Below are 51,920 nucleotides of genomic sequence, written 5' to 3'. Positions count from 1 at the left end.
AGTTGAAATTTACAAAAATGTAAATATAAAAAAATACTCTTAATTATTTTATCTAATAAAGATATATAAAAAATCTGATCTTGATTATCCATTCCTAATGTTATTTCTTTTTTAGTTTCTTTTTTATTCTAAATAAACGAAGTGCAATAAATGTGTATTTAATTGATAAAGCACGAATCCGTTATTATCAATAAAAATAAATATCAATAAAAATCAATTAGATATCCAATAAAAATAAGTTATTTATTGAATGGAATGAGCAAAAACACAAAAACTCTTTTACTATATTCTCTTATCTAAATGGGGTGCTTTTCGAGATCCTCACGAACGTCTTATTATCAATTTTTATAACGGTAAGAAGGTCATAATTCATCTTTAATCGTCATTTTGATGTTTTATCATAATAAAAAGGTATTTTTTCCTATCAAAGAGCTTACCTTCCCCTCTTCCCCACGCATTCATTAACATGTTTAAAAGTCTATTTTCTTAGCAAAAATCAGTCTTACAGCATGATCCTTGTATAAAATTAAAGCTAGTTATTACGATATTTATAGAAACATCTATATTGAAAACAACATGAAACAAGTGTTCATTTTTTCTAACGACACTCTTTTTCACTCAAAACACGTATTTAAAATATTATTTTTAACAATTCAGGAGACTTATTTATGGTTTATATCATTATTTTTAGGCTCTACAAGAAAGTAAATAAATAGAAAAATGATGTTTTGAATACAGATCAATTTAATAAAAAAACAATATAAAACAATTTATTAGCGTAAATTTAGGTAGGATATTGATGTGTTAATTACAATATCAGCTATTGGTATGACTATTAAATGAAACTAGAAATAAAAAATGCCAGCTTCTTTTTAGAAAACTGGCATTTAAAATAGTATCAATCTGAAATTATTAACAGAATTGTTACTTACTTGATCAGTGATTTAATTGCTTCGCCGATATCCGCTAAGCTACGAACTGTTTTAACACCAGCAGCTTCTAGGGCAGCAAATTTCTCGTCCGCGGTGCCTTTACCACCAGCAATAATGGCACCAGCATGTCCCATACGTTTACCTTTAGGCGCTGTTACACCAGCGATATAGCCAACAACCGGCTTAGTGACGTGATCTTTGATATAAGCAGCAGCTTCTTCTTCTGCGGTGCCCCCAATTTCACCGATCATCACAATCGCTTCAGTTTGTGGATCTTCTTGGAATAGCTTCAGAATATCAATAAAGTTAGAACCCGGAATTGGGTCACCACCAATACCAACACAAGTTGATTGGCCTAAGCCAACGTCCGTTGTTTGCTTAACCGCTTCATAAGTTAATGTACCTGAGCGAGATACAATACCTACTTTGCCTAGTAAGTGGATGTGTCCTGGCATAATACCAATCTTACATTCACCTGGTGTGATAACACCCGGGCAGTTAGGGCCAATCATACGTACGCCAGCTTCATCTAATTTAACTTTTACAGTCAGCATATCCAGCGTAGGAATACCTTCAGTAATAGTGATAATTAGTTTGATGCCTGCATCAATCGCTTCTAAGATTGAATCTTTACAAAATGGTGCGGGTACATAGATAACTGTCGCAGTTGCACCTGTTGCTTCAACAGCTTCACGTACTGTATTAAATACAGGTAAACCTAAGTGCGTAGTACCGCCTTTACCTGGTGTTACACCACCGACCATTTGCGTACCATAAGCAATAGCTTGCTCAGAGTGGAATGTTCCTTGGCTACCCGTGAAGCCTTGGCAAATTACTTTGGTATTCTTATCGATTAAAATAGACATTATTTTGCCTCCGCTGCTGCAACAACTTGTTTCGCGGCATCAGTTAAGCTTTTAGCAGCGATAATATTTAATCCACTATCCGCTAATTTCTTGGTGCCTAACTCTGCATTGTTTCCTTCAAGACGAACAACCACAGGAACATTAACGCCAACTTCTTCAACTGCGCCAATAATACCGTCTGCGATTAAGTCACAACGAACAATACCGCCGAAAATGTTGACTAATACAGCACTGACATTTTCATCTGACAAAATAATCTTAAATGCTTCAGTTACGCGCTCTTTTGTTGCACCACCACCTACATCGAGGAAGTTTGCAGGCTCGCCACCGTGGAGTTTAACGATATCCATTGTCCCCATCGCTAAACCAGCACCATTGACCATACAGCCAATGTTGCCATCTAATGCAACGTAGTTCAGTTCCCATTGTGCAGCTTGTGCTTCACGAGGATCTTCTTGTGAAGGATCGTGCATTTCACGCATTTCTGGTTGACGATACAACGCGTTGCTATCTACACCTAATTTACCATCAAGACAAATCAGATCGTCTTCTTTAGTAATAACCAGTGGGTTAATTTCGATTAAAGCAAGGTCGCGCTCTAAGAAAATAGAGGCTAATCCCATAAAGATTTTAGCAAATTGACTAACTTGCTTGCCTTTTAAACCCAGTTTAAATGCTAATTCTCTTCCCTGATAAGGCATAGGGCCTGTCAGTGGATCAATAATGGCGCGATGAATAAGTTCTGGCGTTTCTTCTGCCACTTTCTCAATTTCAACGCCGCCTTCTGTTGAGGCCATAAAGACAACGCGACGGGTACCACGGTCAACAACCGCTCCAAGATAAAGCTCTTTAGCAATATCAGTTGCAGCTTCAACTAAAATCTGTGTAACAGGCTGACCATTAGCGTCTGTTTGATAAGTGACTAAACGTTTGCCTAACCATTGTTCAGCAAATGCGCGGATCTCTTCTTTAGATTTAACGACTTTTACGCCGCCCGCTTTACCACGTCCACCCGCGTGAACCTGACATTTCACGACCCAAGGGCCCTGACCGATTTTTGATGCAGCTTCTTCTGCCTCGCGCGGCGTGGAGCAGGCGAAACCAGCAGGTGCTGGTAATCCATACCGTGTGAAAAGCTGTTTTGCCTGATACTCGTGTAAATTCATGATGTTCTATCCATAATCTTGTTGAAAGTCGGGCTTTCTTATTTTTTTGACTATAAGCCAGAGAAATCTGGCTTCACGAACACACTGTACTTCTTTGATGCTTGTGTCTGTTGCTAAGTAGGCAGGAGGAGCATCTCCTGCCTAAAAGCGATATTTATTACCTATACATCCAGTAATAAACGAGCTGGATCTTCTAGCATCTCTTTAACGGTTACTAAGAAACCGACAGACTCACGACCATCAATTAAACGGTGGTCATAAGACAGAGCCAGATACATCATTGGTAGAATAACAACCTGACCATCTACTGCCATTGGGCGATCTTTAATTGCATGCATCCCTAAAATGGCACTTTGTGGTGGGTTGATAATTGGAGTTGACATTAATGAACCGAAAACACCGCCATTTGTGATAGTGAAGTTACCACCTGTTAAGTCTTCAACAGTTAACTTACCGTCACGGCCTTTTACCGCTAACGCTTTGATGTTTTTCTCAATATCCGCCATGCTCATTGCATCCGCATCACGTAATACTGGTGTTACCAGACCACGCGGTGTTGATACTGCAATACTGATATCGAAGTAGTTGTGATAAACCACATCAGTACCATCGATAGAAGCATTGACTTCTGGATAGCGTTTCAGTGCTTCAACAACCGCTTTAATATAGAAAGACATAAAGCCTAAACGTACACCGTGGCGTTTTTCGAATGCTTCACCATACTGGGCACGCAAATCTTTGATTGGTTGCATGTTGATTTCGTTAAACGTTGTCAACATTGCAGTGGTATTTTTCGCTTCTAACAAGCGCTCTGCTACACGTTTACGTAAACGTGTCATTGGTACACGTTTTTCGCTACGGTGAGATAACAGTGCTTGAGGAACTTCTGCTACCGGTTGTGCCGTTGATTTATTCGCAACATGACCTTCGATATCTTGGCGAGTTAAACGTCCACCCACACCACTACCTTTCACATCAGCAGGGTTAATATCATGTTCAGCCACTAAGCGACGCGCTGTTGGACTTAAGGCATCATTATTGCCTTTTTCAGCAATATCAGCACTTTGACGCTGTGCTGGAGTGCTATCTTGAGCAGGTTTCACATCAGCAGGAATGCCAGTGCTATCACCTAAACGAATACGGCCTAGTAATTGGCGTGAACCAACAGTAGCGCCTTCTTCTTCAAGAATACTTTCTAAAACACCTGCTTCACTTGCAGGGACTTCTAAAACAACTTTATCTGTTTCGATTTCAACCAGCACTTCATCGCGTTGAATGCTATCACCAGGTTTTTTATGCCAAGTTGCGACTGATGCGTCAGCAACTGATTCAGGGAGATCCGGTACTAGAATATCTACACTACTCATTTTCTATCCTTATTTATTCAACTTTCAGTGCATCTTCAACCAGAGCTTTTTGTTGCTCCTGATGAACAGAGGTATAACCAACTGCTGGAGAGGCTGATGCAGGACGTCCTGCATAACGTAATGTTGCGCCTGTAGGAATAGCATCACGGAAGTTATGCTGACTACAGTACCAAGCACCTTGATTCAGAGGCTCTTCTTGACACCAAATAAACTCTTTTACATGAGCATAAGGTGCGAGAATTTGCGCAATATCTTCGTGAGGGAATGGATACAGTTGTTCAATACGAATAATGGCAACGTTGTTTTGCTCATTAGCACGACGCTGTTCTAATAAATCGTAGTAAACCTTACCGGAACACATCACAACACGTTTCACATCAGCAGGTTTTAAATCATCAATTTCACCAATGACAGGTAAGAATTTACCATTTGCTAATTCATCCAATGCAGAAACCGCTAATGGATGACGTAACAGTGATTTTGGTGACATTACGATAAGTGGGCGACGCATACCACGTAACGCTTGACGGCGTAACATATGGTAAACCTGAGCCGGAGTTGATGGCACACAAACCTGCATATTTTGTTCTGCACACAGTTGCAGATAACGTTCTAAACGTGCAGAGGAGTGCTCAGGGCCTTGGCCTTCATAACCATGTGGTAACAGCATGACTAAACCACACATACGACCCCATTTTTGCTCACCAGAGCTAATAAATTGGTCGATAACCACTTGAGCAACGTTTGCGAAGTCACCAAATTGTGCTTCCCAAATCGTTAAACCACGAGGTTCCGTTGTGGCATAACCATATTCAAATGCAAGTACTGCTTCTTCTGTTAATACAGAGTCCCAGACATTAAATTGTCCTTGAGCATTATGAACATTAGCTAATGGTACATAAACAGAGCCATTTGTTTGATTATGAATAACGGCATGACGATGGAAGAATGTACCACGTCCCGCATCTTCACCAGAAAGACGAATGGTGATACCTTGGTCAACTAAAGTCGCATACGCTAATGTTTCTGCTGCACCCCAGTCGAGTAGTTTCTCACCTTCTGCCATAACAGCACGGTCAGCATAAATTTTCTCAACACGAGACTGCATCACGATTTCTGAAGGAACGGTACTCACACGGCGCGCTAAATCTTGTAAACGCGTTTTCTCTACTTTATGTGGATACTCTTCATTCCATTCGTGATTTAAATACGGTTCCCATGTGTAAGAATGCAGACCCATTGGGCGGTATTCTTCAACAACACAATCACCACGATCCAGCGCATCGCGATAGAGATTAACCAGTTCAGTCACATCATTGGCATCAAGCAATGATTGTGCAACCAGTTTATCCGCATAAATTTTACGTGGAGTTGGATGTTTTTTGATTTTTTGATACATCAGAGGCTGAGTCGCATTTGGCTCATCAGCTTCGTTGTGACCATGACGACGGTAACAAACGAGATCAATCATCACATCGCGTTTAAAGGTATTACGGAAATCCAATGCTAAGCGAGTTACAAAAGCGACTGCTTCAGGATCATCTGCATTAACGTGGAAAATTGGTGCCTGAACCATTTTCACAATATCAGTACAGTATTGTGTTGAACGGGCATCTTTTGGATTTGAAGTCGTAAAACCAACTTGGTTATTGATAACAATACGAACTGTACCGCCTACTTCATAGCCACGCGCTTGAGACATGTTCAGGGTTTCTTGCACAACACCTTGACCAGTCACAGCAGCATCACCATGAATAGTGATAGGAAGAACCATATTGCTACGCGCTTCATCTAAACGATCACGACGAGCACGAACAGAACCGATAACAACAGGGCTAACAATCTCTAAGTGAGACGGGTTAAAGGCTAATGCAAGGTGAACTTGCGCTCCTTCAGTCGCAAAATCAGACGAGAAACCTTGGTGATATTTAACATCACCTGTTCCCAAATGCTCTTTATGAATACCCGCAAATTCATCAAATAAATCAGCCGGTTTTTTACCTAGGATATTAACCAGAACGTTTAAACGTCCACGGTGCGCCATACCAAGAACCACTTCACGAGTGTCTTGTTTGCCTGCATGGCGAATTAAATCTTTTAACATCGGAACTAATGCATCACCACCTTCTAAAGAGAAGCGTTTTGCACCTGGGAATTTCGCACCTAAATAGCGCTCTAAACCTTCAGCTGCTGTTAGCTCTGTCAGGAAGCGTAACTTTTCTTCTTTAGTGAATTGGTCTGCAACATTCACTGATTCTAAACGTTGTTGTAGCCAGCGTTTTTCTTCAGTATTAGTGATATGCATATATTCAGCACCGATTGAACCACAGTAAATGCGTTTCAGTGCTTCATATAAATCACCTAATTTCATCGTTTCTTTGCCGATAGCAAAAGAACCGACGTTGAAAGTTTCTTCAAAGTCTTCTTTAGTTAGATTATGGAAAGCGGGATCTAAATCTGGAACAGATTCTTGTTTCCATAAACCAAGTGGGTCGAGATTAGCGTTTTGGTGACCACGAAAACGGAAGGCATTGATGAGCTGCAAAACTTTAACTTGTTTTGAGTCCATTGCCGGATCGCTTACCGAGGTATGATATCGAGTGGATTCTTTTGCGAGGCGTCTGAAGTAGTCGCGGGTTTGAGAATGCGACTGTTCTATGCCTTGACTTGCGGGCAGTTGTTGAAAAATCTCTCTCCAACTTTCGTCAACAGAGTTTGGGTCAGTTAGGTAATCTTCATAGATATCTTCTATGTAAGACTGATTCTCTCCTGCTAGAAAAGTTGATTCTAGCCAGTCCTTCATTGCGCCGTTCTGCATTATGATCCCTTAAGCTATACAGCTTTAGTTCGCCGTGGATAACTAATACCGTGATTAAACGGTGTCGATTGCAAGGTTCTCTTATGACCCGCTATCTCGCAGGTTCTTTAAATATGGAGCTTTAGCTCTCAAGGAACCTTTAAGCACTGTCTTCAGTGTTTAAAGGTGCCTTACTATTTTTACCGCAAACGTCTAATTTAGTTTTTCCATTAACCGCCCTAACTATTTTAGGGCGGTTATTATTTTATGCACTACGTTTTAACAACATTGACTTAATATGACCAATCGCTTTTGTTGGATTAAGTCCTTTAGGACATACGCTGACACAGTTCATGATGCCATGACAACGGAACACACTGAACGCATCGTTAAGATCATCAAGACGAGATTCAGTTTCTGTATCACGACTATCAATCAAGAAACGATAAGCCGCTAACAATCCAGCAGGTCCGATAAACTTATCTGGATTCCACCAGAATGACGGGCAAGAGGTTGAACAACAAGCACAAAGGATACAATCATAAAGTCCATCAAGCTTTTCACGCTGTTCTGGTGACTGTAAGTTCTCACGAGCAGGAGGATTTTTGCCATTATTAATTAAATACGGGCGAATTTTCTCATACTGTGTATAGAACTGAGTCATATCCACTATTAAATCACGAATTACTGGTAAACCGGGTAACGGTCTGATCACAATTTTCTTACTTCCTTTCTGTAAAGATGAAATAGGTGTGATACAAGCCAAACCATTTTTACCATTCATGTTCACGCCATCAGAGCCGCAAACACCTTCACGACAAGAGCGACGGAACGATAAGGTAGGATCTTTTTCCTTTAATTGAATTAATGCATCCAACAGCATCATGTCACGCCCTTCAGGAACTTCGAGGGTGTAATCTTGCATATGCGGCGCATTATCAACGTCGGGATTGTAACGATAAATCGAAAATTCAAGTTTCATATTTAAGTCTCCGCAACTTCAATAACACCGCTAATTAATATGTACGCACTTTTGGTGGGAAGGCTTCACGCAGTTTTGGCTGCATATTGACTTCACGTCGTGTCATTGTTTCGGTTTGCGGTTGATATAATGTATGGCATAACCAGTTCGCATCATCACGTTCTGGGAAATCGAAACGGCTATGAGCTCCACGGCTTTCTGTACGGAAGTTTGCAGATACCGCAGTGGCATAAGCAGTTTCCATCAGGTTATCTAATTCTAAGCATTCAATACGCTGTGTATTAAATTCACTTGAATTATCATCCAGTCGTGCATTTTGTAAGCGCTCACGAATAACTTTCAGTTCTTCTAAGCCTTTTGCCATTGCATCGCCTTCACGGAATACCGAGAAGTTATGTTGCATACAAGATTGCAGCGCTTTACGGATTTCAACTGGATCTTCACCAGAGCGGTTGTTTTCCCAGCGATTTAAGCGAGTTAATGCGGCTTCAACATCAGAATCGCTCGCATCACGCATTGTACCTTGTTCCATCAGTGACTCTTTTAAGTGAACTCCTGCTGAACGACCAAATACAACGAGGTCTAACAGTGAGTTACCACCTAAGCGGTTTGCACCATGAACAGATACACAAGCAATTTCACCTACTGCGAACAATCCAGGAATAACGACATCTTCGCCCTTCTCGTTCACACGAATAGCTTGACCCGTTACTTTTGTTGGAATACCCCCCATCATATAGTGACAAGTAGGTATAACAGGAATTGGTTCTTTAACTGGGTCAACGTGTGCGAAAGTACGAGAAAGATCAAGAATACCTGGTAAACGAGATTCAAGAACTTCTTTACCCAAATGATCGAGTTTTAATTTCGCATGAGGCCCCCAAGGACCATCACAACCACGACCTTCACGAATTTCGATCATAATAGAACGCGCAACCACATCGCGGCCGGCAAGGTCTTTGGCGTTCGGTGCGTAACGTTCCATAAAGCGTTCACCGTCTTTATTTAACAGATATCCGCCTTCACCACGACAACCTTCAGTCACTAATACGCCCGCACCCGCAATACCCGTTGGGTGGAATTGCCACATTTCCATATCTTGCAGAGGAACACCTGCGCGAACAGCCATACCCACACCATCACCTGTGTTGATATGCGCATTTGTGGTTGACTGGTAAATACGACCTGCACCGCCAGTAGCTAAAATCGTAGCGTTTGCTTTGAAATAAACGACTTCACCCGTTTCGATGCAAATTGCAGTACAACCAACGATATCGCCATCTTGGTTTTTCACTAAATCCAGTGAATACCACTCTGAAAAGATGGTTGTGTGATTTTTTAAATTTTGCTGATAAAGGGTATGCAACAATGCGTGCCCAGTACGGTCAGCAGCAGCAGCTGTACGTGCAGCTTGTTCACCACCAAAGTTTTTTGACTGACCACCAAATGGACGCTGATAAATACGACCATCATCTAGGCGAGAAAATGGGAGTCCCATATGTTCTAGCTCTAAAATTGCTTCAGGGCCGGTTTTACACATATATTCGATAGCGTCTTGGTCACCAATATAGTCGGAACCTTTTACCGTATCGTACATGTGCCATTCCCAGTTATCCTCATGGGTATTACCCAGTGCAACTGTAATACCACCTTGAGCGGAAACAGTATGAGAACGAGTAGGAAAAACTTTAGAAATCAGTGCACAAGACAGACCCATTTGAGAAATCTGTAAAGCGGCACGCATACCAGCACCACCTGCACCAATAACAACGGCATCAAACTCTCTTACTGGCAGATTCATTACACACCCCACACCACAATTGTTCCATAAATAAGATAAACCAACAGCGCAACAACAATAATCAGTTGTAAAGTCAGGCGTAATGCCAGCGGTTTAATATAGTCCGTTAACACTTGCCACATTCCGATCCACGCGTGAATAAGAATAGAAAGCAGGGTCAAGATGGTGAACACTTTGGTTAAGGATGAGCTAAAGAACCCACGCCATACCTCATAGGTTATTTCTGTTGTAGCAATAAATCCCACAAGATAAAGAACATATAAAACGATAATAATGGCTGAGGCACGAAGGAATAACCAATCCTGTATGCCAGTACGGCCTAAAGTAGAAGAATTACTTACCATACTAATACCCCCGCCAATATTGATAAAATAACTGTAATAACCATTGATGCAGCCGCTGAGTTGCGACCTACAATCAAGGTTTCATCAATAAAGCCGAAGTCCATTAACATATGACGAATACCACCACAAATGTGATATGCCAATGCCGTTAGGATGCCCCACAAAATAAATTTCGCGAAGAAGCCAGTCATAATTTCAGCAGCTTGCTGAAAACCTTCAGGAGAGGAGAGAGAGGTGCCAAGTAACCACAGTAAGATGCCAACTGCGACTAACATGATAACCCCAGAGACACGATGTAAGATCGATGCGATAGCAGGGAGTGGAAACTGTATCGTCTGTAAATCCAGATTGACAGGTCTTTGTTTTTTCACAATTTATGCCCACACAGCTTTTATAATTTTTCCTTCCTCCGGACCTGGATGGAAATCAAACAGCGAATGGGGTACAAAGGCACATTTTAAGTAAAATGTTAAATCCGTCTATTTTACAAAAAGTGTGGATTCGTTACGCTGGTTCTCCATACAACAACGGTTCCGGAGACCTGCGCGCAGTATAAGTGCTTCACAAAATTATTACAATTACCACACAACTTGTGTGCCCGACATTTGCCTCGAACAGTGAGAGGGATCACTATTTAATACATCCGATGCAAAAATGATTATCATTTTTGACACATACACAACATTTTTATTACATTCACTGCATTATTTTAATGTTTATGTTTTTTTTGTGCGCAAACACGCTTCCAGAAACCTCAAACTTATGTAAAAGTGATAGCAGTACTAATTCTAAGTGCATTGCATAAAAAAGCACCTAAAAAACATAACATCAAAAGCTCCTTAACATAAGTGACACACTATAGACCTAGACATTACGGGCACTAAATAAAACTCGGCTGGGTACCTTACATCAACTATAGTTTCACTATCGAAGTGCATCTTTATGAAGATACCCTCGATATTGTTAGGAGACATATAAGCGCTAAGGAGATTATAAATGGCTGATAACAAAGCTAAGCTAACGATTGCTGAAACATCTGTAGACTTGGACGTTCTATCCCCTACACTCGGTTCCAAAGTTATTGATATTCGTACTCTCGGCTCCAAAGGTTATTACACCTATGATCCCGGCTTTACCTCAACCGCCTCTTGTGAGTCAAAAATCACTTTTATTGATGGTGATAACGGTATCTTACTTCACCGTGGTTTCCCTATCGGGCAATTAGCGACTGAATCAACATACTTGGAAGTCTGTTATATCCTGCTGTACGGTGAAGCACCGACACAGGAGCAATACGATAAATTTAAAACCACAGTAACTCGTCACACCATGATCCATGAACAAATCACCCGACTGTTCAATGGGTTCCGTCGTGACTCACACCCAATGGCCGTACTGTGTGGTGTTACAGGGGCTTTAGCTGCGTTCTATCACGATGCATTGGATGTCAGTAATCCAGTTCACCGTGATATCACGGCTTATCGCCTACTATCAAAAATGCCAACAGTGGCAGCGATGTGTTACAAATACTCGATTGGCCAACCTTTTGTTTATCCAAAAAATGACCTCTCCTATGCAGGTAACTTCTTGCATATGATGTTTGCAACACCATGCGAAGAGTATGTTGTTAATCCAGTACTTGAACGTGCAATGGATAGAATTTTCATCCTTCACGCAGATCACGAGCAAAATGCATCAACCTCGACTGTACGTACTGCGGGCTCTTCTGGTGCAAACCCATTTGCCTGTATCGCAGCAGGGATCGCGTCACTTTGGGGGCCAGCTCACGGTGGTGCTAACGAAGCTTGTCTGCGTATGCTGGAAGAGATCAAAACGGTTGAACACATTCCTGAATTTATTAAACGTGCAAAAGATAAAAATGACTCCTTCCGTTTAATGGGCTTTGGTCACCGTGTTTACAAAAACTACGATCCTCGTGCAACAGTAATGCGTGAAACCTGTCATGAAGTGTTAAAAGAATTAAACCTCAATGACAGCTTACTTGAAGTGGCAATGGAATTAGAACGTATTGCCCTAAACGACCCGTATTTTATTGAGAAAAAACTGTACCCTAACGTTGACTTCTACTCTGGTATTATCCTTAAAGCGTTAGGTATCCCATCCAATATGTTTACGGTTATTTTTGCTATTGCACGTACAATTGGTTGGATTGCTCACTGGAATGAAATGCACGAAGATGGTCTGAAAATTGCGCGTCCTCGTCAGCTTTATACTGGTTATGATGAGCGCGATTTCAAAAGTGAAATTAAAAAGAAATAATTGAGTTTTATTAATTATTTATCTTGCTAAGCCCCGTTTAAATCGGGGCTTTATGTTTTAAAATTATCAACAAAATCTAATCAGCTTTTTAAATATTCTTGCGGAGTTTGCCCTGTCATTTTTTTAAAAAAGGTAATAAAGGCACTATCACTGGCAAATCCTAATATCTGGCTAATATCAATATAGCGATGATGGGTAGCTAACAACTCAATGGCTTTCATTAACCGCCATTGTTGGCGCCATTGTTGATAGCTCAGCCCTGTTTCTTTGTAAAATAAGCGTGTGATCGTTTTTTCACTCGCCCCTACGAACTTTGCCATTTCTTGTAATGCTGGCGGTAAATCATCAAAGGATAAACGACTTAGCCGTCTATCTTTAGGCATAAATAAATGATTGGGTTGTCGCGGTGCCTGAGTGATTTCATCAAAGAAAACTGCCAATAAATTAGCGTAGCGCCCTTCTTCCCATTGAGTATCAAAATCAGCAATGGAAATTCGCTCTAATATTTCTCGTAAAAGAGGTGAAATTGTTAATATTTCACTCTCAATTGGAAAATTATCATGAAATTCTTCACTAATATAAACTGAACGATATCCAACAGAGGCATACATTTCGACTCGATGCTCAACTCTTGGGGGGATCCACGCAATCCTCATGGGAGGTAATACAGAAACGCGGGAGGCCAAAGTAATTCGCATACATCCTGACTGCGTAAATAATAACTGCCCTCTATCATGAGAATGAAATCCTGAATCGTGCTTTCCCATTTCTGCTGCAATACCAACGACTGATGCAAGATGCTCTTCTGGCACAAAGTGGTCGTATTGATTAAGCCAAGCCATCACTTGTCCTATTTGAAATATAATATGTCTTTATATATATAACGAGACATTCATTATCTCTGTATTCTGTTCATCAAGATTTAAGGATGTAGGATAAAAAAGATGAACAAAAAACTCTCTTTATGGTTAGCAATTGCGTTAATGATGTTTCCACAAATTGCAGAAACCATTTATAGCCCAGCACTTACTGATATTGCAAACGGCTTTTATGTCAGTGCAAACGAGGCTGGACAAACACTTTCGCTCTATTTCTTTGCGTTTGCATTGGGCGTCATTATATGGGGTCGATTATGTGATGTCATTGGTCGTCGTCCGACAATGTTAGCTGGGTTGTTTATTTATGCTATTGCTTGCCTTGGCGTTTTTATGACCAATGACTTTTCTGTATTACTTGGGCTGCGCATGCTCTCTGCTTTTGGTGCTGCGGTAGGCTCAGTCGGCACACAAACCATTATGCGTGATGTGTACAGTGGTGATGAACTGGCTAAAGTTTTCTCTGTTATGGGGGCAGCTATCGCTCTAAGCCCAGCAATTGGGATGCTAAGTGGTTCATTATTAGTGAGTTATGCTGGTTACCAAGGTGTATTTAGTGGCCTTGCCCTCCTCGCTATGATTTTACTGTTATGGAGTACTTTTGCTTTACCTGAAAGTCGCCCTAAAACAGTAAAAACAGCACCGTTAGGAGAAACTGCAATAAACATGCTTAAGGATAAGCAAATTGCTAAAACAGTATTATTAATTGCCTTTTTTAATATCAGCCTATTTGCTTATTATCAATTGGCTCCTTTTATGTTTGATAATCAAGGTTATAGCGCAAGTACTTTTGGCTATAGTGGTATTGTGTTAGCAATAGGTGTGGGCATAGGTTCTTATATTAATAAAGCCTTATTAAACCAGCATTGGCAGTGTGAGAAATTAGTATTACTCGCGAGTTTTATTGCATTGATAAGTGCAGTCGGTGTTTATTTATTACGTAACCACATTAGCTTTGTCATTCCGATGATGGCCAGTGTTGTGGCTTATGGCATTGCTATTCCAAATATTTTAGCCACAGCATTAGCACAATATAAAGATCGTTTAGGCACTGCGGGGGCATTATTAGGTTTATTCTACTATCTATTAATTGGTGGCGGGCTTGCTCTTGCGGGATGGGGTCAAAGTTTAGCAATCACTTTACTGATTTGTAGTCTAGGTTCATTGTTACTCTCTTTTTCTCGTCAAACGACAAAATAATAAATTGATCCCGCACTGAATAAAAGGTACGGGATTTTTTCTAGCAATATTAAGTTTCGTTTTTTACTGTTAATTTTTAATCAATTTAGCTAAGGGTTAACGCTTATTTTGCTAAACAGACAATTCTTAATCTTTTTAAATTCAACAAAAAACACCTTTATTCTCATTTCTTCATTTTCAGCACTTTTTCCTAATATACCTATTTATATAAAGCTAAATTGAATATTAATAAAGTTCAGTTAAATTTTTTAGCGTTTATCTCTATTAATTTAACCAATAACACCTCTTATCTTTATTTATGATAGTGATAATCAAATTGTTCGCATTGCTATTTCATGGTAAAAAAAACTGTTTATCCATACATAGCTTAAGGAACTGGCGTGATAAAAAAAATCTTAGACATTTTTCCAATTTTTGGGAAAAAAGACGTCGCAATTACTGAAAAACACCTCCAAGAATCCCTCGTATTACTTGCTGTATTCGATGAAGGATTACCTAAACGTGCATTAAATTATGTCCTTACAGGTGAAAACCCTGAAGTGCTTTTTGAATTAAATAAGCTGGATGCTTCAAAAGCGGCCGTTTACTTTGATAAACCCGGTACGTTAGAGTGGTGGTATGCACATGGCGTAAATACAGGAAAATACAGTAAAATTATCACGCAAGGGCTAAATGCTCGACACAAACTCTATTCTAAAGTCGGTGATGGCTTTTCAGCAGAACAAGTGGCTCGTTACGGAAAAGTGCTGGCTGCGGCTTGCCAAGATATCAATATCAAAATAACAACCAAAGAAGTGCCATCTTGGGTGCTTTATCTGCTTATTGACGTATTTTATAACACCTATGAAAATGCGCGTAATCTAAACTTAGAACACCGTAAACATTGGAATATGGCATTTATTGCCAATATGGTCGAACAAGAAGCGAATATTGCAGGTGAAAATGCCTTATTTGCTGTGTTTGATAGAAAAGACATTTCTGAATACTATGCCACTAATCTTAAACGTATTTATGAATTAGATGATCTCTCTGATTATTTAATGACGCATCAAGAATTTATCCGAAAAGAATTAATTGAAAAACTTTCAGCTAACGGCTTAGTAGAACTGATTAATTACTTAAATAAGAATACCGTATTACGTGACACCTTTGCCGATATTATCGTTTTACTTGCCACCAGCAGTTTAAAAACCGTTAAAAAAGCCGCAGAGCCAATTTTAGTCACCTTACCGCCTGAAATTGTTAAACAAAATCTTACCCATGTTTTAATGAATGGTACGCCAAAACAACGTACTCAAGCAGCAGATTTATTTGCACGCCAAGGTGAAAACCGTGATGTACTAGAAGAAGCGTTAAAACATGAAACCTCAAAATCGGTAATGAAAAGTATTGAAAGCGCCCTACTACGTTTTAATGTTGCAGAAGATGCCAATACCGTAGAGGCCATTGAGACTCCTGATTTTACGCCATTAGAAGACACGCCATTACCTGATAGCGTTCGCGATATGATGGTCAATAACTTCAATGAGATCTTAGTCAAAGCCAAAGAAAATGCTGAACGTGAAATTGAAGAAAATAAAACGGCTAAACACACTTATAATTGGGCACAACGCCATTTAAAAGATTTATCTAAAATTGATGAAAAACAGTGTCGTGCAATAGTAGATAAACTGAACAGTGGACAAGGCTCTATTCAATCAAATGAAATTCAAATCATTAAACATAAAAATCGTGTTTTAAATTTACCTGAATATACTCTATTTCATGCTGTACGTGTGATAGTGAATAATCGCCAACATGCCGATCACTTCTCCTCTCATTATTTTAATGGCGAAATTCCTGAACGCTTGTTTAGTGATATTGAATTACGCCATCTTGAAGATGTGCTGCAACGTTGCAACTTTAAAAATGCAACCCGCCTGACTGCTGCATTATGTTTAGAATCTTATGAAGATGGTTTAAAACGCTTCCGTAGACCAGAGCAAATTTGGCCTTTCTTCTCTCAACATCCAGATTATATCGCTGAAGCGCTGAATTTAATGCCAAGTCAAAGCGAGCGTCGCTATCGCCAGTTTGAAATTTCACAAGGCATTAAAGTATTAGGTCGTTTCCCTACCATTCCAGCACAATTCGTGCCTCGAATTATGGAGCTGGCATTGGGTGAAAATAAAATGCACCGCGTTTCAGCGCAGAATTTACTTGAGACACTACCAAATATTCATACAAGTGCTCAAGAAGGTTTATCTTCTGCGAAACAAGAAATTCGCGTTACCGCTATTGAGTGGTTGGCACGTTTAAAAAATCCAGAATCATTACCTGCATTGAATGCCTTATTGAAAAAAGAGAAACGCGAAGTAGTACGAGCCTCTTTATTAACAGCGTTAGAGGAACTTGGTGAAGATATCTCAAGTTATTTATCACCAAAAACGCTATTAGCTGAAGCTGAAAAAGGTCTTAAAGCCAAAGCACCTGCAAGCCTTGCTTGGTTTAACTTTGATGCTATTCCTGCATTAACGTGGGAAAACAAAAAAGCAGTTGATCCAGCGATTATTCGTTGGTGGATTATTCTGGCAGTAAAACTAAAAATGCCAGGAGGAAACGCGTTATTACAACGTTATATCGGACTGCTTTCTACCGATAGCCAACATAAACTTTCAAGCTTTATTCTGCATACCTTCGTGGCTCAGGATATTAAAGGACCAACACTTGAAGAAGCGATGTTAGAAGCGCGAAAAAATGCCCCTTCTCGCTTAACGCAATACAAAGATTGGGCTAAACGTTATCCTGAATATTATGCTAAATATGAAACCTATACTTTAGAGCAAGTGATTGAAGAGATTAAAAACGAGGTGCTACGTCGTTATTTAGGCTCTGCCATTAGTGATAAAGGTATGCTTGCCCTGATTTGTGGTATTGAAGGCCATGTTGCAGTATCTGTATTACGTAACTATATGCGTGATCACTATCAGCGCCGTGCACAAATTGAAGCCATGATTGATGCGGTAGCATCAAGCAATGATCCTATTATCATTCAGCTTCTTCTTTCATTATCACGTCGCTATCGCACCGCGTCTGTACAAGAAAAAGCCCGTAATTTAGTCACGCAAATTGCTGAGCGTAATGGCTGGAGTGCAGATGAATTAGCAGATAGAACCATTCCAACCGCTGGCTTTGATGATACTGGTACATTAGTACTGGAATATGGTGAGCGTATCTTTACCGCGAAGATGGATGCAAAACAAAAACTGGTCTTGTTTAATCCTGAAGGTAAAGAAGTTAAAGCCTTACCTGCTGCGCGTAAAAATGACGATGCAGAGCTTATCAAAGAAGCGAAAAAACTCTTCACTTCAAGTAAAAAAGAACTTAAACAAGTTATTGAGCTACAAAGTGTGCGTTTATATGAAGCCATGTGTGCTCAACGTCAGTGGTTAAGCGCAGATTGGCAAGAATATATCTTAGCTCACCCAATCATGCATAAACTGATTGAACAACTGGTTTGGCAAGAAGTGAAAGATGGCAAGGTTATCAATACATTCCGTCCTTCTGATGACGGTGCATTGCTTGATCTAGAAGATGATGAAGTGACTTTACAAAACGATTCGTTGATCCAGCTTGCTCACGCAGCATTGGTTAATGAAGATGAACGTAAGGCATGGATGGCTCATTTCAAAGATTACAAAGTGAAATTCTTGTTCTCACAAATGGAACATAAAATCCCTGAGTTAGATCTAAAACTGACTGAGATTGAAGATAGAAAAGGTTGGATCACTGATACCTTCACACTACGTGGCATTTTAACCAAAATGGGCTATCAACGTGGACCAGCTGAAGATGGTGGTTCGTTCTCTCACTATTACAAATTCTTCTCTAGTTTAAACTACTATGTAAATATCGGTTTCAGTGGTAGCTATGTTCCAGAAGAAAACATTCCAGCGGTCTTATTTGATTTGAGCTTTGAAAAAAATCAGCAAGATTACTGGGATCGTAATAATGTTGAGCTAAAAGATGTACCACCCATTCTATTAGCAGAAAGCTATGCTGATTATCTAAAAGTCGCTGAAGCTTGTGCAGGATTTGATCCTGAATGGGAAAAGAAAACACCTTGGTAAAGAATAGGGATAATTAGGAAAAAATATGGCTAAAAAAGCACCCGCAGATCAACAAGCAATTAGGGAAAGCGCTGAGGTTCGATTTGCCCAAGAGTTAGAGCGTTTAACAAAAGCTGATGCTAATAATCCTAAACCACAAGGATGGCTTCGCTCTCCTCGTGCTGTACGCCAATTTATTTTAGGTGATGATGCATTAGGCATCACACCTAAGTTTTTCGGCGATGATGCATTGGTTGATCGTGCAATTGTCACATTATTGGGTAAACAAGGTTTAATGCTGGTTGGTGAACCTGGTACAGCAAAATCAATGCTCTCAGAGCTTTTTGCTGCTGCCATCAGTGGTGATTCAGGATTAACTATCCAAGGCACTGCCGGCACAACAGAAGATCATATTAAGTATTCTTGGAACTATGCATTGCTATTAGCAGAAGGCCCAACAGAACGCGCTTTAGTGGGATCACCACTTTATCAAGGTATGTTGCAAGGTAAAATTGTTCGCTTTGAAGAGATAACCCGTTGCCCGCCTGAAATTCAGGATGTGCTGGTTTCCTTGATGTCAGAGAAACAATTGATGATCCCTGAAATGGGTGATGGTGCACGTATTAGTGCAAAACCGGGATTTAACCTTATTGGTACAGCAAACTTACGTGATCGCGGTGTTCATGAAATGTCGGCTGCATTAAAGCGCCGTTTTAACTTTGAAACCGTGAAACCTATTCGTGATCCTGCATTTGAAATTAGCTTAATCCAATCACAGCTTGAAAATGAATTAGGCTCTTTAGCAAATGAAGTCACTGTACCCGCAGATGTTGTGGAATTACTGGTCACAACATTCCAAGAGTTGCGTTCAGGTAATACGAAAGATGGTGGCAATATCAAAACACCTGATGCAGTTATGTCAACCGCAGAAGCCGTGAACATTGCTTATGCTTGTGCTTTAGAAGCACATTATTTAGGTGATGGTGTAATGAATGCAGGTGCAATTGCCCGCCAACTAATTGGTGTTGTATTAAAAGACAATGCTGATGATATCAAACGTATTCGTTATTACATGGACAACGTAGCCAGAGAGAGAGCAAGAAACAGTAAAGAGTGGAAAGCTTTCTTTGATGCATCAAAAGAGTTTTGGCAATAAAACGCTAAGACTCGTGGCTACGCATTAAAATACGTTATTTATCTATTAAAGGCAGAGTTAACTCACTCTGCCTTTTCACCCAGAAAAGGGATCGACACGGTGACGCTACCTTCAATACCTTTACCAGAAAGAATTGACCAAGCACGACTGAAATGGACGTCGTTACAGCAACAACATCTCTATTTTGCCCCTGTACGCCACCATAGCCCTGCTTGTGCTTATGCAGTTTTATCATTAATTGATTCTGTAAAACCTGATTATATTTTAATTGAAGGTCCAGATACTTTTAATTCGCTTATTCCTAGCCTAACAGATAAAGATACCCTGCCTCCTGTTGCGATTATGGGACAAGCAGAGTATTTGCATAATGATGGAAACCAAGAAGATCGTGAGAAATCACTACACTCTGCCTATTTCCCATTTTGTGAATATTCGCCTGAATGGCAAGCTTTGCGGGGTGGTTTGCGCATCAATGCCAAAACACGTTTTATCGATTTACCTTGGGCTGCACAAGTTAATAACAAAGAATATAGTGATTCACAGAGTCGTAGCTTACAAAAAGAACGTTATTTAGCACATAGCCAGTTTATCGCGCAATTAGCCAAAAAATGCCACTGTCGTGATCATGATGATGTTTGGGAGCATCTTTTTGAATTACGCAATATTGAAGCCTTAGCAGATTGGCAAACACTGTTTAATGACACCTTTATTTGGTGCGCACTAGCACGACTTGATTATGAACCTGAAGTGCTTGAATCTGAAGGCTCTTCACAACGTGAAGCACATATGCTCACTCATATTCAAGCCATCAAACAACAAGAGCCCAATGCCAAAATTTTAATCGTCACTGGGGGATTCCATACTCTTGCATTAATTGAAGGTCTAGCACATTCACAATCTCAATCTTTCGCCATTTCTAGCACAGAACAAAAGCAATTCACTAAAATGCAAAAAATGGGTGAAAATGAACAAGCTTGGCTTATTCGCTACAGTTTTGACAGATTAGATGTACTTAATGGTTATGCTTCAGGCATGCCTTCTCCCGCATTTTATCAACAAGCCTGGCAAAGTTTAATGCAACAACATCATGATAAATCAGAGAATAATGATGCGGCAAAACAACCAACTCAAGTTTATCGCAATAAAATGGGGATTGCTTTTCTAAGCTCAGTAGCTCAGGCGATCAGAGAAAAACAATTTGATAATCCACCTAGCTATTTAGCGGTAAAACTCGCAGCAGAGCAGAGTTTACGCCTCGCTTTACTAAGAGATCATGCAGGTACAGGTCGCTATGATTTACTCGATGGTTTACAAAGTGCCTTTATTAAGGGCAGTTTAGATGATAGCCAAAGCGAGTTATGGACTGAAATTAAAACCTGCTTTTCAGGCTATCTCTTAGGTAAAATTCCATTAGGTACAGCAACGCCTCCTTTAGTTAATGAAACCTATGAACGAGCTAAAGCTTTTCGTTTCAAACTGGATGATACATTAGCAAAAACCACTAAATGTGATGTTTACCGTAACCCGCAACATCGCTTAAGAAGTCGCTTTTTACATTTATTGGCTTTCTTAGAGATCCATTTTGCACACCGTGTAAATGGCCCTGATTTTCTTTCTGGTCATCAATTAGATCTGCTATTTGAAGAGTGGCAATACGCTTGGACACCCAATGTGGAAGGCGAGCTGATTTCATTATCAGAGAAAGGCTCTCAACTTGAAGCCATCGCCCTAAGTAAGCTGTTATCAATGGAAAAACAGCTTGAAGAACAAGGGCAAAGCCGTTCAAGCCAAAGTGCAGTCACGTTATTAATCCAAGCAGCATTAATTGGGCTTCACCAGCGCATACCATCACTCTTTAAACTGTTAGATAGCTATATTCAGCAAGATTTTCGTCTTGAGTCACTCACTCAATGTGGACATAAACTGATCCATTTATGGCGAGGTCGCCAATATCTTGATATTACGGATGAGCTTTCACTTGAAAATCGCCTACATCAAGTTATTCCTCAAGCTTTCTTTTGTTTAGAACAACTGGCTCAAGGTGATGAGCAACAACAAGAAAGCAATTTACAAGCTCTGCTCTCTTTGCGTGAATTGATTGAATTTATGCCATCACTCAATAATCAGCATGATTATAAAAGTGATTTCTATCAGCAACTCAATCGTCTTGATGGTCAATTAGATACCGTGCCTTTATTAAAAGGTGCGGTAGATGCATTACGTTATTTAGGTTCATATATTGACGAAAATACGTTGGTCACCGCGCTAAATACGACCTTTAGCACAGGTAGTTCTCCCGAACATGCCATTGGTTATTTTGTCGGGATGATGCGAACTGCACCAGAGCTAGTTATTCGCTTACCGTTATTAGTCGATCACTTAAATACTTTGTTACAGCAATGGGATGAAGAACGATTTATTCAGATCTTACCTGATCTGCGTTTTGCCTTTAGCCAACTTAATCCCAAACAAAATGCAGAGCTTGCACAATATATTGCCAACGATATTGGTTTAGATACGCAAGCGTTATCTTTGTGGCAGTCAGACTTTAGCGCCAAACAGATGATTGAAGCCACCAAGCTCAATCAAAAATTACAACAGCGAATAATGGAACAAGGCATGCTTTCTTGGTTTGATGCTAAGAAAATAGAGAAAGGAGATACGACTCATGAGTCAGCATAATGACGATATGCCTGAAGATAAAATAAAACAAGCAAAACGCTGGCGCCTGATTTTAGGTCAATATGCTGATGATGCTCTTGGACAAGCCACTTTTAATACTGATGATTTAAAAGTGGAGCGCACGCTCGATTTTCTCTATCGCCGTGAATATCAACGCCGAGGATTACGCCAAGAGCGAGGACGTCATGGATCACTCGATGCTTCTCAACTCACCGCGGTGAACTGGCTTAATCAAGCACGTAAGCTATTCCCTAATAGCACATTTGAACGCATGCAATCACAGGCGATTGAACGCTATCAAATTAGTAGCTTTCTTAAAGATCCCAATACGTTAAAAGCGATGGAGCCAACAAAAGCATTAGCTAAAACATTATTAAGTTTACGTGGACGCATGAGTGAAGAAACACGAGATGCGGTTAAAACCATTATTCGTAAAGTGGTTGATGATATTTTACGTCAAATTCGCAATAACTTTCGCCAATCATTAACAGGTCGCCGTAACCGTTTTAGACGCTCTTTAGTACCAAATAGTCGCAACTTTGATTGGCGCGCAACTATCGCGGCGAATTTAAAACATTACGATACTCAAAATCGCCGTTTAGTCATTGAAACACCTTATTTTAACTCACGGATGCAACAGCACTTTCCATGGGATGTTATTCTTTGTGTTGACCAAAGTGCGTCAATGTCTAGCTCAATTATGTATGCCGCTGTTTGCGCCAGTATTTTAGCTTCATTACCTGCTGTTAATGTCTCTTTAGTAGTTTTTGATACCCAAGTTGTCGATTTATCACATTTAGCAGACGATCCCGTTGAAGTTTTAATGACTGTACAATTGGGAGGCGGTACTGATATTGCAGGTGCAATGCAATATTGCGAAAGCTTAGTCAAAAATCCTAAACGTACGGTTATTTCACTTATCAGTGACTTTGAAGAAGGTGGATCATTAAACCGCTTATTAGATTGCACACAACGCCTTAATAGCCAACAAGTTAAATTATTAGGGCTTGCGGCACTTGATGATGAGGCTCAACCTGTTTATGACTCTGCAATTGCTCAGAAACTTGCAGACAGAGGCATGCAAGTTGCAGCGTTAACACCTGAACATTTCGCACAATGGTTGGCAGAGGTAATGCAATGAGTTGGCAAACTGTTTACTTTCATTACGATGAAGATGCGCTCACTGTATTTGCTAATGCAGGATTATTAAGACGCGCAAAAAAAGATGTTGATAACGAAAAAGTTTCACTCACTGATGCCAATACAGGGCAGTTTAGTAGTGATGGACAAAATGTTGTTTTACATGAAGCGGGGATCCAACAAGCCAGTTGTGATTGTTCGGCATCAGGTTGTTGTAAACATATTTTAGCTGCCGTTTTATGGTTACAAGCCAATAATAGTGCTGATAATTCAAATGACGATAAGAGTGGTGAAGCATCATCAGAAGCCATTACTGAACAGGTTGAAATCGCCCCTCTGTTACCCACGCTATTTGCTCTTGAGCCGGAAGTATTAATCAAAAAAGCAGGAAAACCCGCCTGTCGTGCGGCCATTAAATTAGTTGAGCAGTGGGAAACAACAACATTAAATTTAGAAGACACAGGGACACAGTTAAAAATTCAACTCCCTGATGTTGATGAGCCTGTTATTTTCTTACAAGGTAGTGGTTACGATGGCATGTTATCGCCTTTTTCTGACTCACAGAAAAAAGCATTCCACCTTGCTATTGTGGCTAAAATATTTGAACAACATGCTCAACCTTGGGTTTGGCCTGAAGATTTAATCATTGTGCAATCTTCAAAACGCCCTCTTAATGATGAAGAGTCAGCGTTAATAACAACCATTGAACAGTTTATTTATGATCTCTTACGCCAAGGGTTATCACATATCAGCTTAAGCAGTGCCACACAGTTGCACTTATTGAATATGTCGGCTCGAGCAGAGGGTTTACCTCGTTTAGCGTCTTATTTGCGAACATTAAGCACCCAAGTCAAACTATTGGCAGAAAGACATTTCACTATGGATGAAAGCAATGTCTTGCGCTTATTGGCTCATATTTCAGCCTATCTATTCCAATTATCCAATGCGACACCTGAACAGTTAAAAGTATTACGAGGACAACTTCGTCGTCAATATGACGATAAAAAAACGAGTCTCTCGCTGATTCCAATTGGTGCAAACTGGTGGACAGCACAAAGTGGTGCATTAGGAGCAACCTTTACCTTTTGGGATAGAGAAGAGAAGCAGCTCTTACAAGCGACACAAGCACGCCCTAATCAACTTGATACTCTGTTTAACCGTTATAGTGTTTGGAATAGTTTATCGTTATGGAAACAAACATCCGATAAGTTAATGCGCCGCCCTTTTTTATTACAAGAGCCTCGTATTTCTGATGAAGGAAAACTGGCGACTATTGGCGAAAGTTTTGCTCAAAGCCAAACTGATTTTCTTGATATTACGGATTACCAAAATCTACAAACTGAATTAGGGTTCAACAATTGGCAAGCGTTGCCGGACTATTTTGCTAATCAACCTGAAGGATTTCTTTCGCCTCTCGTCTTACATATCAAAAGCTATAAGCCATTAATTTGGTATGAAATAGAACAGTGCGTTATTTGGGATGTTTCAGATAATCATGACAATTCAGCCTTCTTACGTCTTTATTGGGAAGGAACGATGCAAAATAATCTGGAAGAATTACGTTATCTCACTAAACGAGAATTAGAGATAGTTGCAGTCACGGTACAGCCTGTTCGACGTGATTTAAATATGGATTTATTGCCAACGACCATTTGGCTTAAAACGACAAAAGGTATTGAACTGTTTTATCTCGATTTTGACCAATTTCCGCGTAAGAAAAAACAGTCTGAGTTTATTAGCCGTATTCAAGAATATATGGCTAAACGTAAACAACAAACGGCGATGCATCACAGCGAGCCGACCTTGGCACAAAAATTCTGTCGCCCTATTTTGTCAGTATTAGAAGCCCAAGCATGTACTGGGAGAGAATTGCTTTCTGAAATGCAAAAAGAGCAGTTAGAGATAAGCAAGCATACTGCTGACGATTTAGGAATGACATTAATTGCCAACCAATTAGCTCGTTATCTGACATTAACGACACGAGATCCACAAGCTTTATTACAGTTAATTTGGCTATGCGATAATCTGCAACAATTACAAAGCCCATTACCCATTCAGCTTAATGAGTAATAAGTAGTAATAAGCAAAAAGCTATCTCTCTTTAATTAGAGAGATAGCTTATAGGATAAGAATAAATAGGCTTATGCTGGATTATCAATATCGACAAATGTCACATCGAAGTGATGTGTTTGAGCAAGCCATTCACCTAATGCTTTAATACCATAACGCTCTGTCGCATGATGTCCTGCTGCAAAAAAATGAACGCCCATTTCTCTTGCAATATGAATAGTTTGTTCCGAAACTTCACCAGTCACAAAAGCATCCACCCCCTGCTCTGCTGCATCTTGAATAAAGCCCTGTCCGCCGCCTGTACACCAAGCAATATTACGAATAGTTTCAGGTGCATTATCACCACAATGCAATACATTGCGTTGTAATGCTTTTTCTAAACGTGCTTTTAATTCAAGAGGTGTTAAAGGTAAATCAAACACACCTTTAGGCACTAAAGGTAATATTTCACCTTCAACTTTAACGCCCATTTTTAACGCTAACTGAGCGTTGTTACCTAAGATTGGGTGAGCATCTAACGGCAAGTGATAACCAAAAAGATTAATGTCATTACAAAGTAATGTCTTTAAGCGATTACGCTTCATTGAGCGAATAACAACAGGCTCATTTTTCCAAAAGTAACCGTGGTGTACTAAAATTGCATCCGCGTTTAATCGTACAGCTTCATCAAGTAATGCTTGGCTTGCCGTTACACCCGTTACTATTTTTTGAATATGAGGGCGTCCTTCGACTTGAAGTCCATTAGGTGCATAATCTTGAAAGTTTTCAATGCTTAACTTCTCATTAATCACTAATTCCAGATCAGTATTCTTCATTTCATTTATTTCCCTGTTATCACGAATGCCACTATTTATCTAACAATAAGATAAATAGCAATAGATGAATCGCCTTCGTTTAAATGACTCATTACTGTTTATTGTAACGTAAAAATTGAAGGTTATTTACAGATAAGGAAAAACAAGAAGGTAGCACCAAAAAAGTGCTTAAAGAGGGATAAGAATAACGCCTACTTTTGCAGGCGTTATCTTAATATTCTGTTATTTGTGACTATTTAGTGCCACTTCTGATTTTGCCAACCAAACGGGTTTATCACTTGTTTTAGACCATACACGGTGTATATAGCTATAAAATTGTGCGCGTTTAGGATGAAAAATCATAACAGGAAATGCCACAACACCTAGCGCAACAGCACCAGTACGACGGGCTAAAACATGTTTTTTTGTATATTCGTTATAAGCTGGCATAGTGCTCTCCTGTATAGAGATTAATTTGATGACTGAAATTTTACCTCATTTGATGAAATTTTACTACTGATCAGACCACTTAATTCGTGCGAAAAATCACCTTTATTTTGCTTGATATGTAATTAAATTTCATAATGAAAACAAAAAAGAAACAAAAATGACATAGTTATTAACAAAGTAAGATCAGTATTTTTACTTAATTAAGTTCATAATAAATAATTTCAGCCATATATTATCAGAAAGGAAAAAAATCAAACCGGTGAGGAGATATGAGATATTCGAGAATGAGGTTTACTGCTAAAAATACAGATCCACTGCTAAATAGTATTATGATGAACAATATATTCAACAGTGAATAATTAAATATTTATTCAGGAAAATCAAGAGAATCAACATCCATTGAATGGTGAATAAGGCGAGCAATAAATAAGGTATTATTCTTTGGTAGATAATAGATTGAGTGTTTTTTAAACTCCAATCGTCTCATACCATTACACACCCAACTACACTCTCGCCCAATCCAGGGTGCTCTAGCAAGTAGCTCAAATGTCCGTTTCAAGTCATCATGATATTTCTTTGCCTGAATTACACCAAATTGTTGTATGGTATAACGCGCAATTTGATAAATATCTTCTTCTGCTAACTCAGAAAGTTTATACATTTAAATCCTTTTCAGCTCTTGCAAAAATATCATCCATGTTATTTTTACTTTCTGGTGAATTCACACCATCTAGCACCATTTTACGAACTATTTGGATCCGTTCTTCTCTAATTTCCATCATACGTAAAGCGTCTCTTATTACTTCAGAGGTATTTCCATAACGTCCTGAGTTGATCATTTCACCAACAAAGCCATTAAAGTGTTCACCCAAAGTCACACTAGTTACTCGAGCCATAAATCCTTCCTACATTGTATTACTTAGTAATACAACATTAGCAGTAAATTCATTCTTTCGCCAGTTAATACCATAAAAAAATACCCCAAAATCGAAAACCAATTTTGGGGTATTATTTAATAAATAGAGAATTTTATATCTTAAAATACCCTAAACTTTATTTCTTAACCGTTTTGCCTTTACCGCGTAGGGTTTCGGTTAACCCTTTAAGGAAATATCTCACGAGTTGATCGCCACAGTTACGATAGTTTTTATGTCCAGGCTTACGGAATACTGCACTGAGTTCTGGCTTAGAAACACGGAAGTCTGCAAGCTCATAAATCTTTAAAATATCAACATCTTTTAACTCAAAAGCGACACGCAGTTTTTTTAAGATAATATTATTGGTTATACGTTTTTCAACTTCAGGTGCTGGAAAATTCTCATCTTTGCCACGACGATAAAAAATTAGACCATTTAAAAAATGCCCCATCGCATTATCGTCACACTCAACAAATTCAGGCTCATCGTCTTTTTTCAGCCAACTATTTACTAACTCTTTTGTGACTGTGAAATCAGCCAGTTTCATGATTTCAACAACATGTGCATCACTTAGATCCAGCATGTAACGTACACTTCGTAAAACAAAATTATTTTGCATTGTATTGATTATCCACTCTATTTTTAATTCTAAATCAACCTCAATGATGGATATCAATGCTGTGATCTAAAAATATTCAATAATTAAAAAAATACACTCTACCTTTAGGTAGAGTGTTATTCTATATAAATAGTTTATTGTACTAACTTATTTGTTAGCAAAAACATTATTTACTATTTCAATGGCTTCTTTTTCAATTAATTCACGATGCTCAGGGCCACGGAAGCTTTCACAGTAAATTTTATAGGCTTCTTCAGTGCCAGAAGGACGAGCCGCAAACCAACCGTAATCGGTCATTACTTTTAAGCCACCAATAGATGCACCATTACCTGATGCATGTGTTAAACGTGCAGTAATTGGATCACCTGCTAAGGTGCTTGCAGTCACCATTTCAGGTGATAAACGTGATAACAACGCTTTTTGTTCATGGGTTGCTGATGCTTGAATACGGTTATAGCTTGGTGAACCAAAACGTTGTGCTAATTCGTTGTAATGCTCTTGCGGATCTTTACCTGTTACTGCTTTCATTTCAGCAGCCAACAGACATAAAATGATACCGTCTTTATCAGTTGACCAAGGTTTACCATTAAAGCGTAAGAAAGATGCACCTGCACTCTCTTCACCACCAAAGCCAAACTCACCACTAAATAAGCCTTGAACAAACCATTTAAAGCCAACAGGCACTTCAACTAATTCACGACCTAAATCTGCTACAACACGGTCAATCATTGCACTTGAAACCAGTGTTTTACCCACTTTTACATCTTTAGCCCATTGTGGACGATGACGAAAAAGATAGTTAATTGCAGCCGCTAAATAGTGGTTAGGATTCATTAAACCAGAAGGTGTCACAATACCATGGCGATCGTAATCAGGATCGTTAGCAAAGGCTAAATCAAATTTATCACGTAATTGTAATAAGCCTTCCATTGCCCATGGTGATGAACAGTCCATACGAATAACACCATCGTGATCAAGCGTCATAAAACGGAATGTCTGATCAACTTGATCGTTAACTAATTCAAGATCAAGATCATAATACTCACCAATACGTTTCCAGTACTCAATGCCTGAACCGCCTAATGGGTCAACACCTAATTTTAAGCCCGCTTTCTTAATTGCTTGCATATCAACAACGTCACCTAACGCTTTGACATAAGGCATAATTAAGTCTTGTGCTTGAATATAACCACTTGCTAATGCTTCATCATAAGAAAGACGATTGATCCCTGCTAAATTGTTCTCAAGCAGTTCATTGGCACGTTTTTCAATCACTGAAGTTAAATCGGTATCAGCAGGTCCACCATTTGATGGATTATATTTAATACCGCCATCTTCGGGTGGATTATGAGATGGAGTGATCACGATACCATCAGCAATATCTTGATGTGCTTCGTTGTATGTCAAAATAGAAAAAGAAACTGCCGGTGTTGGTGTATAGCCATTATTTTCTTGAATAATCACTTTAACTTTATTGGCAGCAAGTACTTCTAAAACAGAAATAAATGCAGGCTCTGACAGTCCATGAGTATCTTTACCCACGTAACATGGCCCTGTTACTCCATTCTTAGCACGTACTTCAGCAATAGCCTGCGCAATTGCCAGAATATGTGCTTCATTAAAGCTATGGCGATTTGCACTTCCACGATGACCAGATGTACCAAATTTCACACGATGAGCGTTATTGCTAGCTTGTGGTTTAAGTGAATAATATTGAGACGTTAATTGCGCCACATTAATCAGATCACTTTGACGAGTATGCTGCCCTGCTCTTGGATGAATTGCCACAAATCTTCTCCTATTTGACATCACAATCACGCTTTAAACAAAAGCCTTTGCAATGCATCAATTAACAATAGTGGTTAGATAGTTCCACACACCTTATCAATCTCATTTGCAGGGAATTGCATATCCTGCATGATGCTTTGTACCATCGTTCTCTTACGCTCTGTGTTCGAGTTAGTGATAACCCAAAACGGCGTGCCTGAAATATGGCGCGGTTTTGTATGACGCCCACTATCGAGCAATGTTTGTTCATCACCAGCAAAATAGATGCGTGTTCGTCCATGTACTGTTTCAGCAGATTGAGTAAAAGTAGCGCTATCTAGGCTATATAACGTAGAAAGGATCTGTAAAAAACGATCAACTGATTTTGTTTTTTCTGCGTAACTGTCAGATAACAGCAGTTCTCGCATTTCACGGATCGGATTTTTTGCTGGTGTTATAGGTGTAGGTTCAGCTTCCTGTTTAATAACAGGTACTTGTACTGACTCAGTGACAACGACTGGTTGTACGGGCTGTTTGGCATCGAGCTTCAGTAGACGCCTTAAAATATCTGAAGCGCTTTCACCGATATGTCTAGTTTCGCTAGCAATATAGCGGTAAAGTTCGTCATCAATTTCTATCTTTTTCATTGCTACCCAGTACTATTTTCAAAAAAAAGTAATTAGGATTATAAGATATAATCTTTAAAAACAAAATAGGCAAAATTTCAATAACTTAAAGAGGATCTATTCAAGATCCTGCCATTTTAAAGGCTAAGCTCGGTATTTATCCTATTGTTTATCTTGGTATCATCTTCTATTCTTTGAACTTATTCGCACAAAGCCAGTTTTAAACGCCGCTATATCACACTACCCCAGCCCCCAAATAATATAAAATTCTAATTATTTATTTTTGAGCAATGTCAAGATTTCAACTTTTTGAATAAATTTGAAATATACATCTGGATAATGGCATTTTTATGGTTTTTTATAAATTTCTCTTATCAATTATTTCTGAACTTCATTACTCTTTCATATTATTGCGATAAGTTGGCTTAGCATCTTGTGCATGTCATCATAGAAGAAAATCGCAATCATCTTGGTCATTAATATGAAACTCAATACATTACTAAATTATCAATTACACCAACCTGAAACGACACCTGTATCTAATTTACCTATCGTCTTGATCCATGGCCTCTTTGGTGATCTCAATAATTTAGGTGTTTTAGGTCGTGCACTTCGTCAAGATAATACCGTGATACAAATTGATGTGCGTAACCATGGACACTCTCCTCATAGCGAAAGTATGAATTATCAAGATATGGCGCAAGATGTGCTCGCATTGCTTGATAGTTTAACTATCTCAAAAGCCATTATTATTGGGCACTCAATGGGAGGCAAAATTGCGATGGCGATGACAGCATTAGCTCCCGAACGTATTGCAAATATTGTTGTGATTGATATGTCACCCGTTGCTTATAACGTTCGCCGCCATGACAAAATTTTTGCAGCGCTTGAAGCCGTAACAGAAGCTAAAGTCACACGTCGTCAAGATGCTGTGGAAATAATGCGTCCTTTTATTAAAGAGGAAGGTGTGATCCAATTTTTACTCAAATCATTCAAAAATGGTGAGTGGCTATTTAATTTACCTGCAATAAAAAATGCTTATTCAGACATTATTGGCTGGCAAGAGGTGCCTGCTTGGCATCATCCTGTATTATTTATTCGTGGCGGTTTATCACCTTACATTTTAGATGAGTATCGTGAAAACATCGCTCGTCAATTTCCTCTCGCGACTGCCTTTGTTGTCGCAAACACAGGGCATTGGGTGCATTCAGAAAAACCAGATACCGTTATTAAGGCCATTCGTCGTTTTTTAGAGAAAACTTAATTAATAAACTTAACTGCTTAAAATAACGTCACTGAAAAATGATAATTTACTAGAATGTATAATTATTGTGCTTAAAAATAGCGTCTGTTGATAAAAAGACCAAATCACAATAAGTTAAACTCAGGAAGCAGTGGCGAGACATCACTATGTGGGGTATTATTGGGCGTTTCGCAATTTAGTCATTGGTATACGCCCTTTCACAGCAAAATTTATGGCAAAAGAACAAACTGATCGCACCACACTGGATTTGTTCGCAGATGAACGCAGACCTGGGCGACCTAAAACAAACCCGCTTTCTCGGGATGAACAGCTTAGAATTAATAAACGCAATCAATTAAGACGTGACAGAGTTAATGGTTTACGTCGAGTTGAGTTAAAATTAAATGAAGATGCTGTAAATGCTCTCAATGAGTTGGCGACAGAAAGAAACGTCAGTCGTAGTGAACTTATTGAAGAAATATTACTAGAGCAATTGGCGCAAAATAACGCCTTAAAAATGCATCAAAACAAGAATAGCTAGCAGATAAACCACACAAATTCGACAGAATTAGCCTGCTATTTTCGTCAAAATACGTTTTTAGTTTTCTATTATGAAAACACAATGCTTATCTTTCACTAGTAATTGTTCAAACACAGACAAATATACTCTAAATATTTTGAAGTGTAGCTAGGTGACAAGTGAATGAATCACTAGAAACATACAAGAAGTATGTGACTTGTGGAAATATACGTAGTCAATAACGCTACAATTTGAAATATAACGAATTTAGAATAAAAGAGGTTATCTCACTTTATGGCAATCATAGGAATATTCTTCGGCAGTGATACTGGCAACACTGAAAATATTGCCAAAATGCTTCAAGAAAGACTGGGCGCTGATAATGCCGAAGTTCATGATATTGCAAAATCCAGTCAAGAAGACATCGAAGCGTTCGATATTCTGTTACTAGGTATTCCTACTTGGTATTATGGTGAAGCACAATGTGATTGGGATGATTTTTTCCCAACACTAGAAGATATTGATTTCAATGGTAAGCTTGTTGCACTATTTGGTTGTGGTGACCAAGAAGACTATGCAGAATATTTCTGTGATGCAATGGGTACTATCCGCGATATTATTGAACCTCGTGGTGCAGTTATCGTAGGACATTGGCCAACCGAAGGTTATCATTTCGAAGCCTCTAAAGGGCTTGCAGATGATAATCATTTTATCGGTCTTGCGATTGATGAAGATCGTCAACCAGAATTAACCGAAGAGCGTGTTGACGCTTGGGTTGCTCAAATCAAAGAAGAAATGAGCCTAGACGAAATTTTGGGATAATATAAATACTCAATATTGAGAATGATAATTATTCAATGGTGTGCTAAGATAGTGTGATAGGTGGGGTGTTTATTTTTAAATATCATGCCTATAATCAATGAGGTTATTTATTCACCCGAGTATTAATGAATAAAGCCCATTTGTGAGCACAAAAATTAAATTCACCATTAGCAACAGGATTAAATCCGCATGACCGACAATAATAAAGCGTTAAAAAATGCTGGGTTAAAAGTTACACTTCCTCGCTTAAAGATCTTGGAAGTGCTCCAGGATCCTGAGTGCCATCATGTCAGTGCTGAAGATCTCTACAAAAAACTTATCGATATCGGTGAAGAGATTGGTCTGGCAACAGTGTATCGCGTCTTAAACCAATTTGATGATGCTGGTATTGTTACCCGACATAATTTTGAAGGTGGTAAATCAGTATTTGAATTAACTCAACAACACCATCATGACCATTTAATTTGTCTTGATTGTGGCAAAGTTATTGAGTTTACAGACGATGCAATTGAATTACGCCAAAGAAATATCGCTGAACGTCATGGTATCAAACTTTCCAATCATAGCCTTTATTTATATGGCCATTGTGCTGAAGGTAATTGTAAAGAAGATAGCCACGCACATGATGAGAAATAATTCATTCTGGATAATCTCTCAGTAAAAAAAAGGAACTGTGAACAGTTCCTTTTTTATTGCCCTATGTTATGAACCCAAATATTATCGTGTAACTAGTTCACGCTCTAATAACTGGACAATAAACTGATTTTTTGAGATTGCATGTGCTGCAACGGTTGCATTCAATCGAGTTTCTAACCAAGCAGGATAACGTAATGTAAATGCTTTAAGTTTATCTTCCTCTTTAAAAGGCGTAATTCCTTCTTCAATGCAAGTTTCAACAAACTCCGTTAAGGAAATAACCCCTTCTTTTTGTAATCCATCAATACTATCAGCCACAAAATCACAATATCCATTTACATCTAAAAATTGTCCTCTGAAGGCTTTAATTTCAGATTCATAAACAACTGATGCTGGATGCCCACTTATTATCATGATATTCGTACTTTTAATCATGCTTTACTCCTATCACATTCTCAAACCATTCACGTAGACCATTTACAGAGCCTTTATCCATAACATTCTCAGGATGAGGTTGGTGTGTTTGATAAACAGATCCCATTAAAATAAATTTTCGTCTAGAGCCATTACCATTTTTAACTTTCCCACCAAGATTATTTATTAGGCTCTTTACATCATCCACTTAATTCCTGACTTTGGAGGCACTGTTAGTATATCAGCGAGTGTCTTATAGTGTTTGGAACTCAGTTCGTTGGTCTTTATCATCATTCATTCCATTGACGTCAACATATGACGTCATCTTAAAAAGAACATAATCTATAACAATTCACTTCGCCACACTAATACTGTGTTTGATATGTTTTAAATGCACCACTATCGTAAAAGTAACGATAACTAACAGTGACCAAGAGCCCCACTTCCCTGCATGCACGGCAGACCAAGCACCAATTTGGTTTGGATATTGCCAAACACCGAAGAACGTACCAAAATTCTCAGCAAGCCAAATAAAGAAACCAATCAGAACAAAAGCAAGTAATAAGGGCATTTTTCGCTCTGTATCATAAGGCGTAAAATAAACCACACTACGAGCATAAAGACCTAAAATAAAGGCTGTTAAATACCAACGATAATCACCAATAAAATGATGAGAAAAGAAATTAATATAAATCGCAAGTGCAACCAATGTTGCCAGCCAATAAGGTGGGTAATGTTCAATTCGTACCTTTAAAAAACGCCATGCTTGAATTAAATAACTCCCCACAGCCGAATACATAAAGCCTGTAAATAATGGGACTTCCCACAATTTTGTGTAAGCAAAATCAGGGTATTTCCATGAACCAATTGCCGCTGATGTTTTAAATAACTCCATCACAAAACCAACAATGTGGAAAAAACAAATCGCTTTTAATTCATCCCATGTTTCTAACTTTCCCCACACCATCCATAATTGAAAAGCGATAGCGAGAATAAGAAGCACATCATAACGAGGTATACCAAAAACACCGTTGCTTGGTGTTGCAAATAAAATAAAAAAGAAAAATCCTGCAAATAAACAAGAACGTGCCTCTTTCACACCAAAAAAGAGAAATTCAACAACAAATCGTTTTATACCTTTAAAGGGCTTCAATGGTGGTTCTAATAAAAAATCATCCAATCGCTTTAACATGTTTCTTCCTGAAAACTCGCATTATCGAACAGCCTTCAATGCAGAATAATAAATAAGGTGAGATAAAATGAATGGCAAGAAATTTGCCATAGAATAAAAAAACGTACAAGGATGAAAAGGACGAAAAAGAAAGGAATGAAAAAATAAAGGTATTTACCCCCCACTACGATACCCACTCTGACTGCCTTTACTTAGGGTAAATACCTTACGCAAATTCTGCGAAATAACTGAAGCACAGGAGATAAACATAACCCACTCACATTTATCTCAGACGACATGACATGACGACTTTACTACATTACTTTTACTACATTACTTTTACTATATACTGCGATTTTAAAACGACTCTTTACTTCGGCTCTTTTACTTCTTACTACTGCTGCTGACTACTTCACTTTATTAACGAGGCTTATTTGTAAGGTTCTTCTTAATTAATGCATCTCTATCTTTCTACTACTTATTTTTACTTATCGTAATCATATTTAGCTTTTTTAATTTTATTCAGGATAAAGTGCAATTAATACACTTTATCCCTATGCTGATATTAGAAAATAGTGAATGGCATTATCACGTTAAACTTAACGTCTTTTTCATCTTGGAAGATATTACCAAAACCACCGTCATAACTTGGAATATCGGAGTGGTTATCGTAACGGGTATAATGAAGCTTAAAGAGAGTACCTTTAGCGCGACCTTCTTGAACCGTATACATAATATCCGCATTCCATGCACTTTCTCTGATACGCTGACCTTGGTCATAAACGGCTTTACCACTTGGTTTCGCATCCCATGCGTAAATATATGAAGTGCCGACAGCCCAACCTGACAGATCCCAGTTTTTCAGATCATACATAACGCCAGCATAAAGTGCTTTTTCTCCATTGGCGTTAAAGTCAGAACGACCATCCCACCAAACATCAAGACGACCGTTAGAGGTTGCCCAGCCTGGAGTCATACGTTGTAAGAAATAACCTTGATTACCTTCAGCTTTAACCCACGTTCCTTCTACTTTGAAGTCAAATACATTGTAGGTATAACCAAAAGTCAGTGCTTGTAACCATGCCAACCCATCATAAACGTCATTAACACCACCGCCAGTAACTTTATCTTTAGCACCGTAGAATTGGTAAGACGTTCTTAATGCATTGTCAGCAATTGGAAAATCATAAGAAACTTTGCCAAAATACTGATCGATATAACCATCGGCCTGACCAAATGCAGCTTCTAACACTAGGCTGTTTTTAAAATCATATTTGGCGCCAAAAGAGTGAAGATAGCTGATATTAGTTTCTAGATCAGCTTTACGGAAGTTATACATATTCCGATACCACGGTGCTTTATATTCATCCGTCCACATATATGAGAAAGATAATTCACCGCTTTTATCGAAATCGAAAACAGCACCCGCTTCAGCACCGCGATAAGTCCCCGGTAAGAAGCTCCAATGTGGACGCAATAAGCTTTGGCCTTTAGGTTGAATATATCCACCTTGAGCCCAGAAATTGCCTAATTTGAATTTCGCAGCCGCTTTATAAACACTCATGCCACTGCGATCGCCAGTCCATTTTTCATCCCAGCGACTTTTTGCATCACTAAAACCAATTTCATTAGGTGCAGCTGGGCCACTGTTATTCAATTCAGCCGCGCCAAAAGCAGCTAAATCAATACCAATAAAATCACCAAGGTAGCCTGATGAGAAATCTAGATTAGCGTTGAAAGTAGAATGGTGTAAGTTAGCTTTGTATTTGCCGTAATCAGGACTATTTGGTGTTAACTCTTTTCTATCACGGTCACGTTGCCAATAAAAAAGACCGCCTGTTAAGGTTGAGTCATCAATAAACCCTTCAGCATGAGACATTTTTGCAGGTAGTGCAGTTACAAGCAATGCGCCCATAACGGCAAGTGCCACCCTGCCTGGTTTAGCATGTTGCATAACCATAGCATTGTTTCCTCTTTGACTTTGACTAAAAAAGAAATAAGCACAATGCCTATTTCCAAATATAAAACCCCAAGTGGGGAAAAAACCTAAATTAGGTTAGAAACAGCATATTTTTCGCGACGCGAATTATCAACCTAAAAAAAAGAATTTTTATCAAAATATGACAAAGGGCACATAACCAAATGATCGTTTCATTTTCTTGCTTTTATAATTATTGATTAAAACCAATCATAATTAATTGATTTAAATGCATTTTATAAAACAATCTTTAAATGATATGAAATTTCGTTTTTATAGAAAGGAATAATAAGCAGTATTTATAAATAATCTTTTTTAACCATGTGAAATAGGTGGTATTAATCACACTTTTCTTATTACAGTTTTATTTAGCGTGATGGTATGAAAAAACAAAAGAATAAAGTGATAGTGAATAAACTATTTCAAATGAAATAAATGAAAAGTTATCACCTAAAAAAGAAAAAACGAGAGACTAATCAAATTAAGAATGGTAAATATTTAATATCAATAGATGAAAAATCATCCAAACTAAGATGTAAAACAGATAAAAAATGCTCGATAAATAATTACCGAGCATTTTATTCATTAAAGTACTAATGTGTCTTAAAACGCGGCAGCAGATTAACCTTGCTGAGAAATCTTCGCCCAAGTGTCTCGTAAGCCCACAGTACGGTTAAACACAAGTTTATCCGCTGTTGAAAGCTTATCAGCGCAGAAGTAGCCTTCACGCTCAAATTGATACGCTTTTTCGATAGCGGCATCTTTTAAGCTACGTTCAACAAAACCTTCACGAATAACTAATGATTCAGGGTTAATTGTTGATAAGAAATCATCTTCTGCTGCTGGGTTTGGTACGCTAAATAGACGGTCATAAAGACGGATTTCAGCAGGAATAGCATGTGGAATGCTTACCCAGTGAATAACGCCTTTTACTTTACGCCCATCAGCAGGATCTTTATTTAGAGTCTCTGCATCATAGGTGCAGTAAATGGTCGTAATTTCGCCTTGTTCGTCTTTTTCGACACGTTCTGCTTTAATCACATAAGCATTACGTAGACGCACTTCTTTACCTAGCACCAGACGTTTATATTGACGGTTTGCTTCTTCTTTGAAGTCTGCGCGATCAATATAGATCTCACGGCTAAATGGTACTTCACGCGTACCCATTTCTGGCTTGTTTGGGTGATTTGGTGCAACAAGAATTTCTTCACCTTCTGGCATATTTTCAATCACTAAACGAACTGGATCGATAACCGCCATTGCGCGTGGTGCATTTTCGTTTAAGTCATCACGAATACAAGATTCCAAAGCTGCCATTTCGACGTTGTTTTCTTGTTTCGTCACACCAATACGTAGGCAGAATTCACGAATAGATTCTGCGGTATAACCACGACGACGTAAGCCTGAAATCGTTGGCATACGAGGATCATCCCAACCATTCACAATGTTTTCTGTCACAAGCTGATTCAGCTTACGTTTTGACATCACTGTATATTCAAGGTTAAGACGCGAGAATTCATATTGACGAGGATGACAAGGGATAGTGATATTATCCAGCACCCAATCATATAAACGGCGGTTATCTTGGAATTCTAAAGTACATAAAGAATGTGTGATATTTTCCAGTGCATCAGAGATACAGTGGGTAAAATCATACATTGGATAAATGCACCATTTATTTCCGGTTTGGTGGTGTTCAGCGAATTTAATACGATAAAGAACAGGATCACGCATAACAATAAAAGGTGATGCCATATCAATTTTCGCACGTAAACACGCTTTACCTTCTTCAAAGCCACCCGCACGCATTTTTTCAAACAGCGCTAAGTTTTCTTCTACGCTACGTGAGCGATAAGGGCTGTTTTTACCTGGCTCTTTTAATGTACCGCGGTATTCACGAATTTCTTCAGCACTTAACTCATCAACATAAGCTAAGCCTTTATTAATCAGCTCAATCGCATATTGATAAAGTTGATCAAAATAATCTGAGGAGTAATGAATGCTACCTTCCCATTGGAAACCTAACCACTGAACATCTTTTTGAATTGAGTTGATGTACTCAATATCTTCTTTTACTGGATTGGTATCATCAAAACGTAGATTACATTTTCCCTGATAATCTTTAGCAATACCAAAATTCAGGCAAATTGATTTCGCATGGCCGATATGAAGATAGCCATTAGGTTCAGGTGGGAAACGCGTTTGAACGCTATCATGTTTCCCGGTAGCCAGATCTTCGTCAATAATTTGACGAATAAAGTTCGTTGGGCGGGCATCTGCCTCATTCATGGTCATTTTTTCCTCAAAGCAAAACGCATAATTAACCCACTATAATCCAATAAGCAGGTTTCATAAATACCTTAGCTAAATACACCCCTGAGATATTTATCAAAATAGAGATAAAAAAACGGGAAGTTCGAAAGACTCCCCGTTTTATCGTCTTATTTAACCATCTCTTTATAGAGGATTAAATATCTATATAGAATTTATTTTAACACTTTGTAGATAACCGTTTTATTTCCGACCACAACACCTGCAACTTGTTCAGCAATCTTATCAAAATCATCGATATTGCTGACAATAACAGGGCTTATCATCGATTTAGCATTAGCGTTCAGATATTCAAGATCTAATTCTAAGATAGGTTGACCAACTTTAACGTCTGCACCTTCTTCAACTAAACGCTTGAAGCCTTTGCCGCCTAATGCAACGGTATCAATGCCCATATGCACAATGATTTCCACACCATTGTCAGTCTCAATACAAAATGCATGGTTTGTATCAAAAATCTTAACAACAGTACCTGTCGCAGGCGCCATCACGATATTAGAGGTTGGTTTGATTGCTACACCATCGCCAACAACACCACTAGAGAACGCTTCATCAGGCACTTCTTTTAATGCCACCACTTCACCATCAAAAGGTGCAATCATTTCAAGTAACACTTTTGCATTGGCATTCGCTTGTTTTACGGGTGCTTTTTCAGTAGAAACTGTTGAAGCAGAAGCACCTTCATAAGCAGGCACAGGACCTTGTGTTAATACATCGCGCATTGCGTTAGCGACAAGCTCTGCTCGTGTACCCACAATCACCTGAACACTTTGTTTGTTTAAGCGAATAACGCCTGAAGCCCCTAAACGTTTTGCGTATGCATCATTAACAACGCCAGAGTCTTTTACATTAAGACGTAAACGTGTAATGCAAGCATCAATACCCGTTAAGTTATCAGAACCACCGATAGCCGCGATATATTGGCGAGCTTCTTGTTGAATACCTTCTTTACTATTTGCTGGCGCTGTTTTGATATCTTCATCATAACCATCAGCAGTTTCATCACCGGTCACTTCATCTTCACGACCTGGTGTTTTCAGGTTAAATTTAGTGATAGTGAAACGGAAAATACCGTAATAGATAAAGAAGAAAACAATACCCTGAACAATCAGCATGTACCAATGAACAGCCAGTGGGTTACGTGAAGATAAGAACATATCCACTAAGCCTGCACTAAAGCCGAATCCTGAAATCCACTCCATGCTTGCCGCGATATAAACAGAAATCGCCATTAAGAATGCGTGAATAACATAAAGCACTGGTGCGACGAACATAAAGGAGAATTCAAGCGGCTCAGTAATACCAGTGAAGAATGCAGCAAACGCACCCGCCATCATAATACCAGCCACTTTTGCTTTGTGTTCTTTACGTGCGCAGTGATAAATAGCAAGAGCTGCACCCGGTAAACCAAACATCATTACTGGGAAGAAACCTGCTTGATAACGACCTGTAACACCCACTGTTGCTAAGCCAGAATCAATAGCTTGCTGACCTGCTAGGAAGTTAGGAATATCATTAATACCAGCAACGTCAAACCAGAATACAGAGTTCAACGCATGGTGTAAGCCCACAGGAATTAATAAACGGTTAAAGAATGCGTAAATACCCGCACCTAATGCTCCCATATCTTTAATGCTTTCACCAAAGCTAACTAATCCGCCATAAATCACAGGCCAGATATACATCAGAATAAAGGCGACGATGATCATTAAAAACGAGGTCAAAATAGGAACTAAACGGCGACCACTAAAGAACGACAGTGCGCGAGGCAGCTCAACGCTACTGAAGCGGTTATAAAGCTCGGCTGAAAGTACACCAACTAAGATCCCAACAAACTGGTTATTTATTTTACCAAAAGCAACTGGAACCTCTTCTAAAGGTAGGCCTTTGATCATTGACACCGCGGCTGGAGAGCAAAGTGTTGTCACAACTAAGAACCCAACAAACCCTGTTAAAGCGGCAGCACCGTCTTTGTCTTTCGACATACCATAAGCAACACCAATGGCAAACAAGACTGACATATTGTCGATGATAGCAGCACCAGATTTGATAAGTAAGGCAGCAAGCGCGTTATCACTACCCCAGCCTACTGGGTCAATCCAGTAGCCAATCCCCATCAGAATTGCTGCTGCAGGTAATGTAGCGACAGGCACCATCAGCGCCCGTCCTATCTTCTGCAGATAACTTAAAATATTCACAAACTCCCCCTTGGATAGCCCCTATATTGGGATCTTATTCATACTCATTCATATTTTATAAGAAAAATGATGAGCTAATTATTTAATTCCATTTTTAGTCTAAAAAATTTATTTCGTATCGCAAATTAATTAGTCATAATTTGTGAGTTAAGTCACCAATATAGTATATTTTTTAGCTGAAATGCTGGCTAAGTCAGAAAGCTTATTTTATGATTAAAAATATCTTTTGGCGGGACATTTCGATCATCAGCTAAAAATGAAAAGAAATTCGTGTTATACACTCTAAATCATTCGAGTTGCAGGTAGGCGGCAAGCAAAGATATCCCGATGAATATACTCATGTATGTGATTCGGGTAGCTGAGCGTAGCCAACACCCCTGCAACTTGAAGGATGACGAGTATAGATGAGCCACTGATAATCACACGATAAAATAACACGTTACTGAGTTATCAGATTTGTCTTTTTTCTATGAGGTTACTATGAGGTTAATCCCCCTATCCACGGCAAAACAAGTTGGTAAGTGGTCTGCAAATTATATCATTGAGAAGATCAATGCGTTTAATCCAACAGCAGAGCGCCCTTTCGTGCTTGGTTTACCAACTGGTGGCACGCCATTGGCGACATATAAAGAGTTAATTGAATTACATCGTGCAGGAAAAGTCAGCTTCCAACACGTTGTAACGTTCAATATGGATGAATATGTTGGTATTCCATCAGATCATTCACAAAGTTATCGTACTTTTATGTATGAAAACTTCTTTAATCATATTGATATTAAAGATGAAAATATCAATTTATTAAACGGTAATGCAGAAGATCCACAAGCAGAATGCGAACGTTATGAGGCTAAAATTAAGTCTTATGGCAAAATCAATTTGTTTATGGGCGGTGTAGGTAACGACGGTCATATCGCATTTAATGAGCCAACGTCATCACTTTCTTCACGTACTCGCATGAAAACGCTAACAGAAGACACTCGTTTAGCAAATTCACGCTTCTTCGATAATAATGTTAATCATGTTCCTAAATATGCACTGACAGTTGGTGTAGGTACATTATTAGATGCTGAAGAATTAATGATTTTGGCAACTGGTTTTAATAAAGCGCAAGCAGTACATGCTGCAACAGAAGGCGCTGTTAACCATTTATGGACGATTTCCTGTGTTCAACTTCACCCTAAAGCCATTTTAGTGTGTGATGATCCTGCAACAATGGAATTACGAGTAAAAACATTGCGTTATTTCCAACAGATTGAAGCGCAAGAGTGTCAGAAATACCAAGACTAAGTTTAGTAAAATAAGTACCTACTGATTAAGTAGTGGAAAAGGCTAAGCTCTCTTACTTATCAGCCAGAATTTGCTGGCTGATATCGGATTTTTAGATTGACTTCCCTTATCAGGAGACAAAGGTATGTTTGCCTTAACAAATGCTGTTATTTATACAGGTTTCGACCGTTTAGAAAACCACGCCATTATTATTAACGGCTCCCGTATTGAGCAGGTTTGCCCACAGGATCAACTGCCAAAAGATATCACTGTTCGTGATATGAAAGGTGCAATTGTCTCTCCCGGTTTTATCGATTTACAAGTTAATGGCTGTGGTGGCGTACAATTTAATGACACGCCTGAAAATGTCACCGTTGAAACGTTAGAAATTATGCAAAAAGCAAATGAACGTTTAGGTTGCACTAGCTATTTACCCACGTTAATTACCTGTTCTGATGAATTGATGAAAATAGGCATTGACGCAACTCGTGCTTATATGAAGAAACATGAAAATAAAGTGTTGGGATTACATTTAGAAGGCCCTTATATCAATGTAATTAAAAAAGGGACTCATGATCCACAGTTTATTCGCCAACCTAGTGCACAGATGATTGACTATTTGTGCGATAATGCTGATGTTATCGCTAAAATCACCCTCGCGCCTGAAATGGTTGATGAAAAGTATGTTCGTCAATTAATCAAAGCAGGTATCATTGTTTCTGCGGGTCACTCCAATTCGACTTATGAAGAAGCACGTAAAGGATTCCGTAATGGTATCTCATTATCGACTCACCTTTACAACGCAATGCCTTATATTACAGGCAGAGGGCCGGGGCTTGTAGGTGCCATTTATGATACACCTGAGGTTTATGCTGGTATCATTGCCGATGGTTTACATGTTTCATGGGCAAATATTCGTAACAGTAAGCGTCTGAAAGGTGAAAAACTACTTTTAGTCACAGATGCAACTGCGCCAGCAGGGCTTGATCCTAGTAAAAATGAGATGGATAGCTTCGTTTTTGCGGGTAAAACCATATATTATCGTAATGGTCTTTGTGTCGATGCAGATGGCACATTAAGTGGATCATCACTGACCATGATTGGTGCAATTAAAAATAGCGTGATCCATGTAGGTATTCCATTAGATGAAACATTGCGGATGGCAACTCTTTATCCTGCTCGTGCAATCGGAATGGAAAAAGAATTGGGAACAATTGAAGCAGGAAAAATTGCAAACCTCACTTCTTTCGACAAGGACTTCAACCTTTGCACAACGTTTGTCAATGGTATCGAAATAACTGAATAACTAATGGATGTCTATGCTGATGAGTCATAACAACACTGAAACGCAAATTGGCAATATCGATCTTGTTAAACAACTTAACAGTGCGATTGTGTATCGACTGATTGATCAACACGGGCCAATTTCCCGTATCCAAATAGCCGAACAAAGCCAACTAGCGCCAGCCAGTGTGACTAAAATTACTCGTCAGTTGCTTGAACGAGGCTTAATCAAAGAGGTTGATCAACAGGCATCAACAGGTGGACGTCGCGCAATTTCTATTATTGTTGAACACCGCAATTTTAATACAGTCAGTGTGCGATTGGGGCGTAATGATGCCACTGTCGCTCTTTACGATCTGAGCGGTAAAGTCATCATTGAGCAACACTACCCTCTAGAGCAGAGTACTCAAAATGAAGTTGAAGCCCTGCTCATCAATGCAATTGATGACTTTATTAAACAAAATCAACGTCGCATTCGTGAGCTTATTTCAATTTCCGTGATTTTGCCCGGTCTTGTTGATCCAAATAAAGGCATTGTTCGTTATATGCCTCATATGAAAGTAGATAATTGGGCGCTGGTAAATAGCTTAGAAAAACGCTTTAGCCTGCCTTGTTATGCTGGGCATGATATTCGAAGCCTTGCACTAGCTGAAAACTATTTTGGTGCCACACGAGATTGTGAAGACTCACTACTCGTCCGGATACATCGTGGTGCAGGTGCGGGTGTTATCATTAATAATAAAATTCTGCTCAACCAGCGTGGTAACCTTGGGGAAATTGGTCATATTCAAATCGATCCTCTAGGTGAACGTTGCCATTGTGGTAATTTTGGTTGTTTAGAAACGATTGCATCCAATACTGCTATCGAAGCCAAAGTGCGCTATCAATTAGAGCAAGGCTACCCAAGCCAGTATTTATCGCCAACACAGTGCCAAATCCAAGATATTTGTCGAGCTGCTGTAAAAAATGACCCGCTAGCAGTCGAAACCATCAAACAAGTGGGTTTACATTTAGGTAAAGCGATTGCGATCGCTATTAACTTATTTAACCCACAAAAAGTGGTTTTAGCGGGTGAATTGACTGAAGCAGCTGAAGTTTTACTTCCCTCAATTCAAAGTTGTATTAATACGCAAGTATTAAAAGAATTCAGAGAAGAGCTTCCTGTCGTCACATCAGAGCTTGATCATCGTTCAGCCATAGGGGCTTTTGCCTTAACTAAACGCGCAATGCTTAACGGAGAATTGCTTCAACAGCTATTAGAAAAGTAATTTATTGTCGATAAATTACACTTTTTGAGTTGAATGTATACTTTTCTGACCTTTATTGCGAAATAAGTCTAAAATTCAATCAGTAATATCCAAAGAAAAAGAAATGTAGCGTGATTTTTTCACCGCATTTCTTTTTTTATGCTCATTGTTCTTCATCTTTTCCTTCTTTCACTTAATCTCATTTCTGTTACTGCTTTGTTTTTTCTTTTTATTCACACACTATTGCGTCTTATTTTTTGAGATATTTTTCATCAACAAGGTTGTTTTTTGGATCTTTTTTCGACAAAATGATTAACCATCGAGCAAACGGACACGTTTCTCGAAAATTAATGCAAAAAGCAGTTGACGGATTTGTCTGTAATACGCATAATGCGCCCCGCAACGCCGACGAAGGTTATGCAAAAAAAAGATGGCTATGTAGCTCAGCTGGTTAGAGCACAACACTCATAATGTTGGGGTCACAGGTTCGAATCCCGTCATAGCCACCATCTTTTTGCGGGAGTGGCGAAATTGGTAGACGCACCAGATTTAGGTTCTGGCGCCGCAAGGTGTGCGAGTTCAAGTCTCGCCTCCCGCACCATTTTAACCTCGTCAAGAATTTATCAGTTGGGATATCGCCAAGCGGTAAGGCACCAGGTTTTGATCCTGGCATTCCCAGGTTCGAATCCTGGTATCCCAGCCATATTTCTGATAAATAAGTGTGTTGACAATTGAATTAGCGGATGGGGTATCGCCAAGCGGTAAGGCACCAGGTTTTGATCCTGGCATTCCCAGGTTCGAATCCTGGTACCCCAGCCATCTTTCAAAAGAAAGATAGCTAGATTCAATAAGGCTATGTAGCTCAGCTGGTTAGAGCACAACACTCATAATGTTGGGGTCACAGGTTCGAATCCCGTCATAGCCACCATTTTTTGGGATATCGCCAAGCGGTAAGGCACCAGGTTTTGATCCTGGCATTCCCAGGTTCGAATCCTGGTATCCCAGCCATATTTTGAAAGAGAGACTCGCAGAGCGAGTCTTTTTTTCTGAAAAGTTGTATGCGGGAGTGGCGAAATTGGTAGACGCACCAGATTTAGGTTCTGGCGCCGCAAGGTGTGCGAGTTCAAGTCTCGCCTCCCGCACCATTGATTACTAACGTGTTTATCACGAAATCAACAGATAAGACTCGCAATAGCGGGTCTTTTTTGTTTTTATCTCTTCATTTTTTCCTATCTGTTATCTAAACATCATTCTTCCCCCTTCTTTTCTTATTCCTCTACTCTCAAAGATCAACATTCTCCACATCATCATTTTTTATTTATTCTCATCACTCCACACTTTATTGATCCCTCTGTACATATATCTCTCCAGATACTATACTCCCCCATAGTATATTTAAGGATTATGTATGCCACACTCACCAGCAGAAAAAAAAGCCGCGTTAACTCGCGTAAGAAAAATTAAAGGGCAGCTTCTTGCATTAGAAACTGCACTTGAAAATGAAAATGAATGCGGTCAGGTATTACAACAAATTGCCGCCATCAGAGGTGCTATTAACGGTCTGATGGCAGGTGTGCTCGAAAGTCATTTACGTGAAGGTCTTATGGATGCCGTCGCTTCTCCTGAAGATCAAAAAAATTCCGTTGATGATGCCATTTCACTTATCCGCACTTACCTGCGTTAATAACAAAAAGGATACACCATGAAATCTCGTGCTGCGGTCGCATTTGGACCAGGAGAACCTTTAAAAATCGTTGAAGTTGATGTAATGCCACCTCAAGCGGGTGAAGTGCTCATAAAAATTAGCCACACAGGCGTTTGTCATACAGACGCATTTACACTCTCTGGTGATGATCCTGAAGGTGTATTCCCTGCAATTCTTGGTCATGAAGGTGCTGGTGTAGTTGTAGAAGTTGGTGAAGGTGTCACTAGCGTTAAACCAGGCGATCACGTTATTCCTCTGTACACTGCTGAATGTGGTGAATGTCTATTCTGTAAATCAGGCAAAACAAACTTATGTGTTGCAGTCAGAGCAACGCAAGGTAAAGGTTTAATGCCAGATGGAACAACACGTTTTTCTTATAACGGGCAGCCTATTTATCACTATATGGGATGCTCTACTTTTAGCGAATACACTGTGGTGGCTGAAGTTTCTCTAGCAAAAATCAATCCAGAAGCCAATCACGAAGAAGTTTGCTTATTAGGTTGTGGCGTAACAACCGGTATTGGCGCGGTTCACAATACAGCAAAAGTGCAAGAAGGTGATTCGGTTGCAGTGTTTGGTTTAGGAGGCATTGGTCTTGCTGTTCTTCAAGGCGCAAGACAAGCCAAAGCAGGTCGAATTTTTGCGATTGATACTAATCCTGAAAAATTTGAATTAGCACGTCAATTTGGTGCTACAGATTGCTTAAATCCTAATGACCACGACAAGCCCATTCAGCAAGTCCTTGTTGAAATGACACAATGGGGTGTTGACCATACTTTTGAATGTATTGGTAACGTTAATGTCATGAGAGCTGCATTAGAAAGTGCACATCGTGGCTGGGGTCAATCCATTATTATTGGTGTTGCTGGTGCAGGACAAGAGATCTCAACTCGTCCTTTCCAATTAGTCACAGGTCGTTCGTGGAGAGGCACCGCTTTTGGTGGTGTTAAAGGTCGTAGCCAATTACCCGGTATGGTTGAGGATGCAATGAAAGGCGATATCGAACTTAAGCCTTTTGTTACCCATAAACTACCGTTAGAAAAAATTAATGAAGCTTTTGATTTAATGCACGAAGGTAAATCAATCCGTACAGTTATTCATTTCGATTAATCATCTTCAAACCTATGTCTCATAGGTTTGTCTTTGCTTTTAAAGGAGTCAAAATGGAAAGGGTTGAACGTCACGCCTGCTTTGGTGGTTGGCAAGAAGTCTATCAACATACATCAAAGACGTTAAATTGTGAGATGAAATTTGCCATCTACCTTCCTCCTATGGAAGAAGAACAAAAATACCCTGTTTTATATTGGTTATCAGGCTTAACCTGCAACGAACAAAATTTTATTACTAAATCAGGCGCTCAACAATTTGCGGCGCAGCATGGCATTATTTTAGTCGTACCTGATACCAGCCCTCGCGGTGAAAATGTCGCTGATGATAGTGCTTATGATTTAGGGCAAGGCGCTGGCTTTTACCTTAATGCGACACAATCGCCGTGGAATACTCATTACAATATGTATGACTACATTGTTGATGAGCTTCCTACACTGATAGAAATGCATTTTCCTGTGACTCATCAACGTGCTATTAGTGGGCATTCGATGGGAGGTCATGGGGCATTAACGATTGCATTGCGAAATTCGGCACGCTACCGCAGTGTGTCAGCGTTTTCTCCGATAGTAGCACCGTCAGTTGTTCCTTGGGGTAAAAAAGCGTTTAGCGCTTATTTAGGCGATGATACGACACAATGGCACCAATATGATGCGGTGGCATTAATTAGCCAAGCAGAAAGTGTATTACCTATGCGTGTTGATGTCGGAGTCGATGATCCTTTCTATCAAGAGCAACTGAAGCCTGAATTATTTTCACAAGCTTGCGATGCAAAACAATTCCCTTATCAATTGAATTTACATCAAGGGTACGATCACAGTTACTACTTTGTGGCGAGCTTTATTGGTGAGCATATTGCTTTTCATGCCAAGCATTTAAAAGCATAACAACAATGCGATGATCTTATTGCTGATATTCAACTCAGACCATCGCATTTCTAATTACTTAATACCTAACGCATAACGTAATGCCGCCTCTTTCGCTTTTCCTGCATGCTGAGCAGCTAAAAGACCGATATTTCTAACAACTTTTAAACCCGGTAATTGGTGGCTAAAGGCGTGATAAAATACGTCCATGCCCGCTTGCATGACTAAATTATCAGGCATACGACGGCGCTGATATTTCTTCAATAACGCCATTGAATCCCAAGGCTCAAAATGTTTTTTGGCATCAGCGACTAAATCTAAGAAACAATCCACATCACGGTAACCTAAATTAACGCCCTGTCCCGCTAAAGGATTGATGGTGTGAGCCGCATCTCCCAACAAAACAATGCCTTTATCAACGTAACGACTTGCATGCTGACGCGTTAATGGGAATGAACCTGCAGCAATAGGTGTCGCTTTACCTAATCGCTCAGGAAAAGCATGTTGAATTTCTTTTTCTAACTGCGCCATTGTCATATTTTGCAGTTTTCTAATTCTGTCAGGCGAGTCATACCAAACCAAACAAGCCCAATTATCAAAAAGCGGTAAATAAGCACGAGGACCTGAAGGATAAAAACGTTGCCATGTACCCTTTTCAGGAGGCAACTCTGTTTTCACAGTGATCAGCATACAAGATTGACGATATTGCCAGCCATTGCTACCGATACCCGCAAATTGGCGCACTTGAGAGTTTGCACCATCCGCACCCACCACTAAATTTGTGGTCACTTCACTGCCATCTGAAAGGGTTACTTTCCATTTATCATCTAAATAAGTCATTTTACTTAGACTATTTGGACATAATAAAGTGATATTGCTATAACGTTCAGCCTCTTGCCAAAGGGCTAATTGCAAAATTCGGTTTTCAACCATATAGCCTAATTCAGGTAAACCTAAGCTTTTAGCATCAAAAACCACATGGGCATTTTCTTCTTCCCATGTTTCTAAGGTAAGATAAGGCGCAGAACGCATCGCTAAAACATGTTGCCATGCACCTAATTGTTTTAATAGACTAACAGACGCGCAACTAATCGCAGAAATACGGATATCAGGATGAGATGACGCATCAAAAGGTGCTGGAGACTGCCGTTCAATCATTGCAACACGCAATCCTTCTTGCGCCAGCCCAATTACAACAGCAGCGCCAATCATCCCTCCACCAGCGATGATTGCATCAAAATCGTTTTTTACATTACTCATCATTGTTATGCCATAACTCATTACTTTAAATAATAGGTAAGCGCTGTTTCAGTTTATTTCGATTAAACTAAACGCCATAGAGAATTAGCGCCGACTTGCTCTAGTCACTGACCACACAAATGACTACAATAACCGCCTTATTGGCTTATTACACGCAACGTTTTCCAATGATTAGCTATTGTCTCACTGAAAATACCGGATTTACACAATGTCGACGATAAAAAAACTGTACATTAAAACTTGGGGCTGTCAGATGAATGAGTACGATTCATCCAAAATGGCAGACCTACTCGAAAGCACCCACGGTTATCAGTTAACCGATGTCGCCGAAGACGCGGACATTCTACTGCTAAATACCTGTTCTATCCGTGAGAAAGCACAAGAAAAAGTCTTTCATCAGTTAGGACGTTGGAAATATTTTAAAGATAATAAACCCGATATTATCATTGGCGTCGGCGGTTGTGTTGCTTCTCAAGAAGGTGAATACATCCGTCAACGTGCGCAGTGTGTCGATATTATCTTCGGACCACAAACTTTACACCGTTTACCTGAAATGATTAATCAGGTTAAAGGGACTAAAAGCCCTGTTGTCGATATCAGCTTCCCTGAAATCGAAAAATTTGACCGTTTACCAGAGCCTCGTGCTGAAGGCCCTTCTGCTTTCGTCTCCATCATGGAAGGCTGTAACAAATACTGCTCTTTCTGCGTAGTTCCTTACACACGCGGTGAAGAAGTTAGCCGCCCTTGTGATGATGTGCTATTTGAAATTGCTCAATTAGCGGCACAAGGTGTGCGCGAAGTAAACTTGTTAGGTCAAAACGTTAACGCCTACCGAGGCGCTACTTTTGATGGTCAAATCTGTAGCTTTGCTGAATTAATTCGCTTAGTCGCCGCAATTGACGGCATTGACCGCATTCGCTTTACTACCAGCCACCCTATCGAATTTACTGACG

The 51,920-nt window shown here is 39.3% G+C and carries 40 protein-coding genes, 7 tRNA genes and 1 pseudogene (1 of these 48 only partly in view); 25 read left to right on the top strand and 23 right to left on the bottom strand.

What is annotated here, in order from left to right; translation table 11 throughout:
* Positions 1-928: 928 nt before the first annotated feature.
* From sucD to sdhC, 8 genes are all read right to left on the bottom strand, one after another.
* Entirely contained in the window at positions 929-1,798 is an 870-nt protein-coding gene (gene sucD, locus JEP36_RS10730; protein ID WP_198630184.1) for a succinate--CoA ligase subunit alpha, read from the bottom strand.
* The gene (gene sucC, locus JEP36_RS10725; protein ID WP_075671649.1) at positions 1,798-2,964 is read right to left on the bottom strand and encodes an ADP-forming succinate--CoA ligase subunit beta; all 1,167 of its coding nucleotides are present in this window, start codon (positions 2,962-2,964) and stop codon (positions 1,798-1,800) included. The genes sucD and sucC overlap by 1 nt, the downstream gene beginning before the upstream one ends.
* Positions 2,965-3,125: 161 nt before the next feature.
* A complete protein-coding gene (gene odhB, locus JEP36_RS10720) occupies positions 3,126-4,331 on the bottom strand; it encodes a 2-oxoglutarate dehydrogenase complex dihydrolipoyllysine-residue succinyltransferase (RefSeq protein WP_023581185.1) in 1,206 nt (401 codons plus the stop codon).
* A 13-nt stretch (positions 4,332-4,344) separates the two neighbouring features.
* Positions 4,345-7,149 carry a 2-oxoglutarate dehydrogenase E1 component gene (gene sucA / locus JEP36_RS10715; protein ID WP_109373950.1) on the bottom strand — a complete coding sequence of 935 codons (2,805 nt, stop codon included), beginning with the start codon at positions 7,147-7,149 and terminating at the stop codon, positions 4,345-4,347.
* A 244-nt stretch (positions 7,150-7,393) separates the two neighbouring features.
* Positions 7,394-8,110 carry a succinate dehydrogenase iron-sulfur subunit gene (locus JEP36_RS10710; RefSeq protein ID WP_006537662.1) on the bottom strand — a complete coding sequence of 239 codons (717 nt, stop codon included), beginning with the start codon at positions 8,108-8,110 and terminating at the stop codon, positions 7,394-7,396.
* Between the two features lie 34 nt (positions 8,111-8,144).
* Positions 8,145-9,911, bottom strand: a complete 1,767-nt coding sequence (gene sdhA, locus JEP36_RS10705; protein ID WP_023581183.1) for a succinate dehydrogenase flavoprotein subunit — start codon at positions 9,909-9,911, stop codon at positions 8,145-8,147.
* Positions 9,911-10,255 (bottom strand): succinate dehydrogenase membrane anchor subunit, encoded by a 345-nt coding sequence (gene sdhD / locus JEP36_RS10700; protein ID WP_006537664.1) that lies wholly within the window; start codon positions 10,253-10,255, stop codon positions 9,911-9,913. Before sdhD ends, sdhA begins: the two co-directional genes overlap by 1 nt.
* On the bottom strand, positions 10,249-10,629 hold the full coding sequence (sdhC, locus tag JEP36_RS10695) for a succinate dehydrogenase cytochrome b556 subunit (protein ID WP_129586864.1): 381 nt from the start codon (positions 10,627-10,629) through the stop codon (positions 10,249-10,251). Before sdhC ends, sdhD begins: the two co-directional genes overlap by 7 nt.
* 622 nt (positions 10,630-11,251) lie before the next feature.
* Between sdhC and JEP36_RS10690 the strand changes: the two genes are divergently transcribed.
* Entirely contained in the window at positions 11,252-12,535 is a 1,284-nt protein-coding gene (locus JEP36_RS10690) for a citrate synthase (RefSeq protein ID WP_100159450.1), read from the top strand.
* Positions 12,536-12,615: 80 nt separating this feature from the next.
* On the opposite strand, the gene JEP36_RS10685 is transcribed toward JEP36_RS10690, so the two are convergent.
* Entirely contained in the window at positions 12,616-13,377 is a 762-nt protein-coding gene (locus tag JEP36_RS10685; protein WP_109373948.1) for an AraC family transcriptional regulator, read from the bottom strand.
* Between the two features lie 102 nt (positions 13,378-13,479).
* On the opposite strand from JEP36_RS10685, the gene JEP36_RS10680 reads away from it, so the two are divergent.
* From JEP36_RS10680 to JEP36_RS10655, 6 genes are all read left to right on the top strand, one after another.
* Positions 13,480-14,610 carry a multidrug effflux MFS transporter gene (locus JEP36_RS10680; RefSeq protein ID WP_198620412.1) on the top strand — a complete coding sequence of 377 codons (1,131 nt, stop codon included), beginning with the start codon at positions 13,480-13,482 and terminating at the stop codon, positions 14,608-14,610.
* A 380-nt stretch (positions 14,611-14,990) separates the two neighbouring features.
* Positions 14,991-18,719: a DUF4132 domain-containing protein gene (locus JEP36_RS10675; protein WP_198630183.1), complete on the top strand. Its 3,729-nt coding sequence runs from the start codon at positions 14,991-14,993 to the stop codon at positions 18,717-18,719.
* Positions 18,720-18,744: 25 nt separating this feature from the next.
* Complete coding sequence (locus JEP36_RS10670) at positions 18,745-19,854, top strand: ATP-binding protein (protein WP_100159446.1); 1,110 nt, start codon at positions 18,745-18,747, stop codon at positions 19,852-19,854.
* 99 nt (positions 19,855-19,953) lie between these two features.
* Positions 19,954-22,536 carry a DUF5682 family protein gene (locus tag JEP36_RS10665; RefSeq protein WP_198630182.1) on the top strand — a complete coding sequence of 861 codons (2,583 nt, stop codon included), beginning with the start codon at positions 19,954-19,956 and terminating at the stop codon, positions 22,534-22,536.
* On the top strand, positions 22,523-23,677 hold the full coding sequence (locus JEP36_RS10660) for a VWA domain-containing protein (RefSeq protein ID WP_198620409.1): 1,155 nt from the start codon (positions 22,523-22,525) through the stop codon (positions 23,675-23,677). The genes JEP36_RS10665 and JEP36_RS10660 overlap by 14 nt, the downstream gene beginning before the upstream one ends.
* Complete coding sequence (locus JEP36_RS10655; RefSeq protein ID WP_198630181.1) at positions 23,674-25,746, top strand: SWIM zinc finger family protein; 2,073 nt, start codon at positions 23,674-23,676, stop codon at positions 25,744-25,746. Before JEP36_RS10660 ends, JEP36_RS10655 begins: the two co-directional genes overlap by 4 nt.
* A gap of 71 nt (positions 25,747-25,817) precedes the next feature.
* Here JEP36_RS10655 and JEP36_RS10650 read toward each other — a convergent pair whose 3' ends face one another.
* The 7 genes from JEP36_RS10650 to seqA form a co-directional block, all read right to left on the bottom strand.
* A complete protein-coding gene (locus tag JEP36_RS10650) occupies positions 25,818-26,561 on the bottom strand; it encodes a type 2 GTP cyclohydrolase I (protein ID WP_109373941.1) in 744 nt (247 codons plus the stop codon).
* Between the two features lie 222 nt (positions 26,562-26,783).
* Positions 26,784-26,990 (bottom strand): YbfA family protein, encoded by a 207-nt coding sequence (locus tag JEP36_RS10645; protein ID WP_036912074.1) that lies wholly within the window; start codon positions 26,988-26,990, stop codon positions 26,784-26,786.
* A gap of 367 nt (positions 26,991-27,357) precedes the next feature.
* On the bottom strand, positions 27,358-27,651 hold the full coding sequence (locus JEP36_RS10640; protein WP_196534164.1) for a type II toxin-antitoxin system RelE/ParE family toxin: 294 nt from the start codon (positions 27,649-27,651) through the stop codon (positions 27,358-27,360).
* A complete protein-coding gene (locus tag JEP36_RS10635; RefSeq protein ID WP_109373939.1) occupies positions 27,644-27,886 on the bottom strand; it encodes a type II toxin-antitoxin system ParD family antitoxin in 243 nt (80 codons plus the stop codon). Before JEP36_RS10635 ends, JEP36_RS10640 begins: the two co-directional genes overlap by 8 nt.
* Before the next feature lie 157 nt (positions 27,887-28,043).
* A complete protein-coding gene (locus tag JEP36_RS10630) occupies positions 28,044-28,526 on the bottom strand; it encodes a DUF1456 family protein (protein WP_098943871.1) in 483 nt (160 codons plus the stop codon).
* Between the two features lie 147 nt (positions 28,527-28,673).
* Positions 28,674-30,314 carry a phosphoglucomutase (alpha-D-glucose-1,6-bisphosphate-dependent) gene (gene pgm, locus JEP36_RS10625; RefSeq protein WP_109373938.1) on the bottom strand — a complete coding sequence of 547 codons (1,641 nt, stop codon included), beginning with the start codon at positions 30,312-30,314 and terminating at the stop codon, positions 28,674-28,676.
* A 74-nt stretch (positions 30,315-30,388) separates the two neighbouring features.
* Positions 30,389-30,940, bottom strand: coding sequence for a replication initiation negative regulator SeqA (seqA, locus tag JEP36_RS10620; RefSeq protein WP_196573948.1), 552 nt, complete (start codon positions 30,938-30,940; stop codon positions 30,389-30,391).
* A gap of 460 nt (positions 30,941-31,400) precedes the next feature.
* Here seqA and ybfF point away from each other — a divergent pair, with 460 nt between their 5' ends.
* The 4 genes from ybfF (at position 31,401) to fur (ending at position 34,140) form a co-directional block, all read left to right on the top strand.
* Positions 31,401-32,183: an esterase gene (gene ybfF, locus JEP36_RS10615; RefSeq protein WP_198630180.1), complete on the top strand. Its 783-nt coding sequence runs from the start codon at positions 31,401-31,403 to the stop codon at positions 32,181-32,183.
* A 211-nt stretch (positions 32,184-32,394) separates the two neighbouring features.
* The gene (gene ybfE / locus JEP36_RS10610; protein WP_109373935.1) at positions 32,395-32,703 is read left to right on the top strand and encodes a LexA regulated protein; all 309 of its coding nucleotides are present in this window, start codon (positions 32,395-32,397) and stop codon (positions 32,701-32,703) included.
* Positions 32,704-32,976: 273 nt separating this feature from the next.
* On the top strand, positions 32,977-33,504 hold the full coding sequence (fldA, locus tag JEP36_RS10605; protein ID WP_004244384.1) for a flavodoxin FldA: 528 nt from the start codon (positions 32,977-32,979) through the stop codon (positions 33,502-33,504).
* Between the two features lie 189 nt (positions 33,505-33,693).
* Complete coding sequence (fur, locus tag JEP36_RS10600) at positions 33,694-34,140, top strand: ferric iron uptake transcriptional regulator (RefSeq protein ID WP_023581171.1); 447 nt, start codon at positions 33,694-33,696, stop codon at positions 34,138-34,140.
* Positions 34,141-34,221: 81 nt separating this feature from the next.
* On the opposite strand, the gene JEP36_RS10595 is transcribed toward fur, so the two are convergent.
* The 6 genes and pseudogenes from JEP36_RS10595 to nagE all read right to left on the bottom strand — a co-directional run bounded on the left by JEP36_RS10595 (position 34,222) and on the right by nagE (position 42,232).
* Positions 34,222-34,575, bottom strand: a complete 354-nt coding sequence (locus JEP36_RS10595; protein ID WP_198630179.1) for a type II toxin-antitoxin system HicB family antitoxin — start codon at positions 34,573-34,575, stop codon at positions 34,222-34,224.
* A pseudogene (locus JEP36_RS10590) lies at positions 34,568-34,845 on the bottom strand (type II toxin-antitoxin system HicA family toxin). Before JEP36_RS10590 ends, JEP36_RS10595 begins: the two are co-directional and overlap by 8 nt.
* A 61-nt stretch (positions 34,846-34,906) precedes the next feature.
* Complete coding sequence (locus JEP36_RS10585; protein ID WP_196534167.1) at positions 34,907-35,746, bottom strand: DUF817 domain-containing protein; 840 nt, start codon at positions 35,744-35,746, stop codon at positions 34,907-34,909.
* 544 nt (positions 35,747-36,290) lie between these two features.
* The gene (gene chiP, locus JEP36_RS10580) at positions 36,291-37,685 is read right to left on the bottom strand and encodes a chitoporin ChiP (protein ID WP_109374105.1); all 1,395 of its coding nucleotides are present in this window, start codon (positions 37,683-37,685) and stop codon (positions 36,291-36,293) included.
* Between the two features lie 639 nt (positions 37,686-38,324).
* Positions 38,325-39,992, bottom strand: a complete 1,668-nt coding sequence (gene glnS, locus JEP36_RS10575; protein ID WP_036912065.1) for a glutamine--tRNA ligase — start codon at positions 39,990-39,992, stop codon at positions 38,325-38,327.
* Positions 39,993-40,189: 197 nt separating this feature from the next.
* On the bottom strand, positions 40,190-42,232 hold the full coding sequence (gene nagE / locus JEP36_RS10570) for an N-acetylglucosamine-specific PTS transporter subunit IIBC (RefSeq protein ID WP_198620402.1): 2,043 nt from the start codon (positions 42,230-42,232) through the stop codon (positions 40,190-40,192).
* A 480-nt stretch (positions 42,233-42,712) separates the two neighbouring features.
* On the opposite strand from nagE, the gene nagB reads away from it, so the two are divergent.
* The 13 genes from nagB to fghA all read left to right on the top strand — a co-directional run bounded on the left by nagB (position 42,713) and on the right by fghA (position 49,728).
* Complete coding sequence (gene nagB / locus JEP36_RS10565) at positions 42,713-43,519, top strand: glucosamine-6-phosphate deaminase (RefSeq protein ID WP_109374102.1); 807 nt, start codon at positions 42,713-42,715, stop codon at positions 43,517-43,519.
* 124 nt (positions 43,520-43,643) lie between these two features.
* Complete coding sequence (nagA, locus tag JEP36_RS10560) at positions 43,644-44,804, top strand: N-acetylglucosamine-6-phosphate deacetylase (RefSeq protein WP_109374101.1); 1,161 nt, start codon at positions 43,644-43,646, stop codon at positions 44,802-44,804.
* 13 nt (positions 44,805-44,817) lie between these two features.
* Positions 44,818-46,050, top strand: coding sequence for a DNA-binding transcriptional regulator NagC (gene nagC / locus JEP36_RS10555; RefSeq protein ID WP_088493435.1), 1,233 nt, complete (start codon positions 44,818-44,820; stop codon positions 46,048-46,050).
* A 411-nt stretch (positions 46,051-46,461) separates the two neighbouring features.
* A tRNA-Met gene (locus JEP36_RS10550) sits at positions 46,462-46,538 on the top strand.
* Positions 46,539-46,545: 7 nt separating this feature from the next.
* A tRNA-Leu gene (locus tag JEP36_RS10545) sits at positions 46,546-46,630 on the top strand.
* 27 nt (positions 46,631-46,657) lie between these two features.
* Positions 46,658-46,732 (top strand) — tRNA-Gln (locus JEP36_RS10540).
* Between the two features lie 41 nt (positions 46,733-46,773).
* Positions 46,774-46,848 (top strand) — tRNA-Gln (locus tag JEP36_RS10535).
* Between the two features lie 32 nt (positions 46,849-46,880).
* Positions 46,881-46,957, top strand: a tRNA-Met gene (locus tag JEP36_RS10530).
* 5 nt (positions 46,958-46,962) lie between these two features.
* Positions 46,963-47,037: transfer RNA gene (locus tag JEP36_RS10525), tRNA-Gln, on the top strand.
* 52 nt (positions 47,038-47,089) lie between these two features.
* A tRNA-Leu gene (locus JEP36_RS10520) sits at positions 47,090-47,174 on the top strand.
* 263 nt (positions 47,175-47,437) lie between these two features.
* Positions 47,438-47,713 carry a metal-sensing transcriptional repressor gene (locus JEP36_RS10515; RefSeq protein ID WP_036938507.1) on the top strand — a complete coding sequence of 92 codons (276 nt, stop codon included), beginning with the start codon at positions 47,438-47,440 and terminating at the stop codon, positions 47,711-47,713.
* Positions 47,714-47,731: 18 nt separating this feature from the next.
* Complete coding sequence (locus tag JEP36_RS10510) at positions 47,732-48,844, top strand: S-(hydroxymethyl)glutathione dehydrogenase/class III alcohol dehydrogenase (protein ID WP_198630178.1); 1,113 nt, start codon at positions 47,732-47,734, stop codon at positions 48,842-48,844.
* A 53-nt stretch (positions 48,845-48,897) separates the two neighbouring features.
* The gene (gene fghA, locus JEP36_RS10505) at positions 48,898-49,728 is read left to right on the top strand and encodes an S-formylglutathione hydrolase (RefSeq protein ID WP_198630177.1); all 831 of its coding nucleotides are present in this window, start codon (positions 48,898-48,900) and stop codon (positions 49,726-49,728) included.
* A gap of 54 nt (positions 49,729-49,782) precedes the next feature.
* Here the strand turns inward: fghA and ubiF are convergent, their stop codons facing one another.
* The gene (gene ubiF / locus JEP36_RS10500) at positions 49,783-50,970 is read right to left on the bottom strand and encodes a 3-demethoxyubiquinol 3-hydroxylase (RefSeq protein ID WP_198630176.1); all 1,188 of its coding nucleotides are present in this window, start codon (positions 50,968-50,970) and stop codon (positions 49,783-49,785) included.
* 205 nt (positions 50,971-51,175) lie between these two features.
* Between ubiF and miaB the strand changes: the two genes are divergently transcribed.
* Positions 51,176-51,920, top strand: the 5' portion of a protein-coding gene (gene miaB / locus JEP36_RS10495) for a tRNA (N6-isopentenyl adenosine(37)-C2)-methylthiotransferase MiaB (RefSeq protein ID WP_198620398.1). The gene runs 686 nt beyond the window's last position; the window shows 745 of its 1,431 coding nt (coding positions 1-745); the start codon lies at positions 51,176-51,178; the stop codon falls past the right edge of the window.

It is taken from the genome of Proteus sp. PR00208, from assembly GCF_016238545.1.
In the GTDB taxonomy this organism is placed as follows: Bacteria; Pseudomonadota; Gammaproteobacteria; order Enterobacterales; family Enterobacteriaceae; genus Proteus.
The sequence above is the reverse complement of the archived record's forward strand: the minus strand, read 5'-3'. Positions and strand labels throughout refer to the sequence as shown.

Bases quoted from the DNA above. Each gene is read 5' to 3' on its own strand.
- JEP36_RS10670 (WP_100159446.1), top strand. From the start codon at position 18,745: ATGGCTAAAAAAGCACCCGCAGATCAACAAGCAATTAGGGAAAGCGCT.
- nagA (WP_109374101.1), top strand. From the start codon at position 43,644: ATGTTTGCCTTAACAAATGCTGTTATTTATACAGGTTTCGACCGTTTA.
- JEP36_RS10645 (WP_036912074.1), bottom strand. From the start codon at position 26,990: ATGCCAGCTTATAACGAATATACAAAAAAACATGTTTTAGCCCGTCGT.
- ubiF (WP_198630176.1), bottom strand. From the start codon at position 50,970: ATGATGAGTAATGTAAAAAACGATTTTGATGCAATCATCGCTGGTGGA.
- sucD (WP_198630184.1), bottom strand. From the start codon at position 1,798: ATGTCTATTTTAATCGATAAGAATACCAAAGTAATTTGCCAAGGCTTC.
- JEP36_RS10685 (WP_109373948.1), bottom strand. From the start codon at position 13,377: ATGGCTTGGCTTAATCAATACGACCACTTTGTGCCAGAAGAGCATCTT.
- JEP36_RS10680 (WP_198620412.1), top strand. From the start codon at position 13,480: ATGAACAAAAAACTCTCTTTATGGTTAGCAATTGCGTTAATGATGTTT.
- odhB (WP_023581185.1), bottom strand. From the start codon at position 4,331: ATGAGTAGTGTAGATATTCTAGTACCGGATCTCCCTGAATCAGTTGCT.
- JEP36_RS10510 (WP_198630178.1), top strand. From the start codon at position 47,732: ATGAAATCTCGTGCTGCGGTCGCATTTGGACCAGGAGAACCTTTAAAA.
- JEP36_RS10630 (WP_098943871.1), bottom strand. From the start codon at position 28,526: ATGCAAAATAATTTTGTTTTACGAAGTGTACGTTACATGCTGGATCTA.
- sucA (WP_109373950.1), bottom strand. From the start codon at position 7,149: ATGCAGAACGGCGCAATGAAGGACTGGCTAGAATCAACTTTTCTAGCA.
- JEP36_RS10650 (WP_109373941.1), bottom strand. From the start codon at position 26,561: ATGAAGAATACTGATCTGGAATTAGTGATTAATGAGAAGTTAAGCATT.
- chiP (WP_109374105.1), bottom strand. From the start codon at position 37,685: ATGGTTATGCAACATGCTAAACCAGGCAGGGTGGCACTTGCCGTTATG.
- sucC (WP_075671649.1), bottom strand. From the start codon at position 2,964: ATGAATTTACACGAGTATCAGGCAAAACAGCTTTTCACACGGTATGGA.
- JEP36_RS10515 (WP_036938507.1), top strand. From the start codon at position 47,438: ATGCCACACTCACCAGCAGAAAAAAAAGCCGCGTTAACTCGCGTAAGA.
- JEP36_RS10690 (WP_100159450.1), top strand. From the start codon at position 11,252: ATGGCTGATAACAAAGCTAAGCTAACGATTGCTGAAACATCTGTAGAC.
- JEP36_RS10710 (WP_006537662.1), bottom strand. From the start codon at position 8,110: ATGAAACTTGAATTTTCGATTTATCGTTACAATCCCGACGTTGATAAT.
- ybfF (WP_198630180.1), top strand. From the start codon at position 31,401: ATGAAACTCAATACATTACTAAATTATCAATTACACCAACCTGAAACG.
- sdhA (WP_023581183.1), bottom strand. From the start codon at position 9,911: ATGAATCTGCCAGTAAGAGAGTTTGATGCCGTTGTTATTGGTGCAGGT.
- JEP36_RS10595 (WP_198630179.1), bottom strand. From the start codon at position 34,575: ATGATTAAAAGTACGAATATCATGATAATAAGTGGGCATCCAGCATCA.
- fghA (WP_198630177.1), top strand. From the start codon at position 48,898: ATGGAAAGGGTTGAACGTCACGCCTGCTTTGGTGGTTGGCAAGAAGTC.
- nagC (WP_088493435.1), top strand. From the start codon at position 44,818: ATGCTGATGAGTCATAACAACACTGAAACGCAAATTGGCAATATCGAT.
- fur (WP_023581171.1), top strand. From the start codon at position 33,694: ATGACCGACAATAATAAAGCGTTAAAAAATGCTGGGTTAAAAGTTACA.
- fldA (WP_004244384.1), top strand. From the start codon at position 32,977: ATGGCAATCATAGGAATATTCTTCGGCAGTGATACTGGCAACACTGAA.
- JEP36_RS10640 (WP_196534164.1), bottom strand. From the start codon at position 27,651: ATGTATAAACTTTCTGAGTTAGCAGAAGAAGATATTTATCAAATTGCG.
- JEP36_RS10655 (WP_198630181.1), top strand. From the start codon at position 23,674: ATGAGTTGGCAAACTGTTTACTTTCATTACGATGAAGATGCGCTCACT.
- JEP36_RS10585 (WP_196534167.1), bottom strand. From the start codon at position 35,746: ATGTTAAAGCGATTGGATGATTTTTTATTAGAACCACCATTGAAGCCC.
- glnS (WP_036912065.1), bottom strand. From the start codon at position 39,992: ATGAATGAGGCAGATGCCCGCCCAACGAACTTTATTCGTCAAATTATT.
- nagB (WP_109374102.1), top strand. From the start codon at position 42,713: ATGAGGTTAATCCCCCTATCCACGGCAAAACAAGTTGGTAAGTGGTCT.
- JEP36_RS10635 (WP_109373939.1), bottom strand. From the start codon at position 27,886: ATGGCTCGAGTAACTAGTGTGACTTTGGGTGAACACTTTAATGGCTTT.
- JEP36_RS10660 (WP_198620409.1), top strand. From the start codon at position 22,523: ATGAGTCAGCATAATGACGATATGCCTGAAGATAAAATAAAACAAGCA.
- sdhD (WP_006537664.1), bottom strand. From the start codon at position 10,255: ATGGTAAGTAATTCTTCTACTTTAGGCCGTACTGGCATACAGGATTGG.
- ybfE (WP_109373935.1), top strand. From the start codon at position 32,395: ATGGCAAAAGAACAAACTGATCGCACCACACTGGATTTGTTCGCAGAT.
- seqA (WP_196573948.1), bottom strand. From the start codon at position 30,940: ATGAAAAAGATAGAAATTGATGACGAACTTTACCGCTATATTGCTAGC.